General features: G+C 52.2%; 48 protein-coding genes and 12 tRNA genes (2 of these 60 running past the window's edge). 14 read left to right on the top strand and 46 right to left on the bottom strand.

The window, feature by feature from the left end:
- Positions 1-348, top strand: the 3' portion of a protein-coding gene (gene thyA, locus TH5_RS02215) for a thymidylate synthase (protein ID WP_208638383.1). The gene continues 531 nt to the left of window position 1, outside the view; 348 of the gene's 879 nt are visible here — the last part of the coding sequence; the start codon falls outside the window, past its left edge; its stop codon occupies positions 346-348.
- Between the two features lie 14 nt (positions 349-362).
- Complete coding sequence (gene dut / locus TH5_RS02210; protein WP_114120489.1) at positions 363-911, top strand: dUTP diphosphatase; 549 nt, start codon at positions 363-365, stop codon at positions 909-911.
- A gap of 613 nt (positions 912-1,524) precedes the next feature.
- Here the strand turns inward: dut and TH5_RS02200 are convergent.
- The 10 genes from TH5_RS02200 to TH5_RS02155 all read right to left on the bottom strand — a co-directional run bounded on the left by TH5_RS02200 (position 1,525) and on the right by TH5_RS02155 (position 2,497).
- Positions 1,525-1,601, bottom strand: a tRNA-Val gene (locus TH5_RS02200).
- 5 nt (positions 1,602-1,606) lie between these two features.
- Positions 1,607-1,681, bottom strand: a tRNA-Gly gene (locus tag TH5_RS02195).
- Between the two features lie 67 nt (positions 1,682-1,748).
- A tRNA-Gly gene (locus tag TH5_RS02190) sits at positions 1,749-1,823 on the bottom strand.
- A gap of 15 nt (positions 1,824-1,838) precedes the next feature.
- Positions 1,839-1,914, bottom strand: a tRNA-Asn gene (locus TH5_RS02185).
- Between the two features lie 13 nt (positions 1,915-1,927).
- Positions 1,928-2,003, bottom strand: a tRNA-Thr gene (locus tag TH5_RS02180).
- Between the two features lie 51 nt (positions 2,004-2,054).
- Positions 2,055-2,130, bottom strand: a tRNA-Ala gene (locus TH5_RS02175).
- Between the two features lie 10 nt (positions 2,131-2,140).
- Positions 2,141-2,217, bottom strand: a tRNA-Val gene (locus TH5_RS02170).
- A 17-nt stretch (positions 2,218-2,234) separates the two neighbouring features.
- Positions 2,235-2,310: transfer RNA gene (locus tag TH5_RS02165), tRNA-Met, on the bottom strand.
- A gap of 8 nt (positions 2,311-2,318) precedes the next feature.
- Positions 2,319-2,393 (bottom strand) — tRNA-Ile (locus TH5_RS02160).
- Positions 2,394-2,420: 27 nt separating this feature from the next.
- Positions 2,421-2,497 (bottom strand) — tRNA-Met (locus TH5_RS02155).
- A gap of 793 nt (positions 2,498-3,290) precedes the next feature.
- Here TH5_RS02155 and TH5_RS02150 point away from each other — a divergent pair.
- The 5 genes from TH5_RS02150 (at position 3,291) to TH5_RS02130 (ending at position 6,351) form a co-directional block, all read left to right on the top strand.
- A tRNA-Lys gene (locus TH5_RS02150) sits at positions 3,291-3,378 on the top strand.
- 7 nt (positions 3,379-3,385) lie between these two features.
- A tRNA-Lys gene (locus TH5_RS02145) sits at positions 3,386-3,473 on the top strand.
- A 79-nt stretch (positions 3,474-3,552) separates the two neighbouring features.
- Positions 3,553-4,596 carry a hypothetical protein gene (locus TH5_RS02140; RefSeq protein WP_114120487.1) on the top strand — a complete coding sequence of 348 codons (1,044 nt, stop codon included), beginning with the start codon at positions 3,553-3,555 and terminating at the stop codon, positions 4,594-4,596.
- Between the two features lie 168 nt (positions 4,597-4,764).
- The gene (locus TH5_RS02135; RefSeq protein ID WP_114120486.1) at positions 4,765-5,406 is read left to right on the top strand and encodes a type IV toxin-antitoxin system AbiEi family antitoxin domain-containing protein; all 642 of its coding nucleotides are present in this window, start codon (positions 4,765-4,767) and stop codon (positions 5,404-5,406) included.
- A 9-nt stretch (positions 5,407-5,415) separates the two neighbouring features.
- Positions 5,416-6,351, top strand: coding sequence for a nucleotidyl transferase AbiEii/AbiGii toxin family protein (locus TH5_RS02130; RefSeq protein WP_114120485.1), 936 nt, complete (start codon positions 5,416-5,418; stop codon positions 6,349-6,351).
- Positions 6,352-6,361: 10 nt separating this feature from the next.
- On the opposite strand, the gene TH5_RS02125 is transcribed toward TH5_RS02130, so the two are convergent.
- The 16 genes from TH5_RS02125 to TH5_RS02050 form a co-directional block, all read right to left on the bottom strand.
- Positions 6,362-6,913: a GIY-YIG nuclease family protein gene (locus TH5_RS02125; RefSeq protein WP_097052875.1), complete on the bottom strand. Its 552-nt coding sequence runs from the start codon at positions 6,911-6,913 to the stop codon at positions 6,362-6,364.
- An 11-nt stretch (positions 6,914-6,924) separates the two neighbouring features.
- Positions 6,925-7,350, bottom strand: a complete 426-nt coding sequence (locus TH5_RS02120; protein ID WP_097052874.1) for a hypothetical protein — start codon at positions 7,348-7,350, stop codon at positions 6,925-6,927.
- Positions 7,351-7,419: 69 nt separating this feature from the next.
- A complete protein-coding gene (locus tag TH5_RS02115) occupies positions 7,420-7,926 on the bottom strand; it encodes a hypothetical protein (protein ID WP_097052873.1) in 507 nt (168 codons plus the stop codon).
- A 304-nt stretch (positions 7,927-8,230) separates the two neighbouring features.
- Entirely contained in the window at positions 8,231-9,400 is a 1,170-nt protein-coding gene (locus TH5_RS02110; protein ID WP_114120484.1) for a type II secretion system F family protein, read from the bottom strand.
- A 10-nt stretch (positions 9,401-9,410) separates the two neighbouring features.
- Complete coding sequence (locus TH5_RS02105; protein ID WP_114120483.1) at positions 9,411-9,896, bottom strand: hypothetical protein; 486 nt, start codon at positions 9,894-9,896, stop codon at positions 9,411-9,413.
- Entirely contained in the window at positions 9,896-11,491 is a 1,596-nt protein-coding gene (locus TH5_RS02100) for a GspE/PulE family protein (RefSeq protein ID WP_097052870.1), read from the bottom strand. The genes TH5_RS02105 and TH5_RS02100 overlap by 1 nt, the downstream gene beginning before the upstream one ends.
- Positions 11,488-13,134 (bottom strand): hypothetical protein, encoded by a 1,647-nt coding sequence (locus TH5_RS02095; RefSeq protein ID WP_114120482.1) that lies wholly within the window; start codon positions 13,132-13,134, stop codon positions 11,488-11,490. The genes TH5_RS02100 and TH5_RS02095 overlap by 4 nt, the downstream gene beginning before the upstream one ends.
- 13 nt (positions 13,135-13,147) lie before the next feature.
- Positions 13,148-13,369: a hypothetical protein gene (locus TH5_RS02090; RefSeq protein WP_097052868.1), complete on the bottom strand. Its 222-nt coding sequence runs from the start codon at positions 13,367-13,369 to the stop codon at positions 13,148-13,150.
- Entirely contained in the window at positions 13,370-13,762 is a 393-nt protein-coding gene (locus TH5_RS02085) for a hypothetical protein (protein WP_097052867.1), read from the bottom strand. It abuts the gene before it with no gap.
- Entirely contained in the window at positions 13,759-14,595 is an 837-nt protein-coding gene (locus tag TH5_RS02080) for a hypothetical protein (RefSeq protein WP_114120481.1), read from the bottom strand. Before TH5_RS02080 ends, TH5_RS02085 begins: the two co-directional genes overlap by 4 nt.
- A complete protein-coding gene (locus TH5_RS02075; RefSeq protein WP_167443442.1) occupies positions 14,592-16,097 on the bottom strand; it encodes a type II secretion system protein GspD in 1,506 nt (501 codons plus the stop codon). Before TH5_RS02075 ends, TH5_RS02080 begins: the two co-directional genes overlap by 4 nt.
- A 703-nt stretch (positions 16,098-16,800) precedes the next feature.
- On the bottom strand, positions 16,801-17,421 hold the full coding sequence (locus TH5_RS02070) for an SH3 domain-containing protein (protein ID WP_114120479.1): 621 nt from the start codon (positions 17,419-17,421) through the stop codon (positions 16,801-16,803).
- A 96-nt stretch (positions 17,422-17,517) separates the two neighbouring features.
- Complete coding sequence (locus TH5_RS02065; RefSeq protein WP_114120478.1) at positions 17,518-17,958, bottom strand: hypothetical protein; 441 nt, start codon at positions 17,956-17,958, stop codon at positions 17,518-17,520.
- A gap of 13 nt (positions 17,959-17,971) precedes the next feature.
- A complete protein-coding gene (locus TH5_RS02060; RefSeq protein WP_114120477.1) occupies positions 17,972-18,736 on the bottom strand; it encodes a metallophosphoesterase family protein in 765 nt (254 codons plus the stop codon).
- A 98-nt stretch (positions 18,737-18,834) separates the two neighbouring features.
- Positions 18,835-19,662, bottom strand: coding sequence for a DsbA family protein (locus TH5_RS02055; protein ID WP_114120476.1), 828 nt, complete (start codon positions 19,660-19,662; stop codon positions 18,835-18,837).
- A gap of 95 nt (positions 19,663-19,757) precedes the next feature.
- A complete protein-coding gene (locus TH5_RS02050) occupies positions 19,758-20,132 on the bottom strand; it encodes a hypothetical protein (RefSeq protein WP_114120475.1) in 375 nt (124 codons plus the stop codon).
- An 80-nt stretch (positions 20,133-20,212) separates the two neighbouring features.
- On the opposite strand from TH5_RS02050, the gene TH5_RS02045 reads away from it, so the two are divergent.
- A complete protein-coding gene (locus TH5_RS02045; protein ID WP_114120474.1) occupies positions 20,213-21,034 on the top strand; it encodes a hypothetical protein in 822 nt (273 codons plus the stop codon).
- Here TH5_RS02045 and TH5_RS02040 read toward each other — a convergent pair.
- The gene (locus TH5_RS02040) at positions 21,031-22,065 is read right to left on the bottom strand and encodes a hypothetical protein (RefSeq protein WP_114120473.1); all 1,035 of its coding nucleotides are present in this window, start codon (positions 22,063-22,065) and stop codon (positions 21,031-21,033) included. The genes TH5_RS02045 and TH5_RS02040 overlap by 4 nt on opposite strands.
- Before the next feature lie 127 nt (positions 22,066-22,192).
- Here TH5_RS02040 and TH5_RS25255 point away from each other — a divergent pair, with 127 nt between their 5' ends.
- The 4 genes from TH5_RS25255 to TH5_RS02020 all read left to right on the top strand — a co-directional run bounded on the left by TH5_RS25255 (position 22,193) and on the right by TH5_RS02020 (position 27,200).
- Positions 22,193-22,564: a hypothetical protein gene (locus TH5_RS25255; RefSeq protein WP_097052857.1), complete on the top strand. Its 372-nt coding sequence runs from the start codon at positions 22,193-22,195 to the stop codon at positions 22,562-22,564.
- Positions 22,557-24,491, top strand: coding sequence for an ATP-binding protein (locus tag TH5_RS02030; RefSeq protein ID WP_167443441.1), 1,935 nt, complete (start codon positions 22,557-22,559; stop codon positions 24,489-24,491). Before TH5_RS25255 ends, TH5_RS02030 begins: the two co-directional genes overlap by 8 nt.
- Positions 24,488-25,504, top strand: coding sequence for a hypothetical protein (locus TH5_RS02025; protein ID WP_114120470.1), 1,017 nt, complete (start codon positions 24,488-24,490; stop codon positions 25,502-25,504). Before TH5_RS02030 ends, TH5_RS02025 begins: the two co-directional genes overlap by 4 nt.
- Before the next feature lie 70 nt (positions 25,505-25,574).
- Positions 25,575-27,200, top strand: a complete 1,626-nt coding sequence (locus TH5_RS02020) for a pentapeptide repeat-containing protein (RefSeq protein ID WP_114120469.1) — start codon at positions 25,575-25,577, stop codon at positions 27,198-27,200.
- Between the two features lie 8 nt (positions 27,201-27,208).
- Here the strand turns inward: TH5_RS02020 and TH5_RS02015 are convergent, their stop codons facing one another.
- A complete protein-coding gene (locus TH5_RS02015; RefSeq protein ID WP_097052853.1) occupies positions 27,209-27,391 on the bottom strand; it encodes a hypothetical protein in 183 nt (60 codons plus the stop codon).
- A 202-nt stretch (positions 27,392-27,593) separates the two neighbouring features.
- Positions 27,594-28,319 (bottom strand): DNA polymerase III subunit epsilon, encoded by a 726-nt coding sequence (gene dnaQ, locus TH5_RS02010; protein ID WP_244204799.1) that lies wholly within the window; start codon positions 28,317-28,319, stop codon positions 27,594-27,596.
- A 142-nt stretch (positions 28,320-28,461) separates the two neighbouring features.
- On the opposite strand from dnaQ, the gene TH5_RS02005 reads away from it, so the two are divergent.
- Entirely contained in the window at positions 28,462-29,055 is a 594-nt protein-coding gene (locus TH5_RS02005) for a RusA family crossover junction endodeoxyribonuclease (RefSeq protein ID WP_114120468.1), read from the top strand.
- A 12-nt stretch (positions 29,056-29,067) separates the two neighbouring features.
- Here TH5_RS02005 and TH5_RS02000 read toward each other — a convergent pair whose 3' ends face one another.
- A complete protein-coding gene (locus tag TH5_RS02000; RefSeq protein ID WP_114120467.1) occupies positions 29,068-31,143 on the bottom strand; it encodes an ATP-dependent helicase in 2,076 nt (691 codons plus the stop codon).
- 151 nt (positions 31,144-31,294) lie between these two features.
- Here TH5_RS02000 and dnaE point away from each other — a divergent pair, with 151 nt between their 5' ends.
- Positions 31,295-35,050 carry a DNA polymerase III subunit alpha gene (gene dnaE / locus TH5_RS01995; RefSeq protein WP_114120466.1) on the top strand — a complete coding sequence of 1,252 codons (3,756 nt, stop codon included), beginning with the start codon at positions 31,295-31,297 and terminating at the stop codon, positions 35,048-35,050.
- Positions 35,051-35,101: 51 nt separating this feature from the next.
- On the opposite strand, the gene TH5_RS01990 is transcribed toward dnaE, so the two are convergent.
- The 16 genes from TH5_RS01990 to TH5_RS01915 form a co-directional block, all read right to left on the bottom strand.
- Complete coding sequence (locus tag TH5_RS01990; protein WP_114120465.1) at positions 35,102-36,583, bottom strand: hypothetical protein; 1,482 nt, start codon at positions 36,581-36,583, stop codon at positions 35,102-35,104.
- Between the two features lie 58 nt (positions 36,584-36,641).
- Positions 36,642-37,376, bottom strand: coding sequence for an HNH endonuclease (locus tag TH5_RS01985; RefSeq protein ID WP_114120464.1), 735 nt, complete (start codon positions 37,374-37,376; stop codon positions 36,642-36,644).
- 51 nt (positions 37,377-37,427) lie between these two features.
- The gene (locus tag TH5_RS01980) at positions 37,428-38,780 is read right to left on the bottom strand and encodes a hypothetical protein (protein ID WP_114120463.1); all 1,353 of its coding nucleotides are present in this window, start codon (positions 38,778-38,780) and stop codon (positions 37,428-37,430) included.
- 18 nt (positions 38,781-38,798) lie between these two features.
- The gene (locus tag TH5_RS01975) at positions 38,799-40,067 is read right to left on the bottom strand and encodes a hypothetical protein (RefSeq protein ID WP_114120462.1); all 1,269 of its coding nucleotides are present in this window, start codon (positions 40,065-40,067) and stop codon (positions 38,799-38,801) included.
- Between the two features lie 16 nt (positions 40,068-40,083).
- Positions 40,084-41,145 (bottom strand): DotH/IcmK family type IV secretion protein, encoded by a 1,062-nt coding sequence (locus TH5_RS01970; protein WP_167443440.1) that lies wholly within the window; start codon positions 41,143-41,145, stop codon positions 40,084-40,086.
- 8 nt (positions 41,146-41,153) lie between these two features.
- Positions 41,154-41,900 carry a DotI/IcmL/TraM family protein gene (locus TH5_RS01965; protein ID WP_114120461.1) on the bottom strand — a complete coding sequence of 249 codons (747 nt, stop codon included), beginning with the start codon at positions 41,898-41,900 and terminating at the stop codon, positions 41,154-41,156.
- A gap of 824 nt (positions 41,901-42,724) precedes the next feature.
- Positions 42,725-43,300, bottom strand: coding sequence for a deoxynucleotide monophosphate kinase family protein (locus TH5_RS01960; protein WP_097052843.1), 576 nt, complete (start codon positions 43,298-43,300; stop codon positions 42,725-42,727).
- A gap of 13 nt (positions 43,301-43,313) precedes the next feature.
- Positions 43,314-44,330: a thioredoxin fold domain-containing protein gene (locus tag TH5_RS01955; protein WP_097052842.1), complete on the bottom strand. Its 1,017-nt coding sequence runs from the start codon at positions 44,328-44,330 to the stop codon at positions 43,314-43,316.
- 160 nt (positions 44,331-44,490) lie between these two features.
- Positions 44,491-47,046: a DNA topoisomerase III gene (topB, locus tag TH5_RS01950; protein ID WP_114120460.1), complete on the bottom strand. Its 2,556-nt coding sequence runs from the start codon at positions 47,044-47,046 to the stop codon at positions 44,491-44,493.
- Between the two features lie 193 nt (positions 47,047-47,239).
- Complete coding sequence (locus tag TH5_RS01945) at positions 47,240-51,100, bottom strand: strawberry notch C-terminal domain-containing protein (RefSeq protein ID WP_167443439.1); 3,861 nt, start codon at positions 51,098-51,100, stop codon at positions 47,240-47,242.
- 131 nt (positions 51,101-51,231) lie between these two features.
- Positions 51,232-52,581: a hypothetical protein gene (locus TH5_RS01940; protein WP_097052839.1), complete on the bottom strand. Its 1,350-nt coding sequence runs from the start codon at positions 52,579-52,581 to the stop codon at positions 51,232-51,234.
- 282 nt (positions 52,582-52,863) lie between these two features.
- Entirely contained in the window at positions 52,864-54,012 is a 1,149-nt protein-coding gene (locus TH5_RS01935) for a radical SAM protein (protein ID WP_114120517.1), read from the bottom strand.
- A 29-nt stretch (positions 54,013-54,041) separates the two neighbouring features.
- Positions 54,042-55,211, bottom strand: coding sequence for a hypothetical protein (locus tag TH5_RS01930; RefSeq protein WP_114120458.1), 1,170 nt, complete (start codon positions 55,209-55,211; stop codon positions 54,042-54,044).
- Between the two features lie 57 nt (positions 55,212-55,268).
- Complete coding sequence (locus TH5_RS01925; protein WP_114120457.1) at positions 55,269-56,243, bottom strand: hypothetical protein; 975 nt, start codon at positions 56,241-56,243, stop codon at positions 55,269-55,271.
- The gene (locus tag TH5_RS01920; RefSeq protein ID WP_114120456.1) at positions 56,243-57,352 is read right to left on the bottom strand and encodes a radical SAM protein; all 1,110 of its coding nucleotides are present in this window, start codon (positions 57,350-57,352) and stop codon (positions 56,243-56,245) included. Before TH5_RS01920 ends, TH5_RS01925 begins: the two co-directional genes overlap by 1 nt.
- A 17-nt stretch (positions 57,353-57,369) precedes the next feature.
- Positions 57,370-57,671 carry the end of a radical SAM protein gene (locus tag TH5_RS01915; protein ID WP_114120455.1) on the bottom strand. It continues 922 nt past the right edge of the window, so 302 of the gene's 1,224 nt are visible here — the last part of the coding sequence; the start codon falls outside the window, past its right edge; its stop codon occupies positions 57,370-57,372.

The raw sequence follows: 57,671 nt of genomic DNA, 5'->3' as shown, positions 1-57,671 counted from the left end.
TACCAGTGGGGAAGTGACGGCAAGTTTTTGGATGTTCATCTTTATCAGCGGTCTGCGGACGTGGGGCTAGGATTACCTTTCAACCTCGCCTCTGTGGCACTTCTGACTTCGATGATTGCCTTGGTCACCAATCTGGAACCACGCCGCGTCATTCATAGCTTTGGTGACCTGCATATCTACGAGAACCACCGATCTGCACTGGAAGAGCAAATTCTGCGTGAGCCACAGCCGCTACCGAGGCTCCACCTGTCGTCTCACGTCACCGAAATAGACGGCTTCACGCGAGAGGATATCGAACTTGAAGGTTATAACCCAGCCCCATCCATCAAGATGAATGTGGCCGTCTAACGACAGGCAATCAAATGAGCAATTCAAACATCACGGAAATTCGTCTTGTAGCCCCAACCATTGAGGTCAAAGTCCTTGATGAGAGGCTCCTGACAGAATTTGGTGGCCTCCCGGTGCCAGCCACACCAGGAGCAGCGGCAGGAGATGTTCGCGCTTGCAGCTTCATCCCGAGTACGGAAGCAGGGAAGCCGGATCTTGAAAATGCGCGGGCTTTGCATAGCCCGGTAACACTGAGACCCGGGCAACAGGCGTTCTTCGGGCTTGGGATTGCAATGCATCTGCGAAACCCGAACTACGTAGCCCTTCTGGCGCCACGTTCATCTAAGGGGAATGAAGGCTTGGTCTTGTCAAATACTATTGGCGTCATTGACAGCGACTACCAAGGACAGCTTCTGGCGGCGGTGGTAAACCGGTTGCATCACAAAGAAATTAGCGTTGTGCCGGGCGAAAGAATTGCGCAGCTGATGATTGTCCCTGTTATTAAGCCTCATTGGACGGTGACCACCGAGTTCTCCACGGAAAGCTCGCGGGGAGAAGGTGGATTTGGCTCGACCGGGAAATGAGGTCCATTAGAGGCGCGGGGCTTTTAGAAAGTCGGGAACCCGGCTTCCGGCCTTCAGGATATCGACGTCACTCAGAGGGCCTCCGTTTCGGCGTGGAACGGCTTCGGTTCCAGTCACTTGCTCAAAGTATCGAAGCCACTGAATGGACTTCCTCAGTTCTCCCCGAAATGAGTGCAAAAGCCGCCAAACCTTGAGACACTCATCTCGTCTCCGGCCAGGGAAACGCCATTCAGTGGCGATCGTTTCGGCGACAACAGCAAAAGCAATCTTGTTACAGACTACGAAACCGCGCACGGGGACATTTGAAGTTTCTGCCAGGTAAGAAGCAAGGGAACGGTGTGCGGATGAAAGCTCAATAAAAGCAGCAGGCTTACTAGCTTCCTGCGGGAAGCATTCATTGCTGTGCCGGTAGATTAGGCAGGATAAAAGGAAAGTGGTGGCACCGTCGACAGGTCGGCAGGCAGACAGTCCCTTATATAGGCCTTCCAGCGAGAGCACAGGCTCCAACCGAACCTCCTGCTGCGCATGTTTCCTGCGAGCGAACATTTCCACCCCCCATTTTGTTAAGGCCAAGCCCTATTTTCCTTCAATAGACTTGGCCTTACAAGAGAAATGGTAGGTGAGGAGGGACTCGAACCCCCGACCCTCTCGGTGTAAACGAGATGCTCTAACCAACTGAGCTACTCACCCATGTCTGGAGCGGACGGCGGGATTTGAACCCGCGACACCTGGTGTGGAAAACCAGTGCTCTACCCCTGAGCTACACCCGCACTGAGAACTCAGCCAGGTCTGAAAGAGCCTCTAAGCCCCTAAGGCCTCGCGAATTACCAGCCAACTTGGAGCGGAAAACGGGAATCGAACCCGTGACCTTTTGCTTGGCAAGCAAATGCTCTACCCCTGAGCTACATCCGCATTTCTTTTTCGGCTTGGCTCGAGCGACAGGGCTCGAACCTGTGACCAGCGCATTAACAGTGCGCCGCTCTACCAACTGAGCTACACCCGAGCCAAGCCGAAACTGGTGCTGAAATCCGGAATTGAACCGGAGACCTCCTCCTTACCATGGAGATGCTCTACCAACTGAGCTATTTCAGCAGCCGCGGAGGAGCTTAGAGCTCAGACTACAACGCGAACTAATACTAACTTTGGTGGAGCCAGAGGGAATCGAACCCTCGACCTCCTGCTTGCAAGGCAGGCGCTCTCCCGACTGAGCTATAACCCCATAACCTCAATGGTGGGTGTGACTGGGTTTGAACCAGTGACCTCCCGCATGTCACGCGGGTACTCTAACCTACTGAGCTACACACCCATCCCAATAGTAATATTTGGTAGCAGGAGGGAGACTCGAACTCCCGGCATCCGCCGCATGAAGGCAGCGCTCTACCAACTGAGCTATCCTGCTAAACCTTATGGTGGACCCGACAAGATTTGAACTTGTGACCTAACGGTTATCAACCGTTTGCTCTACCGCTGAGCTACGCGTCCTTTTCGCAAGTTCTGAGAAGGAGATTTTGGTTGCGGGAGAAAGACTTGAACTTTCGACCTCAGGGTTATGAACCCTGCGCGCTACCAACTGCGCCATCCCGCCACATTTCCTTCCCAGAACTTAGTAAGAAAGCAACGTGCGGCCTGCTTTCTTACTAAGTTCTCGCTGCCTGTGATTTGAATACTGACAGATAAAAAATCATTAGTCAACAATAAAAATGATAAAAAGTGAAATAAAAACCATTTACGCAAAGACGAATACTTAAAAAAGACAAACGAATACCGTCCTCGCCAAAGTATTAGGCAAGTATTTATTGTTGAAATTGATTGACGCCTCAATTGGCGCGTTAGATAGCTTCATCTCCTGTTCCTGTGTGACTGCCACTCTTTTGAACGGAAACAAAAAAGGCTGAGGCCCCAATTCGTTTCCGAAGAGGGGCCTCAGCCTTTTAGTCGATATCGGTTTGAACTCTATCCGACAGACCCCTCAGTCATTACGCACGCGCCAATATTACCAACCATCCCATTGATGGCGGCAATGTTGACATTTACGTTCATGACTGCGGTGTTGCGAGACATTTGCGGTTCTGAATTCCGAAAAATTGACTATCGAATTCATATTGCGCGGTAATCCTGCACAGATCAAGCCATTTTATCTAAAATTTTCCTGATTTTGAGGAATATATAGGATTAGGTGATTTTCTGTGTTGACTTTTCTTACCTTATGAAGGATAGATATGAAACGTTGCCGCTATGGCTACACACAAGAATTGGAATAACACGATGTCTGCACCTCTCTCGAAACGAAAGCTTGATAAACGCTACAAAAAGTAGCGATGGCAGACCTTTGCGTGCGGACGAAACCGTAGCATTGGCTGCGGTTTTTTTGTTTCCTGAGGATGTGTGGCCGAGCGGTTGATGGCGGCAGACTTTTAATCTGACGGACGTAAGTCCCGCGCGGGTTCGAATCCCGCCACATCCTCCAAATCTCTGGGCGCGTGACCTGAGTGGCCGATAGGACCGGACTCTTAATCCGGCGGCGAAAGCCCACCGCAGGTTCGAATCCTGCCGCGCCCTCCATTCTCCTCATAAAACTTCTCGTTTATTGCAAACCTACCAAGAATAGTTAGTCATATTCCTGTAGCTTTGTGAGGTCCTTATGCCAGCGTGGAGCCTTCTATTCGACGATTTCATCGGCCAGTATGTTGTTGGTCCCCACTATGGCATCGAAGAAGTCGACGACTACTTGATCGAGAAGATTGCCCACAAGGACAGCCTTCCTCTCCTATGGACGAGCGAGGACGGTTTATATGAGCTGCGCGACCTTGAGTGGGATAAAACACCATCGATTGGACTGTTTTTCAGCGACAGTGGCCGCTCAGCTCAGGTTGGCTTTTACATTCAGGGTATGGCTTGGGTAGAAGAATCTCACCGCGGCAAAGCTCTTGGAGTTCAGATGATTAAGGTGGCTGCCGAATTGATGAACGGTAGCCCGGTCGGGAGCAGCGACCTTATGGGTTTCTCTGAAGCCGGAGAGGCTGCACATCGTCGAGCACATCGGGAAATAGTCTTGGATGCTTACGAGAAAGGTCTGCCCATTCCTCAGGATGTTGCGGATGAGTATAACCTGAAGCTCGACCCGCACCAGATAGCCAAATCCGAGATGTTTACCCTAGCCACAACACTACGTAACTTCTTTGAGCCACATTGGGAAGACTGGCGCCTCGAAAAGGCAGCATGGATGGGGAAATCATATCGAGAAAAGCTTAATCTCTCGGAAATCCCAATTTCACACAACATGTGCCGTCTGACTTGCGCTTCGGCGGCAACAATTCTTGCTTCCAAAGACATCATCGCAATCGTTAAAGGTGGGGAACCAGTGCTTGATTACCAGCTGGATGGCAGTGCTATCTGCACTTCACCTGGCGGCATGGAAACGACGACGGGCGAATGGCGGGGCCACTATTGGCTGGAAATTCCATTGCTATCTCTCATCTTGGATATCACAGGAGACCAGTTTGGCTGGGAGCCCGTTATCGTCACGGATACTTCAGATCCACGTTATGCCGCTAATTTCACGAACCCGGAGATTTCCGAGGCCCTGATGTATGTCGAAATGACATCTGAAAAGTGGGCGGGGCAGTGGCAGGAGGAAGTAGATATTGATGTCAGAGACGCCCACAAAACGACTCCCTTTTCTTAAAGTCGCGCCGTCCTTAAGAAATAGTGCTCACCAATTCCCGCCAAAAGCTCACCACTTCTTACAACAAGACATCTTTTAAGAAGTCGTGATCTCATTCGTTAGTCTGGGTCTCTTTCCATCAGGTGTGAAAACATTGCCTATGTAGTTAATCAAACACCGGCATTGCAGATGACTAAAACAGAAATTCAGCGAAACGCTATCGCCGATCTCCTTAAGGATGGCCAGAACGCAACCTGGACGGAACTTCAGGCAATCGGGGTCGAGCGCAGAGCCGTCCTTGGTATGATAGCGTCCGGTGAGTTGTTACGTGTCGACCACAACGTATATCGTCTCGCGGCAGCTAACCCGGGAAAGTTCCCCGAGTGGGAAGACATCGCAAAGAAGTATAGCGATTTTGTTGTTTGCCTTCTCTCCGCTGCGCAGTTCCATGGCCTAACTGTTCATCTACCCGACCAGTTATGGGTCGGCCTCCCGCTCGGTTCCAAGCCGACCAATCTGACGGTCCGATGTGTTCAATATCCTCGCAACCCGGATGATCGACGGTGGACGGTTGGCGTGGACACCATTACCGACGGCACTCATTCCTTCAATGTGACCTCCCGGGAACGAACAATAGTCGACTTGTTTATCTGGAGAAAGCGACTGCCTGACGGTGAACGTTTCTTTGCCGAGGCGATTAATGAGTTTGATGCGCAGAACGGAAGCCGGGCACTTCTGGCAAAGATTGGGGCTGAATTCGGTGTCGACAGGGCGATTTCTGAGCGATTGGTCTGGAAGGGGCACGTTGAAAATGCCCGCAGCATTTATTGAGGTGCCACAATGGTAAAAAACATCGCCGCCAGCGTGAATGCGAGACTCCGTAACCTGGCAAAAACATCAGGTGCGGACACTATGACCCTCCAGCGGCGTTACGCTCAGGAGCGCCTTTTATATCGCCTGACACAGACCCGATGGGGGGAGAGCCTCGTTCTTAAAGGAGCGATGATCTTTGTTATGTATTATGGCGACACTCACCGCCCAACCGCCGACATCGACTTGAGTGGACACGACGCCAATGGAAATGTCGACACGCTTGAGCAAATGATTCGAGATGCAATTGCGGTGGAATGCGACGACGGAGTGACATTTGATGATGAGACTCTGGACATTCGATATGAACGAGATGGCGCTGTAGCTGGAGGTAAAATTACGCTGACGGCCAGAATTGATACTTCTAGAATTGTTGTTCGGGTTGATGCCGGGTTTGGCAACCCAATCACACCCATCCCTCTAACAGGTGTTTATCCCGCAATGCTCGAGGATATGCCCAAGCCCACCGTTCAAGTGTACCCATTGGAAACGATGATTGCTGAGAAGCTCCATGCCATGTCCCGGCTGGGAGCCGAAAGCTCGCGCATTCGAGATTACTACGATCTGTGGGCACTTCAGGAAACCAGACACTTTAACGGTCAACTTATTGCGGAGGCCATTCAGAAAACATTTGCAATTTTTGGACAGGTCCCGCCGAAACCGGAACTTGATGGTTTATCTGATAGGTTCGTCAATATGTGGACGAAAGAGTGGGACAAATTTTGCAAGCAGAAAGGCTTGGCCTTCAGTCCGCCACATCTAGGGGAGACGGTTCAAAAAATTGGTAACTTCTTGACACCGATTCTTGAATACCTCGATAGCGGGGCCGCGCCGGGAGTCTGGAACCCGGATACAAAAAGCTGGAGCGACCTTGCCCCTACGATTGAGAGTTCTTTGAGCATGTGAGGCGGGAAGGTTACCGACGGCGCCAGTATTTTTGCAGCCGAGGTCGCCGAGATGGTGGCAGAAGGAAGAGCAAGGCTACGGCTACCGCACCCAGGTAAGACCTCCAATCGGATGGAATGACAGATATTTCCCCGATTTTGTTTTCTGGGATGAATAGAATTGCGGCCACCGCCAGCAAAGCTATCTTGTTTGAGAAACTGGCGAACCATTCGTTGGTTTTACCATGGTGGCGCAGGGCAAAACCTTTTGCCGCCGCCCTGACATCCTTGATTGCCTGACGTTTGCTCAAGCGAAAGAACTCTCGTTCCGATCTCACGCGACAGTTTCGTCGTGTGAGCTGATGGTGCAAAAGCTTCTCCACCTCCTGACAACCGTTGACCAGGACATAATGGACAACTTTGAAGGGGGTCGGAACAGCTGTGTTATTGGTGAGCTCTTTTGCACGCAAATAGGGGTCGCGGTGCGTCATGCCTATCTTAAGAATTCCGGGCATACTTTCATTCTCAAGAATGTAAACATACCCGGTTGAGTTCTGACCAGTTCTGCGTTTGGGCTTTATCATATTGTGCGTCGTTAGCTACCTTCGCACGCCGGGTAATGCTGATATGCCGTGTCCGAGCAGGGAGGGCATTCTTCAGTCGTGGTCACCCCAGATATTTGATTGATGGAGTAACATTGCTCGAGCCCCGCAATTGCGCGAACAATAGTTCCATTCTCGATTTTGTATTCGAAACCTTCAACACTTGTCGGGATGGCAGTCAGGTACGACTCTTCGACCAGCTCATTCAGGATTTCGTCAGAAGTCCCGGCAGGGTAGTTACCGATGTCGCTCTTGTACATGTTTAGAGCGGCTTCAATTTGAAAAGCGCCATTCCGGATACCGGTAAAGTCGGACTTTGCGCCACCCTCTGAAAAGACAGAGCCGCCGTAGTACATAGCGGCTAAGGCTATCAAAATCGACAAAGCTATCGAAAGAACAATCGCTACGAGGCTGTACATAATTGTATCCCTGCAAAAGAGTGAACGTTGGCGGCGACGAAAACTCTGTCGCCGCCAACACATCGCAAGTTACATTTTGAATGCGAAGTACAGGCCTTCGCCGGTAACCCCGAGGCAGTCAAACGGAACACCGGTCGCAAGAGTGATGGACGCAAGGTCCGCCACGGTTGCTTCATCGTTGGTCGTCGGACCATTGTCAGCTTCAGCGCGCACGCAGATTGCATTGTCTGAGACGGCCGCAGGAGTTGCCGGTACCGCAGTCGAGAGCTGAATGTAAGCAAACGAGTCATTCACACCGCCAATTTCCCAGGCACCGGTTGCATCATTCGGAGCGGTCGGAACGGCCTGCAAATAGTTTTCGGTGATGAGTTCGGCGATATTCGCGGCATTGTTGCCCGAGTTTTCGGTACGGAAGAGAGCTGTCGCGCCCGAGATCTGCTGTGCGCTGTTGATCAGCGTTGCTTCTGCTGTTTTGGCCGACGAACCAGTGAAGGCGGAGCCGCCATAGTAGATGGTTGAAAGTGCAATACCCACACCAAGGGCAATCGAAATGACTGCGACGATAAGAGAGTACATTTACCCGTCTCACTTTTCAAAAAAGATGAAATCCTGTGCCGCCAGCCAGTTTTAAAGAAAGCAGCACGCTCTCTTAAAGCCTAGTCTGAAGTTTTGCTTACATTCAAGGAGTTTTAATCTTAGAAAGAAGAATTTACAATAAGTTGACAAGAAAAATGCTGAATACGTGGCTAAATGCAAAGATTGTTTACTTTATCCATTTACCAGTAATTTTGTTTACAGTGAGGTCTGGCAGAAAAGCTTTCAAGAAGCGGACGTACGTTAGTGTTCCGCTTTGAATAAGTTCTACCAGACCCAACCAAGCTTACATCGACATACCTTGCGCCAACTGGAGCATCGGCAGGATTGTCATGCCAAACATAATGACAGCAGAGAGAGAAAGGAAAAGTGCAGCGAGAGTTTGGACAACGGGGCCGAACGCGCCGAGGCGTTGAATGTATAAATCCCGGTACTGGTTCGAAAGGATGTCGAGCGTTCGGGATGTGTCTTCCCTGTTGTTGGCTGACACGAGAGCCGCCCGGTCTGTACCGTGCAAGGTACTCATCGCCATAGCCCACGGCCGCCCGTCCTTCACGGCGTCGGTTGCTTTGAGTAGATCGCTCCTAAGTGCGCCACGCGGTGCACCTTCCGCTGTTATTCGAAGAGCCTCTTCAATCCTCACGCCTGCATTAATCAGCAAGCCCAGCTTATAGAAGGTGGCGTAGTTATTTCGGGAAAGTACAAGGTCTTTGTAGTAAGGGACTTTCAAAATCAGGCGGTCGGCAAGAACGGGCATGATTTGCTTGCCAGCTGTTGCAAGCCAAAGGAGTGTAAACATAAAGCCCATCAACACAACCATGATTGCTGTTGTGATATTCCCGGCGATTAACACCCACCCAACATCTACGGCAGGATTGTTCTTGAACATATCCTCTCCCAGCACCTGAGGTCCGAAATATTCGGTGGAGGCAATTGTAATCGCTCCAGCCATCAGGAAGGTGAAGACAGCCTGGAGCAGGTCTTTGTTTGCACCTTTCTGGACTTTTTGCATTTGATACTCAAAGTCCGCCGCGTCTCTCAACGCCCTCCAGGTTTCACCGGACTGAATACCGGCCTTTATTAGAGCCACGATTGCAGAAGGAAAATTCTTTGGGTCTTGCCCCATGGCCACCGGCAACTCAACGCCTACCTGAACTTTTTCCAAAAGCAGAGACGCCGCGCGCCGTACCGGTCCTTTGAAGGTTTGAACAATTACACGTAGTGATTCGGCCGAGCCAAGCTTGGCCCCGAGCATCGACGACATTCGAACAAGAAAAGTGTAGCGCTCAGACGAAGACATCCCGACTTGCATCATGCTGGAGCGCAATTTCTTAATGCTGACAACCTGGCCTTTTCGTGCCGCTGAACGCCGGGCGGCCTCAGGGTTATCAGCTTCGATCGTAGACTGGACAACTTTGCCCAAACTGTTAATTACATTGACTGTAAACGTCGCCATTATGAAGGCCTCAAATCGCAAAATTCACGAACACGGTTGTGGGAAAAGTCACCGGCGTTTCTGGACTGGTTTTTGGACTTCCGTCTGGGTTGAAATCAGCACATGAAGATGTCGACATACCGACGCGCCCAGTGCTGTCTCCCTCAAGAAACGCCACAATCCCCTTCCATTGGTTTTCAGTGACTGACCCGAAGGAACAAACCCATGTTCTTGGCTGTGTCCCGTATGACCATGCCATTCCATCGAGATTGCGCGGTGCTGTGACATAGCCGGAAATGAGGTCGTTCGGCAGAGTGCCATCCGGCTTGGCGATAGGAACGTCCCGAATAGCAACTTTATAGGCTGCGATACCTTGCGACAGTGCTGAAAACCCGGTGGCAAGAATCACGCGCATCTCTGAGCGCGCGAAAGCGGTAGGTGAAACATAATTCATTCCGGCCGCCAAGATCCCAGCGACAAAGGCTATCGCAAGGACAGCAGGAAGAAGACAATGCATTAGAAATCCTCCTCCCCTCTGTCTTTCAATAACTTGCGAAACTGAGTGCCCAAAACACGAATGGCTTCTTCTTTGGTTGTTATCCCCTGCTTGACCTTGTCGTAAGCATCTTCTGCCATTGTTGGCCAGCTTCGAGTTCCCGCAATCAAGGCGTCAACTTCATTTTCGTCAGCGAACGACGCACATTCGGATACCACCGTCCTTCCACTGTAGCCGGTACCACGACATGTCGGGCAAGCTCCCTCACCAATGGCGTGTTTGTGACCACCGCAGGTTTTGCAAACAGTCCTCAGCAGTTGCTGTACGAGAACAGCACGCAGAACATACCGAAGGTCGCCACTTGGCACATTTAGATCCCTGAGCCGAGATAGCGCTCCTTGGATAGAGCCAGTGTGTAGCGTTCCGAATACGATATGTCCTGTCTCAGCCCCTTTTATCGTGTTTCGTGCCGTATCTGGGTCTCGGATCTCCCCGACCATGATCCCGTCAGGATCGGCACGCATGAATGCGCGCACTGTTCTGGAAAAATCTTGCCCAGTTGCTGTATTGACTGAGACCTGACCAATGTAGGGAATACGGTACTCCACCGGGTCTTCAACGCTATAGATGGCCTTGCCAAAGCGGTCCTGGCTTCGAATAGTAGAGTTCAAAGTCGTTGTCTTTCCGGACCCGGTAGGACCGCAAATAAGACAAAGACCATGCATGTTGGCAGCGCCCCGGCGCCATTCTTCCAATCTGGAGATACCCAAATCTTCCAGCCTCGGGCGCACTTCGTCCGGGTCGAGAATTCGGATAACCATACGTTCCCCCTCAACTTCAGGAAGGGTTGCAACACGCAGGTCAACCAATCGGTTATTGTGTTCAATCTGAAAACTTCCATCTTGGTCCAGTCGGCGTTCCGCCAAATCAAGACGGGCGCGGTCTTTGGCCTGGGAAATCAGTGTGAGATATTCTTCTGGCGAACCCTTTCGAATAAGCTCACGAACACCGAGAATGCGGTAGAATACACTGTAGCAATTGGCTTGTGGCTGAATATGGATGTCAGATGCACGCAGCGAGATTGCCTTTCGCACGAGCATTTCCAGCATTTCTTCATGCGGGGTATTGTCCAGAACATCCGACAGCTTTGCGTTGTTATTGGCGACCCTGCTAATGAAATGCTCGATACGGTCCGGGAAAAAGGGCACTGGCCTTACGGCTTTCTCCGGGTAGTAGCGAGACACCACCTCATACGCGAGTTCTTCATCGCGAGATGTTGACACATAGATGTCAGTTTCTGTTTCAGCAGAAATCAGAATTGAGTGTTCGTCGAGAGTCTCCGAAGGGATACGAGACTCAGATACCTGTTCGGAAATAATCCTTTCATTATCAAGTTCAAGAATAATTTCAATGAGTGTTCCATAGCGAAGGAAACCGGATTGCACCAGAATGTTTCCGACATTCTCTCCAGTAACCTTGGTTTCAAGCCTGGCCGCATGAGCCATTTCTGGCTTGATCAAAGCCCTCTTGACCAAAGTGTCAAGAAGTCTGTCATGCCAATCATCCTGAGACTCAACACCGTGAGCCGCGGCAACGGCTGATACTGTCTGGTTCATTTGCAGCTCCACGATGCCTGATTTAGAACGGCCAACGCATCAATGACATTGTCGTTGGCGGCAGTGTTAGAGACGCCTCCGAAAAGGTCACCGGTAAAGCAATCGCCTGTGGTGTAAAAGTCGACGTTACTGTCACCATTTAGAGAAGCGCCACCACCCGCGATTACGCCGTTGACCGCTTTCGCCGACAGCGAACCGAATGACACTGCGGAACCACTGGCAAAGGATCTGACATCCAGAGAGCCTGAATAGAGCCCGATGAAAGCCAATACGTTCATCCCTCCGGAGCCAGGTAGAACGTTTGAGCCAAATAAGCCTAGATACTGGCCCCGAGACGACAATGCTTCGGTAAAGCTCCCGTTGAGCCTAATGTTCGTACCATAGAAGTTTGCAGAGGCACCTGCGTCCAACAAAACGCCATACTGACTGGAGATAGGTGCATTCAAGACCAGCGTACTGCCGTTACCGAATGTGGCAACAGCACCTCCATCGACCCTCAACATCGAGCCGCCGGAACCAACCCCGGAAGGGTATGAGATGCTGAATGTCGTCCCCTGCGCGATGTCCAAACGTCCCCCGGAAATGCGCACAGCTGGACTATTTGTTGCCAAACCTGCACCAGCGACACTCACATCTCCAATAACAGTCACGTCTGCACTTTTGCCCGACAGGGTGTCCAGTGAGCTGTCAATGAGTACAACACGACTTGATGCCTGACCATTGAGCGCAACGCCGTCGCCTAGCGTAAGACCGTCGAGCGTCAAATCTCCTGGAACGGATAGAGCAATTGAGCCACCGGATGAATTGATGCTGGCGACACCGTTGCCGACCAATGTCAGATCCCGGCCGACCATCGAACTATCTGCCGAGATGTCTGAAGCTCCGACCGAGTAGGTTCCCGCTGCCAAATTGATTGTCAGGGATTTGGGACGCATTTGCCTCCAGTAGTCAAAAGCTTGGGCGAGGGACATCGCCGAGACCGGCCGCATGCCATCAGCCACACCAAGAGCCGATGGCGCTACAAAGAGCAGGTTCTCTCGCTCAATGCCCGTTGACAGGGATGCTTGCGAGACCGTAACAACGGAACCACTAATTGCAGAGTTGGGGTCAATCCGGGGAATACCATTACTGACAATGACGTCAGAACACCTTGGGGGCATCGTGCCGTTTGGTGATGGCGACAGAATTAGCATGACGGGAGCCAGGTCGGCGAGGGCCGCTGGCGGCGCATCACTCCCAACAACGTACTCGCGACCACCTACACTTTCAACATCGACCGCATACCCGACAGTTCCATCGCCATACCGAACATCTCTGTCATTCCGGGTGGCGAGAACATCCGGTGCATAGGGACAATATGCATATGGCACTCCCCATGGTGTCCGGGTTGCGACCCCAAGCCAACTCGGTAGCGACAAAATGGTTTTGCCGCCAAACTCCACGTTGGTTCCAAATGGAGGACGCAAAACGCTTTCAATTGGTTGCATGGAGCTTCGTAGCAAATCAGCGGCCACCTCCAATTGATCAGCATTGCGCGTAACCAAGAGCATATTCTGCATGCTATGGATGAGTGACAGAACAGCGTACCCGACGACGGAGACTATACCTATCCCTATGAAACCGAGGATGATGATGGAAAACATTTTGCCCCGCCGCTTATCGCGTCCGTGTTACTTTGTATTTTAGAATCTTTCTCTGTAGCCAGAGCATCGGTCGAAGGTAGCTGACAATCGCTCCCAGCACAGCAAAGCAAAAAAGAAGTTCACTTTCCTGATAAATCGCGACCACAAAGGATAATACGACCATCGACCAGTCGAACGCCTGAATTTGCCAGCATCCCCAGTCAATCTTCGCCAGTTTTCTCAGTAAAATCGGCATTTAATTCCCCGCTTGCAACGCACTCAACGGATTGACCCGGAGCGACATAGTGATTTTCCGTTCTGCACCCAACTCGTTGCTACAACCTCTGCCCAAGCAAAACGTTTCGATAGTGGATGCAGGACAAGCTGCTAAAGCATAAGTCGCATCTGCGAGTGCTGCCTGCGGATCAGCGACATCGTCCACGGTCACTGAGAGGATGCTTCCTGATATCGTCAGTCTACCCATCTGACCCATTTCCCGCTTGCAAGAACTTAAGACAGTTTGCGCAACCCTGTCGCTGCTCACTTTTGAAAGATGAGCTGAGTAAAGATTATATCCTGAAAGAGGAAGGAGTAGGGTACCTAAAGTAAGGAAAACGACACCCGACCACTGCAAATGGTTCAGCTTCATTCCATGCCCCCAACGATACCTGGAGTGTTAGCCTCGACTTGTTCCGGTACGGAGAGGGTGGCCGGTCCGCTTGCGCGCGCCTCAACCCCATCGTGCTCAGTCGCCCCGTTGTTCGAAGTATCGCCTAGAGAGATTGGTTCATTCTCGTCGACGGGTTCTGGAAATTTCTTGGTGATGATGCTCCATTTACCCGCTTGATATTCAAGCTTGTCGACATAAAGCCCCTGTTCGGCAAGGCCCGAAAGATTTTTCCATTGGAAATGAGGAGCAGACTGCAACTTGAGTGGCCTGTCCACAATGGAAGGAATACGAGCGTTCCAAACGCCAGCGCCTGTCGCAGCACAGAGCGCAGCGCTTGCAAGGAACACAGTAAGCCCGACAGAAAATAGTACCAGACCACGGTTTTCATACCGCGACATCTTCCCTTTTTCTTCTGCCTGGATGCCGTTTTTGACGGCGTACTCGCCCTGAGCCGCGGGCAGCAGGAGACAGAGGGGCTTGTTCCCTCTTAAAAGGATTTCGAAAACCCTCTCACCACAGGGAACCCATACCTTGGAACCAGGATTTTCAGCGAGGAGACGGACGACACTCGGCAGATAAGACACACCGGCACCACCCTCGTGAATTTCCCAAAGATATCCTGTGTCGAACCTGGCCACCGCATAGTAACAGATAGAGAGGGCGTCAATTCTTTTGAAGATGTAGCCCTTTGCCACAGCAATGGCCGCTTTTTTGTCATCGGTTTCTACGAAACCATATGCAACGGACAAAGGCGCGCGCTTTCGCGTCTCCTTCTCCATTGTCTCCTTCTTGCGGCTCCAAGGAAGCGTCATGGGGTCACCTCGGGCTCTGCGGACACCATTTTGGCTTGTTCAGCATCCTTGGCGATTTCGGACGATGGAGCGTCACCATAAATTGTCACTGTCGGCCGAATAATAATAAATAGGGCTGTTCGGCTCACCTCACGCGAATTCTTGCCGAAAGTGGATTCCAGACTACCTGACTTACGAAGGAACGACGGCTCATTGGCGTCGCCAGATACGCTGTCGTACTGCAAGCCACCGATGACAACCGTTTGCCCGGCCACCATCCTGACGATGTCTGTTAGTGACTGGTCCTGGGTCAACGGCTGTGTAAAGCTTCCAACATCGTTTCCGGCGTTGACCTCAATAAAATCAAGGACCGCTTTAAGTTCCAGATCGACATCCACTGTTACCGTTGAAGTCTGCCAGTCGAAATGCGGCACGACACCGAGAGTAATCCCGGTTTGAACCGTACTGGTTTCAACGTTGCTACTGGTGTTTTCGCCAGTGGATGTCGAGCCAATGCCTGAAACGTATGGGACTTCCTGTCCACTCCGAAGCTTCACCTCGCTACCTGAAAGAGTGCGAAGCTCTACGTTCTGCGTCACCTTGGTTTGACCAAATTCAGAAAGGAACGCGATAGCACCAGCAACATCAATTGCTCCGTAGGCGCCAAACACTGAGCCCAGGCTTGTCCGACCAAACGAAAGTCCTTTCGCCGTCACATCAATAATGGTCCCCAACTCCGACTCAGTCGAGCTATCGCTGTCGGTATCTGAATCACTATCGCTGTCACCATCAGACGACGACGAACCAGTAGATCTGGACACGCCACTTTTGAGCTTCGATATGGCAGAAGCGCGCGTATCAAGTTTTCCGCTTAGAGCCGCCCAGTCAAATCCAGCCGCCGAGTTATCCGTGATGGAAATACTCACTACGGCCACCTGCATGGTAATCATGGACAGGTTTTTCACCATGCGCTCGAGGTATGGAGCAATCTGCTCGCGCTGATTTTGCGGAGAGGTGCTATAGAGGATCGTTCCGCCGCGCAACGAAGAAACGATATCATGCGCTCCGAGCAATTCGAGTTCGGACTGAACAGCAGACAGAACGTCTTCATTCTGGGGCAACGCCACCGCAAAACGGTCCATATCCGAAATATAGATCCGGCCATACTCACCCCAGAAAGCAATGCCAAGCCCGGCACTAAGGGTGTTCATGAGTTCTTCGACAGTTCCCGAAAATCGCGTGAAAGGAATACGGCGTTCAAGGAGTTCCTCGGCATCCGGGTTTTCCCAACGAAACACGATTGGGATTTTCTCAAGATCTAGTGCGTAAACAAGATCCTCCAGCGTCCCCGGACCCGCCGGGAAACGGATTTCCATCTTGCGCTTTGCATATTCTTCAGGGATACCAAGCCGGTTAAAGCCGATATCAACCCCATCATTACTGGTCTTCACGTAGTGGATTGGCGGAAGCCCGGCTGACTCAATGTATGCAATAGCCTCATCTCGGGATTCATTGTATGGCATCTTCGCGGGATCAGGGAGTGAGTTGCAACCTGATAGCACACTACTCAGCGCAAGGATTGCGTACAGGTGCGAGCGGTATCGCATAGAAAATCACTCCAAATTTGGGGTCGGCTTTTACGGGCGACGTACTTACTGATGTTTTTGACGAAGTCGTAGAGTTGCTGGCTGGTCCGGCTTCCGGTTCTCTCCACATCCCAACGAAACCCTTGCAACCCAACAAGGTGGCTCCGACAGTGCGGTCACGCTCTACTTCGTTGGCTGGCGGCTCCGATCCAGCGACATCCGCCTCCGAGCCGCCCTGCGCAGTTAACGAGGTGTCACCTGCGACACCTGACATGACACTGGGCTCTTCTACCGGCGCCCCGTCCTGGCTCCGCTGTTCTAGCAAAACATCCAAAACGACACCCCGGATGACCCCCTTTAACTCATCAACGTCAAATGATTTCTCAGGGCTTGGCGGCGTAAACGGATCAGAGGCGTAGGCTTGTTGCGGGCTTTGCGCGACTACCACCGCAAAGCCAAGTGCAACGAACGTGCTAATCGCCCGCATAAAGTCCCCCAACGAAAGTTTTCCTTAATATTATATTATTTTCCTTCCAGAATTGAATCCATGTCAAGGAAACGTTTGGGGATTTAAGCAAAAATCTGGACAAATAAAAAGAGACACCGTAGAAGGCGCCTCTTTTCTTAATCGTTTGCTGCCCTAGAAAGAGATGTCGCAGGCGGCAGCTTGTTTGCCAGGATTGAAAGAGCCGTGCTCTTCAACTGCCATCGCATTGACAGCAATACCCTCAGACTGAACATTCTCCGACACAATAAACGGCTCAGACCGGTCGGGAACAATTTCTCCTGTTGGATTTGCTACAGAGCGGTGAATGAATGCCAGGTCATTGTTGTATTCTACAGCGAACCACTCGCTGTCACGAACGCGGCCGAGCACCGTGATTTTGTCCCCGCTGTCCAGCTTTCCCACTATATCGGTTCTCGTCGTCGGCTGGGCCCGAATGTTACCCCGACCGGAAGCGACCCAGATTTCCGGTCGAATTTCGTCAAGAACAAACACATCCGCCTTTGGATTGGGGGCTGGCCCAACCTTTGGTGAAGCTTCGACCTTTTGAACCGAAGGCTTGGCTTTTTCCGTAGGCTTCGGCGCGGGAGCCACCGCATTTTGTAGGGGAGCCAGTTTCTGTGGCTCTGGAGGGGGTAGCGGCTCAGAGCGAATTACGATCGCACCGCCGTTAGCCATTGCCACGGATGCCAAACCGACAAGAACGTTGGCAAAAACGAATGCGGATAACGTTACGCCCTGAATGACATGCTTCATTGACTACCTCTCTGGAAAGTTCAACGCTAGATAATCAGTCGCATAAGGATAAGTCAACAGTTTTTCTTTTAAATAAAGGAAAACGTGTTGCTTTGCTTACTGAAATGAGAATACGTCGCTGTCACTATCGCTATCCCCGCTACTATTGGGGCGGCCGCATATTTCCCACAAAACCGATGCTTTCGTTTTCTTGAGGAGCAAGCCGCAGCTCACCGGTTTTTCCGTTTGTTGAACGAGTGAAGAGCGCGAGAATGCCTTTTGCCAATCACTTTGAACCTTCGCCATGGCAGTTGACGACAGTTGCGGACCAAAACCCAGCACGTCCCAGGAGTTCAAGACCAGCACACTGCATTTCTCAATCCAGACAGCCTCGACCGGCTTGCAAACAGACACCGCGCCTGCAAGAGTTGCCGAGTTATCAACAAAAGTATTGAGCCTCAATCTTTCCGTACTACCCCATTCATCCCCCGCATGGGCCCCGAGGCCATAACTGAAGCATACACAGGATAGGAAAGTCGCAACGAATAGATTTCTCATGGTGTTTCCGGTGTCACATGGGTGAGTATTGGGGTTGTTCGACAGAGCAATTTAGAAACCTGTTGATGTCAGCACCCCTCTTCACCTGAGCCATCTCGCAACCAACTACACATGCCTTAAGACTCTCTGTTGGTAGCGCCTGATAATCAATGTGGAGGTGCCCGTGAACCAAGAAGCTCGCCTCCATACTTCGAGCCAGCTCATCAATTGCTTGAAAACCACTGCGGGGCTGTGTCGATAGAGGAGCTTCATGGGTAATCAGGATATCACATGTTTGCTCAGATAGTGTTTGAAATTCTGACGGAAAAATGGATGTGCGTTGCTTAAGCGGCAACCCCTTACGCCATCTCGCATGTGGCGGGATTCTCTGAACGTATTCTTCCGGGGATTTGTAAGTCCATGGTTCATCTAAGGCCAATTTAGGAAACCAAACCTTTTTCCTGAACACTCCGCCCAACCCCGCAATTCTCATGGAATCAACGGTAACGATGCGACCGTGTAAGTTGTTGGAAGCCAGGCGAGAGCCGAAAACCCGGTGATAAAATATTTCGTTGTCCGAGTCATGATTGCCAGGAATCATGAAGACATTCTCGAAGCCAACCTTGCGGTAAACTGGTGCCAAAATCTCGTCCATGTTGGCGTCCGGCTCCATGTCTCCCAAAAGGAAAACAGCGCGCGCGCCGCTACTGCGTACCTCTTTAATCAGAGGGTCAAAATTTCCGTGTGGATCACCATAGAAAATCAGGTCGTTGAATGTTTGAATGGAAGGTGTGGTCATAATCTAAACCCGGTGTGTGTGATAAGCCAAGTCATCTCAACACGATCCGTCGCAAGAGAGGTGCAACAACATTGAGCCGCACCTCTCAACCTGAATTTTTATTTAGCGTCAGCGAATGCCATAAGCTCTTCCGCGCCCTTAAAGCCAGACATGATACCCTTCGTTCTTGAGATGAACGAGGGCGTCCCATTAATGCCAAGAGTTCTCGCCAGCGAAAGGTCTCGCTCTACCTTTGCCTTAATGTCATCACTAGCCATTCTCTTGCTTAGTAGTTCCATGTCCGCTCCGGCCGCCTTTGCCGCTGAAATAACGTCTTCTTCCGTCATTTTTTGCCCTTTGGAGAGGAGGGCATCATGCATTTCCTTGTATAGCCCCTGTTCGCCCGCAGCGAGAGCAGCGTATGCGGCAAATACCGATACGTCATCAATTACTGGAAGTTCTCGGATAATAACCTTGAGGTCCGGATTTTCATCGACAGCAGACTGCAAGACAGGAGCAGCGGCACGACAGAAGCCGCACTGATAGTCCTGAAACTCCACGATGACAATTTTTCCATCCGGATTACCGATGAAGTTGGCATCTGCCAGAAAGATTTCATCGACATGGTCTTCAACAAGTTTCTTGGACGCGACCTTTTGCTTTGCCACATTCTTTTCGGCCAATGCCGAGATAACTTCCTCCAGAATTTCGGGCTTTTCAAGAAGTGCAGCCCTGACAGCCTGAGGGGTGACTGTTTGTTCAACCTTTGAGCCCAGATCTTCTGACCCCACAGTCCATATGAGAGAAAAGTTAACGACCGCTAGACAAATATTGGCGCAAACGGCAATGATTGTGACAATGAGTAACCACCGATCCCCTTTGGGCAGTCTTGGTCGGCGGTTGTTGTTAGCCGGTGCGCTGCCGGAGGTGTCCTTGGATGCAAGCATGTCTGCAAGCCTTTCATTCACGAGGTTGTACGGGATATGTGGATATGCAGACCACGAGCCTTGAACGTCGGGGTTCACAGCGCGTGCGGGCCGCTTCAGGGCTTTGATGTCGGAGACTGCATCCAGTATTCAATCGCAGTTTCAATATCAGGAGTATCGGGCATGGTTCCCCCGGTAACCCAATCGATATAATCGGAGAAATCTTCAATTCCGACTGGAGGAGGAGCGTGCGCAATCTTCTGGGCCTCCACGGCACCAGATAGAGCGGGCTGGGAAGTTTGAGAAGAAGATACGCCTAGTCCTTTATCAAGGGCAGCCATGCCACCCGAAACTTTAGCCCCAGAGAACAAACCTGGCGCACTCTTCGGCTTAGGCGCTGAGACGACCTTTGGATCAACTTTTGCGGAAACCGGCTTGGGAGCCAGTTTTCCAAAAAGGCCGGAGGGCCGGAAAGCCGTAACTGGGGGCATGGAGGTCCGCCTGTTTATCCTTGAGATTTTCGACAAAGGATATATGTTATCCTTTCATTTACAAGGAAAAAGGTGGTCTCATGAGAAAAATGCTGGTCTTTTCCATAATTTTCCTTGGTGTCGCTTTCGGGCTTCACGCCGAAGAAGTGGACGACGTTGTTGATGACGACCTTCCGATGGACAATGAATTACCGGCAGACGCGGTTACGGTGTTCGACCGATATGAGCAAAGGCTGGACTGCGGTCTGTACAAGGTGTCATTTCACTCGCTTGTTGCTCTCAAGCCGAAGGTGCCCAGCGACCAGGCACGAGACGTTTCCGGCTTCATAATTCGAGATCCATCCACCAGATATCGCGTGACGGCTGGAGTGCAGGGACAGAATTACGTTTTCAAGGACTTGTTTAACAAGCCATGGCACGAAGAACAGTGGCGTGCGTGGTGCTATGACGGTGAATGCCAAGCAAATTTGAATTACTACCTTAATGAGTTCGGCGCGGACGATGGCACCCGTGATATTACGGTAGAAGTGCTGAAGCGGGACGGGACCCCGTTTTTACCAGAGCCTCAGACAATCACCATTAATGCCGTCTCCGGCAAACAGGCAGCTCATCACAGATTTGGGCGTCTTGATGGTTACATTTGGGACAACAAACTCATTTCCACTTTCACGCCCGCCACAAGTCTCGAAAACCCTCCGAAAGCGGTTGTGCAAACTGTCGATGGTGCAGGCTATCATGAAGAGCAATCTTTTGAGCTGAGTAGCACCGGCATATCAAGTCTGACGGCTCCGGTGCCGCAGGACGCCACGTATGTCGCCGTCTATGTCTATACCAACGATCAATCCATTTCAGATGAAGTGAAGCTTGAACTGATAAACCGAAGTGTCGGTCCTGGATGCTAGTGTGCTGGCGCTGAGGTGGTGCTCATGCGTTGACGCCGCCTAAACCTGCGCTTGTGCCAGAATAGGAGGGCGGTGCCGCCTCCAACCCACCAAATGTGTGCGCATAACATCAGGATGGCGAAGTACGGCTTGTATTCTGCCGGAATCATCCCGTAGTCCTGCGTGTCGACGATAAATCGTACTGTCCCATCGGGAAGGCGACGAAACACATATTGTTCGCCATACATTTCTTCCTCCAGCCCACCAACATACAGAGCCTGCGAGAAGAAAACCTGATTGTTCCCGGTGTCGCGCTGAACACTTCGCGCCATTTCAAGGAGCATCTCGCTATACCGCTTTCCTGCCGGGAGAGGTTCGCCTGGATTCAGGACAAAGCAACTGACATCGATCTTGTTGCAGCTGTCCTGAAAGAGCCGTGAGAAGGCATCCCCAGTCGGGAGATTGCTGATGAGCTGCATTGATTGCATGCGGTTGTAGCGTGTGTCCTCAATGGCTGTTTTAAGGGCATTTTCCACGATGATTTTATGGAAAATGAAGGTTGTGCCAATCATCGTAAAGAAAATCAGCGTGACAAATACCGTGTCGATGGTCCGGAATTTTTTAAGGGAAATCCGAATACAAAGCAAAGGTGCAAGCGCGGCATAGAAGATCAGAATTGCATACTGCACGTTTACCGACTGGTTTCCGTGATAGAACGCATCAGGGTAAAAGTGATTGACCTCAAAAAAACCGTGCAGCCTTTCGGGAAAAACGCCTAACTCGTTAAAGACGTACGCTAAAATTACACACATGAGAAACTGGTTAAGCGTCAGCCGACCGGAAACGAGAACCACCACACCAAGGAATAGAGGAACGTGAAATGCGAACTGCTCAGCCATAATCCAGCCGTTTGCGATGTCCATCTGCGCATCTTTGGATATGGCTGTTCCAACTGCCAACACATGAGAGATTACAGCCATGCACACGGCTAAGCCAAGACCGACGGTCCCCGCATATTTCAAGAAGCGCGCGCTTCGCTCAGTCACGGTCATGATGCGTCTCCAGAAGTTTCCTTAAAATTAGCACGGACTTTCCTTAAGTCCAACACATTCAAGTATGTTGACAAGAAAAAAGGCAGGATATATCTTCGCCTGAAACGTCTAGTCAAGGAAAACAGAAATGACACCTTTCGCCCCAACCGGCCGCCCGATTACTGCTTCCCAATCAAAGGAAACGTCAGAGGTCACGCTGCTTGAACAGGCAAATGCCGACTATGCGAAACTTCGGGACCTGAGCGTTCGCACGCAGGCCGACGTTGAAAGGCTCACCGAGACCATTACCAATCTTCTGGCTGAAATCAGTGAGAAGTACGGCGTGAAAGACGAGGCGGGTCTTGCCGAGTTCATCAAGAAAGAAGAAGAGCGCCAGCAAACCCAACTTGCAGAATACCGCGCCTTGCTCGACCGTTTGCAGCATCAAATCTCTGACATCATGAATGGGAAGGTACCACCTGCTTCTGATGTTAAAGCTGAACGAGGCGGGAATGTCTGAACTTGCAGAACTCTACGCCATCCATGAGCACCAAAGGCAGAATTATGCGAAGATGCTCGGACGGCGAGACGAGCTGAATGCAAGGCTGGAGAGCCTGCGAAAGGTCGTTGGACTTGCCAAGGGAAGGCTGTCTTTACGTGATGAGACAGAAGCGTTCCTCGAAAAGGTTCAGACCGAGCTCAATCAGAAGACAATTTCCAGTTACACCCGGCTGCTGACCGCTCTGGTCAGCGACGTGCTCCCGATGAATGTCGAAATTGGCATCGATCTTTACACAGAGCGCGGGCTACCAGCCCTCGACATTTTTGTGAAGCAGGGCGAGCACAAACATAATATCATGGATGACTGCGGCGGCGCACTCACGAACGTTGTCTGTCTTGGCCTTCGGGCGATTGCAACGGCCAAAAGCGGGCTTCGCTACTTCATGGCGCTCGATGAACCTGATTGCTGGGTAGCCCCTCAGCGCGTCCCGTCATTCTATAGGGTTCTGAAGCAGCTTTCGGAAAGAATGCAATTTCAGACAATCGTCATCAGTCACCATGACATTCGGCTGTTTGAAAACGGAACAAACATCATTTCCCTCACCGGAACACCGGTTGAAGGCCTGCGGGTGGATAACAGCGATGTCTCGACCAATTGGGGCAGCCCTGAAACACCAGGTATCAGGGCCTTAACCATCCGCAACTTTGCGAGTTTCAAGGATGTCTACATCCCGCTATCCCCGGGGTTGAACGCCATTATCGGCGACAATAACATTGGCAAATCACGGATTATGAAGTTGCTCCGCGCAGTTTCATATGGTGGCTCAGACACATCGGACGCAGATATTCGCAATGGTGAACAGCGTGCTGAAGTAGAACTCCATCTGGAGCGCGGACAGATTTTGCAGTGGTCGCGCGAGCGGCGTCGCAATCCTGTAAACCTCTGGCGCCTGATCGACGAAAACGGCGACGTTGTTGAGAAAGAAGGCACTCGCTGCGAAGGTGGCGGGCGGGTGCCACCATCCTGGGTGACAACGGTTCTTGGCATTGCGAAGGCTGATGACCTGGACATCCAGTTGAATCATCAAAAGCAACCAGTGTTCTTGCTCAACAGCCCTCCGTCCCAGCGTGCTGCCGTTCTGTCAATCGGGCAAGAAAGCGACTACCTACGCCAGATGATCGCGGCCTATAAAACGGACTGTGCAAACGACCGGCTTGTGGAAAAAGATGGCGAGCGCGATGTCGCAGATATCCTGAGTCGTCTTAAGGATCTGGAGGGGTTGAAAGATGTCAGCAACCATCTGAAACGGGCTGAAGAATTGAAATCCAGCCTATTTGATGTCGGCCCGGCTATTTCTCAGGCCAGAGAGGCTCTACGCAAACTAAACGAAGGGCAACATCTACTGAGCAAGGCAAAATCCGTTCGCTCGGCTCTGTCTGACCTTACATCGCCGCCGGACATCAAAGAAGGGGCTGTTAGGCTGTCGAGCGCGCGGCAACTTGCGACGCAAATCACCCATGTGAAATCTGAGCTCGGTACTGCTAAGCTGATTGGAGAGGCCCTTGAAAACCTGCCAGAGAACCCTCTGAACTATCCAAGCCTCCAACCGGCAATTGATGCAGCCTCCCGTTTGGCAAACGCGACCATCGAGTTAAACAAAAGCGAACGCGTTACCCGGGTGCTGAAGGAGTTGCCGTCAAAGCCACTTCAGTTGGTCAGCATGGACGAAATGAAATCGACCGCTCGAACTTTGACTGCGACCAATCAGGCATTTGCGGACGCTTGTGCTTCGCGTGGCAAGTATGAGAATGAACGCTCTGCGCTGGCTGTTAAAATCGCCGACATTGTCTCTAACATGGGTAACCGTTGCCCACTGTGCCACTCTCATCTGGAGCACGACCACTTCACTTCGTCGGGCTACCTTCTTGAGGAAAATCATCAATGAACACCGAGAACTCAAGTGGGCATAAGCCACCCCTCCGTGAAGCCAACGGCTTTCTTTTCATCGGTGACGCGCACCTGACCACCCGTCGACCCGGCAGGAGAAAGGATGTTTCGTTCCAAGAAACAGTTTTCAAGAAACTCGACCAGGCTGTCGAGATCTGCAATCAACGTCAATTGATTCCCGTTCTGTCCGGAGACGTGTTTCATCGGGCAGTTGAGGAATCTGAGGCACTCAAAACGACGTTTAAACGTCGTTTTGTTCGCCCTCTGTGGACGCCGCCTATCGCAGAAGTCGGGAATCACGACATGAAGGGCATTCGACTGGCAGATAGCGACACCCTGTGTATGATTGCGGAAGGGCTCTTTACCGTTTGCGACACTAGCGGGCCAGTCGAAGAGTTCATGATTAACGGTGTCCGTGTCGGTCTTGGAGCCACTCCTTATGGCCAGAAGATCCCGATGGAAGTCGGCTCGCTATTCCCACTAGCTGACGGTATTATCTGGCTGACCCACCATGATATCGCGTTTGATGGAGCCTACCCTGGTGCCATCACTCCGTTTGAAATCGAAGGGTGCAGTCTCCTTATCAATGGTCACATGCACCTGTTCAAGGAACCGGTTCAAGTCGGCAGCACGCTGTGGTGCAATATCGGCAGCATTACGCGCACAGCAATTGATGCTATCAATTACGAGCCTGCCGTTTGGGAGTTCAGCCCGGTTAATGGCATGACGCGACATGTGCTGAAACATGAGAAAGATGTCTTCGACCTGACGGGCTCCCTGATTGACGAGATTAGCCCGGGTGAGCATTGTGACGACGATGAGGAAATCAGTTCGTTCGTTGATCTGCTGGCGGCATCTCTTGAAACCAATACAGCCGCGACCCCTGAAGGAGAGCTTTTGATGGAGGTCTTTACATCAAAATTCGAACAACTGGAAACGTCCCCAGCAGTTCAGGCGATCGTCACTAACCTGCTTCACAAAGTCACTGACGAGCAAAAGTCAGCCGCCTAAACACCGGTCAGACGTGTTCCTTGCAATTCATGATGCCATCATAAAAACATCTAGAACGAAAGATGGCATCATGAAAACCTGGGAAATCTCCGACATTGACGGCAATCTGCTTCATGCTGGCCGAGCAAAAACCCGCAAAAAGCTGATAGAAAACCTGGTCCGAGACGGCAAAAGCTTTGAGCGCGCAGATCTGGCGCATGCCGATTTATCGGGACTAGAGCTTTCGAAAGGCAATTTCACAAGCGCACTTCTAACCAAGGCGGACTTGCGAGGAACCCAGCTCCAGTCCGCAATCTTGAGAAATGCCATTCTTGATGACGCTCAGTGTCACGGTGCCAGGTTCGACCGAGCTGATTTAAACGGAGCCACCATTACCGGGACACAGTTTGCCGGTGCCCGGGCAACCTATGCAAGTTTTAGAGGCGCAAGAATCACGGGGGCGGACTTTACGAAGGTCTCGGCCAGTTCCTCTGTTTTCTCACATGCTCACATTTCTGACACCAGCTTTACCGGTTCGCGAATGCTAAATGCGGACTTTGGAAACAGCACGGTTCTGGCATGTGACTTTTCGGGCACCAGACTAGAAACGAGCCTCTTTACAAACGCCGTGGATGACAGCCAGACGAACTGGACAAGGCATCTACCTAACCGCACTCGAAACAGCATCATTGTCGGCTGCACATTTGACAGGGAGACTGTGCTGTCACCCACTGTACCGGCCTTCAAACTGGATGCCATCATCAACAAGATGGCCGAATTTGGTTTATTTGCCTCTACAGCGCTTGCCATGTTAGGCGTCGGATCGCAGCTTCCAGAATTCTTGGCCAATGAGGAAGTCCTGGCGTCCAACATCAGCAGCGGTGTGGGCTTTCTAGGTGTGTTTGTTGGGGCTTACCTTATCAAGGAAGGCGTTGGTCAATATGTAGAAGAAAAGGTGAAGAAGGGACTGGACTATGTATTGCAACGCGTTCGCGGTGTTTATAACGAACTTGATAGATGGGGAGTGCACCGGTCAAACATTGTAATGACGATGGCGCGAGGCCGGTCATGCAAGCTGATGAAGGACATGCTCGCCTCCAAGGCACCGGAAGCGATGTCCAAAGGGTTCTGGCCTTCCTTCAAGTCTTTCTGGTCTGGGCTGGGAGAGGTCATTATATGCGACCGGCGCCACTTGGCGCTGGCACTGGGTGCCGTTTCGGCCAACCGGAAGCGGTCCTACAGTCTTCCTCGCGATATCGTCCTTGCCAGACCTTCGACGCAGAAGCACTCCTCGGAGCCGACATTGAAGGTTCTCAGCTTCCTGAAAGATGGGAAAAGCTCGGCCGTTTGGGAGTGCCCAGGAGAACGGACCATCACTACCTTGTACTCTGCTGACAACTCATTCATCGGCTGTTGGGCAGAAGATGGCGTGCCAAATGAAGTGCTGGCTTCGTATCTCCCGGATTGCCACACGTCTGGTGAGCGCGTGTTTGAGACGTTCGTAAGAGATTTGCTGGCTTCACATGATTGGGAACAGTTCACGTTCCCGTCCGATACGCATTACTGTCAGGCCGGAGCTGACGGCACTTTGTTGGTATTTCGTGCAGCTGATCGCCGGTTGGACAATCCGGACGGACCAGCGGTAATCTTCCCGGACGATGAAAGCCGAAACGTTCGGAATGGCACGATACAGGTTCATCAGCCTTTCGGCCGTTAACCTCGTCCTCAGCGAGCAAGAAATGTTTTGCGCGCAAAGTTATCTGGCATCAGGCTCCAGGCACGTGCTGTTTTGATTTCTTTTTCGATATCAATGACAACAGCTTCCACGCCATTTAGCTGACGCGTTTCCGCTGTATGTTTTTCGGTCTGCCCAACCTGCTGCCCAACTCCCGGCGTGGATTCAACCATTTCCTACTCCCATCTGCACACCGACGGATATCCCCACCGCTCTTCGAGCGATCATTTATTAACCGCTTATTAGCGAATAAAGCATGGATAGGACAGTTGCATGGTTGCGTCAACGATTATCTTAAAGTTTTAAGGAAAAATGAAGAGAATTCCCATTAATTCCTCGTTAATTTCTCTCTCTGTGAGAAAAGCAACAAATCGGTTATGCTTTGTTCCAAATGGCGTTCTTCATGCCGCGGATGAAGGAATTATGGGCTTCCAGTTCGCATGCCGACGGAACACCAAGCACGCGAGATGGGCGAACAGGCCGAGTATTCTCGTGCTGCTGAGGAACTTCTACTTTAGTCGTAGTCGTGCCGAGGTCCAGTTTGCGTTCTAGCCCTCCATGCAAATGAAGATAGACCTTGGCCAGCAGATGGCTATCAATCAGTGCCCCGTGCAAGCTACGAGAAGCCAAGCTCACATTGAATTTTTTGCACAAGGCATCAAGGGTGACCCTGGTACCGGCTGGAAACTTTTTTCGCGCAATTTCAAAGGTATCAACAATTCGATTCTGAAGTGGCCCGCGACCAACACGTCTTAGCTCAGCATTGAGGAATCGCTCATCGAATTTGGCATTGTGTGCAACCAGCGGATGGCTGCCAACGAACTCAAGAATCTCTTCATAGCAGTCGCCGAATAAAGGTTTGTCCCTGAGGAACTGGTCATTGAGACCATGAACATCCTCAGCCTCTTTGGGCATATTCCTTTGAGGGTTAAAGTATTGGTGATACTCGCGACCGGTTGGAAGAAGGTCGAGAATTTCAACGATCCCGATTTCCACAACCCGGTGCCCTTGGCTGGGGTGCAAACCAGTCGTCTCTGTGTCAAAGACATACTGAAGGCCATCGGCAGGGGGCATTGCAGAGCCCTGATTAAACATACCCATTATTTGCTTTCCTATTGCGTGAGAGACAAATCTATCAAGGTGGCCGCCAGCACTCAAGGAAAAGAATGATTTAATGTTTGTTGTTTGGTCAAATATTCCTTAGGCTGTGGTCTCAGCGCATCAAGCCTTCAAGGAAAACTGTATGATCAGAATTAGCGCCAAAGACGCCCGGAAAATGGGTTTGAAAATTCCGAAGGGGCCGAAAGCTTCTGGTTCGGAGGGCGACACCAAAAAAACAGGCGGCAGACACCTTCGCTCACAGGCGCATGCTGAAGAGCGCCAAGTCAGCTTTCGCGTGGACATTCCACCAAAAACAAAATCACGAGCGCGTTCATTTGCGGACAAAGGCACCTTGCTTAATGCCTTCAAGGCCGCAAAAGGCGACCCACGCAAATTCATGGCACTCTTGGAAGCCGGGTTCATGAAAACGGTAACTCCATCAGCCACGCGTGACTTCGAGAATGTTGTGCGAATGGTTGCCACGCGAGAGATGGCCAGAAACAAACAGGCCCTGTTCGAAGGCCCTATAAAGGCGTCCCTGACTTTTATTCTGGCAGGTGACGAGGGCATGTGGCCAACTGCACAACGGGACGGCGACTTGGACAACCTGTCAAAGGCGATTTTCGACGGCATGAACGGTGTGGTTTATAAAGACGACCGTCTTATTGTGAAGATGAACCTGTCGAAACTCTGCGGGGAGAACCCGGGAGTGGAAATCACCGTCAGCGCCGAATGACGGAAGTCCCGCTCACCACAAAGCAGGTTTTCTGGCTTTCGCCTTCTTCGCGCCCGCCGGTTGTTTCATCACAAGCGTTTGGTGAGTCGTCGGCGCAATCAGGCCAGCCTCGCGGATGAACCGGGAGGGTTTGCTCTCGCTTCTTGTTTTTCCCTTACCACGTGCCATGGCGAAAGAAATTGTTGCAGTATGCCGCGCGCGAGTGAGGGCCACGTGTGCAAGGCGCCTTTCTTCCTGAAGTCCACCACCGCCGTGATATGCAAGCGGGTTGGAGGGATCGCCACCAAGAGCGGCTTCTTTTAACGCTCGCTTGCTTGGAAGTATTCCCTCTTCAAACGCCACTAAGAACACATGGTCCCACTCCAAACCTTTGGCACCATGGATAGTTCCCAGGTGAACACCAATTTCAGATTTGCCTCCAATGTCGCCAACAAGAGCGCTTTCGGTCATAAAATCAATGAAAGCAGGCGTGTCTTCAGCGATTTCACGAAACGCCTGGAACGACAGTTGTAAGGTTGGCGCGGCATTCTTCCGCCCAGTCGCCCACTTGCGATACCCGATTTCGTCAAGCACGTAAGCAAGAAGCTCTTTGCTATCCTCAAGGTTAGACGCCGCATCGGACAAAACCTGAAGGTGGCGAGCGAGTGAGAGAACCCCCTTCTTGGCATTGGCGGTCAAAACACCGGTAGCCGCGAGCGCCTCGAGAGCATGCGGGAATCCGACATTGTTGGCCGCCGCCATTTTGATAATTGTCTCGATAGCAACAGCACCAAGTCCGCGAGCTGGTCGCGACGCAATTCTTTGGAAGGCATGGGCGTCGGAATGGTTCAGGGCCAGTTTCAGGTATGCCATCACGTCAAGCACTTCTTCCCGCTCGCGGAAGGGCAACATCGATTGCCGCGTGTGAGGAATCTTGGCCCTCAGCAACGCCCTATTGACTGGTTCAAGAGCATAACCAGTGCGAGCGAGAATCGCGATTTCTTCCGGCTTTACCCCGGACGCAATAAGCTCAGATACCCGCGCCGCGACGGTCTCAGCCTCATGCGTCTCAGAGGCGCTGCCGAGCACGGCAACCGGCGCGCCCGAGCGGCCAGACCGCAGTTCCTTGGGGATTTTGCGTTGATTGTAACCGACAATTTTGTTGGCCGCATCTAGCACCTGATCAGTGCAACGCCTATTTGTGACAAGGCTCACGTCATAAATGGAGATATCGCCTGTACCAGAAACCTCTTCAAGGTACGAATTGAGATTATCCATCAGAAATGGCAATGCCCCCCTGAAGGAATATAGGGACTGGTCGTCGTCGCCCACTACCAACAGGTTCTGATGTGTCGAGGTCACCAAAGAAAGTAGCTTTAGCTGCACCCGGTTAGTATCCTGGAATTCGTCGACGAGCATCCACTGAACTTGATTTGAAACCAACCACCTGACTTCATGATTGGTTTCAAGTAGGCCGACCGCTCGCATGGTCAGGTCGCCAAAATCCATCAGGGAACGTTTCAGCATCTCAGTCTGATACGCTTGGTATATTTCCGCGACCGCTTTCTTTTCCGCGGACAGGTCAGGGTTCGAGTTGACTTCCCAAGCAGTAATGCCGTTTTCTTTCCAGCGGGATATCTTTTTCATGATATCGGAAAGGTCATTTTGAAACTGTTCGTTGGCCTCCTCGGATGCCTCCGCGCCCGGTTTCACCCGACCTCTCACTTCACCTACGACATGAGAAAGAACTTCCCTGGCCTCTGAATCCTCAGCAATATTCAACCGGCGCTCTGGTAACCCGGCCTGTTCCCAAAACTCGAGAAGGATGCGGGCCGCCATACTATGCAAAGTGCAAATATTGACCTTTCCGACGACCCCAGGGATCAAGTCTTTCACACGCCCCTTCATTTCAAGAGCAGCATCTTTGGTGAATGTTGTGGCGAAGATTGTCGAGGGGTCGACGCCTGAATCAATGAGATAGGCAATCCGCGTCGTCAGAACACGGGTTTTCCCGGTACCAGCACCCGCGCGGACCCGAACCAACCCGCCAGCACTGCCTACGGCCCGGCGTTGCGCGGTGTCCAATGGTTCAAGATGCTGGAAAATCATTATCTCACCTGTCTTATTGCTTGAGCGCTTTGTGCGATTTGTGGTTTTCCTTATAGAAAGGAATTTCGAGGATCGTCAACATACTTTTGCTTGAACGGGGGAGAAAAGGCGAATAGTATTCCTTTCAAATTAAGCAAAACGGCGGATTTCCATGGTTGGTATCGTACATCTCCGGGTTCACTCGGATTATTCTCTCTCCGAAGGTGCATCCAAGATTCGAGACCTGTTGGCGGCGGCCGGGAAGGCCGGTGTCCCAGCGCTGGCATTGACCGACAAAGATAATCTGTTTGGTGCGCTCGAATTCTCGAAGCAGGCCTATGGAGAGGGTGTTCAGCCGATCATCGGCTGTGACCTTTCTATGGAATATGATTCGGGAAAGTTCGGTAACTTCGTCCTGCTCGCGCAAAACGAAACCGGCTACAAAAACGTCTGCGCGATTGTCAAAGGTGCTCATGAGCGTCGAGACAATGGCAAGGGACAGTTTATTACGCCAGGCATCCCAAACGTTACTGCGGAAACACTGGAAAAGCATGCCGAAGGTGTGATTTTTCTGACCGGTGAGAGCCAGAATGGCCTAATCCCATCGCTTATCAAAAGAAATGAAACAATTGCAGACGAAACACTGCAATGGCTTCTGTCAATCTTTGGGGACCGTCTGTATATCGAAATTTGCCGTACCGGATTTGAGAATGCAGAAGATCTTGCGCTCGAAGAGAAGCTTATCGGGCTCGCCTATCGCAAAGACCGACCAGTCGTTTGCAGTGACGGACAGGTTCGCTCTGATGTGCCGTTGGTAGCCACCACAGACATTTGGTATGCAACACCTGACCGACATGAGCCGTGGTTACTGCTAAAAGCGATCAACAGCAAACAGGTTGTTACGATTAACGATGACGGAGTGGTCAATGCCGACCCGCGCCGCTATCACATTCGTAGCGATAGCGAATTCACTGAACTCTTCAAGGACATTCCTGAGGCAATTGAGAATACGCGGAATATCGCACGCCGGTCAGCTTTCAAAGTCTATGGTCGCGACCCGGTACTCCCTGCCTTTCCTTGTGAGGACGGGCGAACCGAAGACGAAGAATTGGGTATCCAGGCGCTTGAAGGCTTGAAAATCCGGCTTAAGGAACTCGGCCTTGCCGAGGATGAGAAGGAATACCACGACCGGCTCGCCTACGAACTGGAAGTTATCAAGTCGATGGGTTTCCCCGGGTACTTCCTCATCGTTTCCGACTTCATCAAATGGTCAAAGAGCCAAGGCATCGCTGTAGGGCCGGGCCGCGGCTCTGGTGCGGGGTCAATTGTTGCATGGGCACTAACCATCACCGACCTCAATCCTCTTGAGTACGGCCTGCTTTTCGAGCGGTTCCTGAACCCTGAACGCGTCTCGATGCCTGACTTCGATATCGATTTCTGCATGGACCGCCGGATGGAAGTCGTCCATTACGTGCAGGACAAGTACGGCTCCGAAATGGTTTCGATGATTGCCACATTTGGCGAAATCAAGTCGAAGTCGGCCTTGAAGGATGCCGGAAGGGTTATGGTCCATGAAAGGGAAGGGGTCTTTGATTATGGTTCAATCAATACCCTCACCAAGTTGATCCCTGATCCGCCCGGTGATTTCAAAAATCTCCAGGAAGTGTTTGAGAATGTGTCGGAGTTCCGACAGCTCATTTCGTCTTCTCCCAAGCTTCAGGTTCTGTACGAGCGGGCTAAAAGCATCGAAGGTCTGTATCAGGTCGCTTCTGCTCATGCCGCAGGCGTTATCATTGGTGACCGACCTCTCGTAGAAATGTTGCCTGTGCTGTGGTCTGACAGCAATAACATGCCCGTCTGCTCCTTCAACATGAAGGGTGCTGAGACTGTCGGCATGGTGAAATTTGACTTCCTCGGATTGACCACACTTTCTGTTATTCAGGAAGCGCTCAAGCATATCAAAACGCATCAGGGGATTGATGTCGACCTGTCCAAAATTGACCGGTACGACACAGAGGTCTTCAAGAAATTCTCTATGGGACAGACCACCGGTGTCTTCCAGTTCGAAGGAGCAGGGATGCGCAAAGTTCTGCGTTCCGTGCTTCCGACGCGCTTTGAAGATCTCATCGCGGTTAACGCTCTGTTCCGCCCGGGCCCCATGGACTACATCGAGCTTTATGCACAGCGCAAGAACGGTGAAGTTGAAACGGAATATCCGCAACCAGCGGCAAAAACCGAGCCATTCCTGTCAGAGACGTATGGCATCATGGTTTACCAGGAACAGGTTATGCAGGTGGCACAAGCTTGTGCGGGATATTCGCTGGGCGGCGCAGATTTGTTGCGTCGAGCGATGGGTAAGAAGATCCCGGCCGAGATGGAAAAGCAGCGTAACATCTTCATCAACGGCGACGAGGAGGGCGGAACACCAGGTGCGGTGGCTCTTGGGATGGACCCGAAAACGGCCTCAGAGCTTTTTGACGATATTGCAAAATTCGCAGGATATGGCTTCAACAAGTCGCACGCGGCAGCTTATGCCTGGATTGCCTATCAGACGATGTGGCTGAAGGTTCACTATCCTGTCGAGTTCTTCTCTGCCCTGATGACGTACAGTGCGCACAAACCGCTCAAGCTGGCGCTAATCAAGGATGAACTTGACCAAATGAAGGTCGGGCTCTTGCCTCCCGATATCAACGCATCCTTCTCCAGGTTCACGCCCGAGAAGACAAAAGAGGGTGTGTATGCCGTGCGGTTCGGCCTCGGTGCCCTCAAGCAAATCTCCGGCCCGCTGAATGAACTTGTCGAGGCACGTAAACAGGGGCCCTTCAGTTCACTGGAAGACTTCCACCTTCGCCTGTCTTCCTTTGGTAGCGATCAGTTACGGGTTCTGGCCGAAGCCGGGGCATTCGACACCATCTGCGACACTCGCAGGCAGGCCGCTGATGTGCTTGCTTGGTTGTCAAAGCGCAAAAGCAAGGTGGCCGCACAGCAGACCGACCTGTTTGGCGAAAACGTTGTTCTGACGGTGCCTCAGGACATCAAGGACGTGGCAGAGTGGGGCGATGTGTCCGACCGAGAGTTCAACTCGGCTGGGTTCTACTTTGCAGCTCACCCTATCGACCCCTATATCAACAAGCTGATTTCTGCCGGGGTGCGCCGTAAGATGTCAATCCAGGCCTATATGGTGGATAACAACGTTGCCGACCTGAACAACCGTAAACTCTGCGTAATGGTGGATTTCGTTAATCAGCGCGCGACAGCTCGCGGCACACCTTACGTTGAAGCGATTGTTTCTGAACGCGGAGACACATATCGCATTGCTTGTTATGACAACCAACGGCGCACAGGTTTTAGTCTTGATGATTTCAGGACAATCCTTGAGGGTGCCAAGACGTGTCGCCAACCGGTAATCTTCGGGGCATCGTTTGCCCTCGATAAGAGTGGCGAAGGGGTCTGGATTAACGGTCAAAGCGTGTGGAGCATTGAAGAATATCTTCAGGACATCCACGGTGACCTCTACATCACGTTAAATCCCGCTGAAATTCGCCCGACGGCTGCTGATATTGCTGAACTTGGCAAACTTGAGCAAACACAGCCAGACCATCAAAAGATGTTTAACCGGTTACTATCTGGTGTTGACCTGTCACTAGCTTGCAGCCCTGAAACCATCGCCTTGATGAAAGGGGTGATGGAAAACATGATTGCCCGCAAACGCTCGGCAATCATTGACCTTATCAGTGCCCTTGGAAAGGGTAATGACGGGGGAGCTCCAACAAAGGCATTCCTGCGCATTAATGGCTCGCAGGAGCAAATTTCCGATAATATCCGGCTCAACCCGGCTCTGACCGGAACGCTCAAACAAATGGACGGAGTCACATCTATTGCGGAAAGCATCACCCCGATGACCAAAAGGCCCAAGTTGTCCGCGTAGCTAATGTCGTCAGTAATTGAGAGAGGCTCCCCGATATTGGAGAGCCTCTCTTTACATCTGCTGGTTTTTGCGAGCTTCGAGCATTTGCCGGAGCATCTGTTCACGCTGCCCTTTGTCATAGAGCGGCAACTTGTCAAAGTTCCACAGAAAATCCCTGTCTTTTGTCATCGTAAACTGAAGCAGCATTTTGGTCATATTGTTCTGATCTCCCCCCCAAGGTATTGGCCGGTTTGGAGCAAACATTCCATCGGGGACGTCGTTGAATTTTGGCATGAGACCAATGGTCATGGCATCTCGTACCAAATCCGGAATCTGGTCGTCCGTGACCAGGCAGGAGACCCATCCAAGTCCATACGACACCGTCGCATAGCCCATTTCGGTTAACTTCATTGCGTCAAGAAACATGGCCGTTTTGTCTGCGGCCTTCAACCATGCGCCACGCCAGCTGGTATGGGCGCGGTCTTCCGGAGCAACTTGAGGCATTCTGCCCTTTGGCTCACCGAGAGCTGCGGCCCGCCACAAGGTCTCGGCAATCACACCCGCGCACCAGGATAATTCTGTGTACCGATCTGACAGAAAAGCCTTTACCGGATCAGGAAGCGCCAGATTCATCTGTGCATATTCTTTGCCGACCCATGCGGACTTGACCTCAATTTCAGAGAAGGCGGCCATTGTCAGAAATTCCGGATGCGCTACCCAGGAACGCGGAATACGCTTGTCTTTGTCCATTGAGTTGCCAAAGCCATAGACAGGAGCAACCTCGGCCTCCATTTGTTGGACCGCCACTTCGACCATGCAAGGCCGTGTTTCTGTGCGTATCCATTCTACCCGATCAGACGTGATGGAACGCAATTCACTTCTGGGAAGGAAGTCAAAGGGGCCAACAGGGACAGGCGTCGTCAACATTTGGAAGGCATAGGAAACGCGGGGTTTACGCAACACGAAAATGCGTGCGCCTTTGATGCCGCGCACAGTCGTCCGTGTAAACTCTGCGAACGCCTGGCCCTGCCGCATAATCGTGGCGGCTTCCCCCCTGGGGAACTCGGCTTCCGGCAATAAACGGCGTAGATCCTCGCGCAAAGTATTCCCGGTGAAGATGTTCGTCGGGCTTAGCTTAGGGAGCGCCTCGCGCACCAGCTTGGCCGCCATGGTCATCATGCGAGCAAATACCATCGAGCAGAATTTGACGATGAAATCCGCAGGTGAGGTTGCAGGGTCGTAGCCCCACTCTTGAAGAACGTCTTTGGGCTTGGTGACGAGATATGCGTCATGACGAAGCCACGGATTCCGCCATGCTTCCGTCGTACGGAAAAAGCTCTCGTACGTCATGTTTGACCACCACAGGGTGTCGGTCGCCAGTTCGTTCATACCTTCGATACGCTTGGCCGGTGATCCGTTCACCGAACACCAACCAGCTTTTGGATCGTTCTCGTCATCGAACAGCACCAACCCAAATTTCAAGCTGCCGGTGTCATCCCGAGTAGGCTTCGAGCCAGTTTTCGCCTGTGTCTTTTGCACGTCTGCCGTAGACATCAAAATTTACCTTGTTGTTCTTCTATTTTGTAGCGACACCGGTCAGGTCAGCTACCTGTCAAGCAACGTACTGGCTCAAAATCGATGCCCATGAGCGAGGGTTGAGGCTTGCAAACGGACCGCCTGCCATTGACCATGAGGCAACGATCTCAGGCATTTTGTCGCCACCGTCTTGCTTGCGAACTCCCAAAGGTAATAGGCGCAAGCCTCGTAAATAGCTGTCCCGGTCATTATAGGCTGTTTCGGATTCACTGTTGATTGCCAGAAGGATGTTGGCCAACTCGCTCGGATCGGAGATTCCGAACATCTCTTTTGCCACCGCCTCCCGCTCACGCAATTTCGCTTCGATACTCACCGCGGCTTCTCCCAAAACCATCGCATTTCTCTGCATCTCTGCATTGGAGCGACGGTTGGCCGCCGTATCCATTGACCACTTTTTCGCAACAAGAATTGCCCTGACGATGTGGTGGAGACGGTCCTGGGGTATTTCCGGGATGTAAGCCAGAACGGCTTCGTTATTATGTCCTGCCAGCCCGATATGCTGACACATGTGACAAAACATGCAGGCTGTGACCAGGTTCTGCGGGCGGTTGTCGGCATGGTCGTCATTAAGGTGGTGAACTTCCTGCCATTTTGGCGCGCGGAAGCCACAGAAACGACACGTACGGTCGTCTCTCTCGAGGACTTTCATGCGAATGTTTTTGAACTCAGCATCCGCTTCTGCGCTGTGGTCATCATAGACGCGCCAGTTCAAGGCTTTGACAGAAAGACGCAATGGCAAATACTTGGCCATATCACACCTCGGGTTGCCCGGCAGAAAACAAGTCTCTGCCGGGTAGGTTGGTCACGACTTGATAAGACCTGCGCTCGTTTGCAGCATCCAGGTGCCGTCCTCACTCCGCAGGATTTGCTCGGCAACGCCGACACCTACAAGTTTACGACCCAGATACACGCGCACCAGGCCCCCGGGCGTCTGAACAAGAGCAGCAGTTCCTGAGACACCTCGCAGAGAGTACCCGGAAATTACCTTTGGAGCCGCCGGGGTCGCCTTCGTCACTACTTCCGGCTTCACGGATGGAACCGGGATACCTTCAGGTTTGACTTCCGGCACGGTTTTCGCTTCTGGCGCTTTCACCTCAGCAACTGGAACGACCGGGGCCACTGCGGCGACTTTGACCGCTTCGAGCGCTGCCAGTCTGTCATTGATGCCACCAAGCGGAACCTCAAACTTCGCCATCCGCTGCTCGACTGCGTTCAATCGGCTGATCGCGGCATTCAGCTGCGCAGCCATCTGCACATTTGCCGCCTTCATTTCCCCATCGAGAGTCGAAAGCTTGCTGGTCAAAGTCTGCAACTGACCCACCAAGGAGGTGATGGAAGATACCAGAGCAGCATTTTGTGCGGTGAGCGCGTTGTCATAGGTGGCCGGAGCTGGTACAGCGGGCTGGAACGACGACAATCCCGGAGCAACATTCTCAGCCTGCTCAAACGCCGGTGCATTCGCCGATACATTCGGGTTCGCGACCGGTTGGGCAGAGGGCAGAGAAGGCAAGGACGGCGCAGGAAGAGCCGGAGCCGTTGCAGGCGGAAGTGATGGGGCGGCTGTCGGTGCATTCAATGTCGGAGCGCCCGGCAGTACAGGAGCGGGGCTCCCGGTGTTGGGAGCAGCAAACTGAACGGGAGCTGACTGCTGAGATCCGCCACTACTGCCAAACAAAACCGGCGACAAGAAGTTAAGCGCCACACCGCCGACAATCACTGCCACAGCGGTGCAGGCAGCAGGGAATGCATACTTTTTGATAAGAGTGGAATTGCCCGACTCAGTGGGGGCAACTTCAGCCTCTTCTTGATTTGCAGCTTGGCTGTCCAGTTCCTGCACATGATATTCGTCATGTTCGGGATTGTAGGCCTCTTCGCCTTCATCTGGTTCAGCGTCCTCGCCAAAGTCGATACCACCGAAATCACCGGTCTCATAAGTGCCAGCGGCTCCGTGTCCAACATCCGGCTCTATATCGCCAAAGTCTTCGTCCCGCCCACCTTCTGGACTTCCCCCGCCGAAATTGCCCATGTCGGCGGGCGGCTCATCCGGAAAGTCATCCTGGTGCAGCAAGTCGTCCAGAACAGCATCTTCTCCATTGTCCGGCAGGAAAGCGCTCGGATCAAAGTCCGTGAGTTCCTCGGGATTATTCTTGTTCATCAGATTAGTCCTTTCCTTTTACGAACCGAGGAAGAGCAAGCCGAACGGCATTTCTGCATCCACAGTGACTGTGGTTTTCCGGTTGATAAATTCACGATCCAGAATGCTACCGGTACGCTTTGCAGCTTCACCTGCCGCGACCAACAGCTTGTCGTCTGTCGAGAGCAACGGGTTCGTGGTCGTACTGGAACCGTTGGCACTGTTGACAGTCGTGCTGCCTGCCTTGCCGACAGCGGACCCCAGTCCCTCAACAAACGAGGACGCGAACCCAAGAGCAATCTTCTGGAAAAGATGCCGGTCAACGTCGGAGGCAACAGACGTTCCGAGGTGTGTTGTATCAACAGCAACTGCCTCAATGGGAACGACAACACTCTTCTTTTTGCCGTTTTCGGTGTAGGAGACAGTCATTGTCGAGAATGTAATCACCATCCCGAAGTCATTCGCCGTGAATGACCCGATCAGTCGCGCATTCGTGTAGGGCCCTTGCAGAATTTCAGCAATGACCGGCCCGGGCACATCAGAGCTAACCATGCCAATGGTTCTGGCGTACAGAATAGAGCCAGCTACAGGAGGCGTGAAGGTCGGCACAAATTCCTGGGTGGCAGAATATCCGCCCTGAGGAGCAGAATACCCGGCAGTTTGAACACCGCCACTCCAACCGCCAGCAATGTTATCGGTTGCAACGTCTTTTTTCTTCGACGGATTATAGTAGATAGTTGTTTCCGACGGTGTACTGGTGCCGTACCCCTTGGTCATTTCGGTGAGGTATTTTGCCATATTCTGAACAGCCTTCTGCTGTTCTTCATCCAGAACGACTTTCTCTTTGGGCGAAACCGTCGTGGCAGTGGACTTTACAGCATTGGCGACAGGCTTCGGGCTCTCGGCCGCCGGGCGCTGGGGAACCACCACATCTGGCTTCGGCTGCGGCTCAGGGGTCAAATCGAAAGATATCGGAACGTCAGAACCAACTGGTGATGCCACAAGTGTGGGCATCGCGCTTCCGCCAACCTTTTCAGCCTGCTTTGCGCGCTGGTCGTCCGCGATTTCAAGGTTGCGTTTATATTCGAGAGATACAGCCTCGCCACCTTGCGTATTACCGGAAACCATTGGCGGTCGCCGAATGCTGGAAACATCAGCTTCCACATTCGGTTTGGACAAAAATGCATATGCGGCGGCACCCAGGATTACGAGGCCAACCGTGATAATCATCACACGGCTGCCCTTGTCCTTGAAGATGCGCTTGTAACCGTTTTCTCTGCGCTCGGCAGTGTTACCCTGGTCGCTCATTTGGCGGCTCCTGGACTTAAGGTTCGATGGTGACGGAGGTCATGATGCCGTCGCGAGAAAAGAGGACAACCGGGGCGTACATCAACTCGTACACACGCGTTCCAGAAACGTTCCCGGCCCGGTCAAGATACAAAGGAGACAGCACCTCCATGTTCGATCGGAGATACAGCATGCTATCGAATTGCCACGCTTCGACATCGCGGTCAGACGTTTCGACCTTTCTTGCTCCCTGTGGAGGCACACCATCAAGAAAAGCGAGCATTACGCTATCATTGGTTGGCGGCAGTGAGCTCGACTGAATGACATCGAACTCGGCATTCGGCCCGCGGGACTGAAGGCTGATATCGAGACGATAGTCGACTTCAGTCGTGGCGGTTTCAACGGAGAGGGTAATCGGAACCGGATGACCGACCAGCGTCACAACGATGTTGTTGGCGTAAGAATGGGTCTTTCTCGGACTAACAATGACCATATTGGAGTTAAGTCCGCCGTCTTCGACGGACTCACCTTTGCCTTTACCAACAACACTTGCGTCGTAGGCATCGGGATTACCAACTGTCACCGACAAAACAGGCCAAGGTTGCCCCGTGATATCGGAGAAAGTAAGCGTCGTTGCGTTGCCATTGTAAAGGCGCACAACCGGAGGCTTTTCGCCAGGCTTGAGGCTAAGCTGCAATGATCTCGAAACAGGTTTGGGAGGATCTCCGACAGGACGGGCTAATGCCCGGTCGTTCTCGTCCATCATTTCCTTCCAGCGGCGCACCATGCTCGGAGAAGTTCCTCCCAGCGCTTGCCGAACGGCTTCCCGGAAAATCAGTTCCTCTGGACTGAACGCCATCGGAGAGCCGGGAGGTGTAACCTCTGGAGCGCTCTCAGACGGATGGATACCGTACAGAGATGGGTTTTTGACCGCCTCACCAACAGGAACCATATAATCGGGCAACTGGTCGGTGACATTAATCGGCGACGTCATTGGCGCATCTTCATTCCCGACGGGTTCCTGGCTTTGTGCCTTGGCCGTCGAGGCAGCAGCGACCATAAGAATAGCGGCCGACGCGATATGGAGAAATCTCTTCATACCTTTCCTCATTTTGCGATCAGTGATTTGATGCCCAGAGCTTTGGGATGGATGGTCTGTGGTTGGCTCACCACGGTCGCAGTAATCATCAGGTTCTGCGCGGTACGCTGGTTAGCACTTTGGTAGGTAACAAGAATGGGAACCTCGAAGCGATAGGCGTAAACACCGTCAACGATCCCCTGATTTTTGAGGACAGGTGCGCCGGTCACGACCGCGGTTGCCACATATTTGTTGTCAATAACAGCCTGAAGCGTTCCTGAGTCCTTGAGAGCCTTCTCAAAGCCTTCCCAGCCGGATGGTGTGAAATTCTTCTTGGCTGCGGAAAGCTCGGTCCGATAGTTCGCAAAGCTGTACGTGTAGGCTTGAGTGATGGCATCCGTCACAAAATTGGTCACGAAGGTTATGGACTCAACCGGTCTGTTCAGCGCTTTAAGCTCAATTACGCGCCCACTTTCGTCAGAAATGAAATTCTGCACTATGGGCGCACGCATGCCCTGATAGACGTTGCCAGCGACAGAAATCATCAACGCAATCGTCATCACTATAAGGCCACGCATTAAGAAGTAATGACGTTCACGCGTGTAGATATCGCGCGCGAGCACTGTTGCGACGGCATCGTCAAGAGCACTTACGACCGGCTCCGTGACAGGAGCTTTCGCTACACCGGAACCTGATGGCGCACCCTTCCTGAGGGCAACACCTTCTCGGTGTTTTCCTTTATGTATTCCTTTAGTCGCAGGTGTTTTGGTCGTCATTTACGCGGCAGTCCTTGGAAAACGCGATAATTGTCCTTTAGAAAAAGGCTACACTGAGTTTTATGGAGAAGGAAATCTTTTCTTTATGGAAATTCCGTGCTTTCCTTAAAGGAAACACCAGAGATTATGGTTTGGATTTACTATGGCTCAAGGAAAACGTCGTCAGTGGTTGAATGCCGACGACACGACACTCATCGCGCTTTGGGAACAAATCGGGAGCGTGTCGCTGATATCGAGAATGATGCAACGAACGACTTCCTCGGTTCAAACCCGAGCGAGCCGACTTGGCTTGCCACCACGCGATGAAAAGCGTGGCAGGCACCGTCGTCGCTGGGACCCGCAGGACGATGTCGTGCTTGACGAACTTCTCGTTTCAGAGCGCAACAGCCTGGGGCGCATAAATATTCATGCGATTGCTGCAAAAACCAGCCGTAGTATCGATGCAGTGGTTGCACGCATAGTCACGCGACATGGAGAAGACACGTCAATCCTTGACGCGTTTGAGCTTCCTGCACTCCCTGACCCATCCGAAGAACCTCGAAAAACAGACACCGCGCCAGCGCCGCACGTTTGCGGAACGGGTTGTGCCTGCGGTGGTCAGCCAGCCTCTCCCCACCGCAGCAAGCCAAAGAACACTGCCGGGAGAAAGACCTGCCTGCGTTGCGGTAGCTCATTCTACAGCAAAGGAAACCACAACTGGATTTGCAATTCCTGCAAAAGAAGCGAGGATTGGAATTCGGACTGGTAGCCAGAAGGCGAGGCTAAAACGAAGAGGGACGGCGTAAATCACCGTCCCTCTTCGTTTTGGATATCACGCGAGAGTATCAGATAAGTTGCCGGTCAATTTGAGCGTAAAGCTGTTCAAACGTACCGTTATTATCAAGCGTCACATCGAAATCTTCTGAGGGAAGCCCTTTCTCCGAGGCATGGGTGTCGGACTTGGCTGCTTCGTCGGCGGTATCACGATACACGCGACACGTAACGCCGCCGACTTCTTTGACGAGGTCGAACTCATCGGGAAACCGCACGTCATCAACGACCACGTTCTTGCCTTCGGCGAGATGTTTCTCGATACGGGAACGCGCGATATCGATCCAGAGGCGTTCTGAAATCATTCGCCGCCATTCGGTGCCCAGCTTTTGCATGGCAAGCCGAGACGTGGAACCGCGAAGGATTTCCTGAGGGACTTCTTTCAAGTCGCCTTCAATCAGTCTTTCAATGGTTTCCTCATCGAGGGAGAAGTACCGAAACAGCACCCGAATCATGTCTTTCAGGGGATCGGCAAACTTAATGAGGACATAGCCGTGCTGTGAAACGAGATAGTCACTCGTTGAGCCTTTCCCAGCCCGCTTTTTGCCGTGAACGCCAATCAGCCGATTACCAAGTTTTGTCTGCGTCATGCTGGCTGCTCCTTCAGTTCATCAGGCGGTCAAGGAAACCAGCAAGGTCGTCGGGACCTTCTGCGGAATAGAGCTTTCCGTCACTTCCGACATAGGCGAAGAACGGAGTTCCGGACAAACCGACCTTTGTCGCGAAGTCGTTGTTGAGTTTCAGGTAGTAGTCGGCGCGCTTATAGTCTTCAGTACCAGCAGCCGGTTCAGCCGGAACTTCAACGCCATCCTTGCTGCCCTGGCCAAGCCACCATGCGCGACCCGGCTCCTTGCCAGCCAAGATGGATCGTGTTTTGGGAGCGCTTCCTTTAAGACCGGCAATCAGGATTACCTGCACGGCAAGCTTATTGTCGCTGATCAGCGGCTGCAATTTAGCCCAGGCGCGATGACAGAAGGGGCAATTCGGGTCGGCCACCATGTAAAGCAGCGGCTGTTTTTCTGCGTCGCCAACGGTGAAGAATGCTGTTTTCGCCACGTCAGTCAGGAAGGTTTCCTTGGCCAGGCGACTGACATACGCATCGGATTTGGACCAATCCTTGTCCTCGGCACTGCCAACGGCTGCTACAGGGCTTGGTTCGACCACGACCGGAACGGCCGATACCTTCTGGTCATATGGGGTCGCGTTTGCAACGCGAGGCGAAGGAGGGGTATCAGTCTGAGGTGTCGAAATGTCCGCGTTCTTCGCTTCGACTTCATTGCGGAACTGGGCAAAACGGTCCTGCATATCCGCAATCTGAAGACCGGTGATATTCAGGCCATCTGCGCGCAGCAAGGTTCCGACGATGACATAGTCGTTATCCGGCATCAGGTAGAAAACCTGCATCTTGCCGTCGCGGCTTTCACCGAGATATCCGCGAACGCCACCACGCTCGTCGAGGAACGTCAGCCGGACGCCCTTATCAGTCAGATTGGCCAGAGCGGTGGGCAGCACTTCAGACCGTGCTGAAAGGGGGTTTTCCTGGGCAATTGCCGCAGTGCTTGCGCAAGCGAGTGACAGTGCAATCACGCCGGACCGCACAAGTGCAGTTATCTTTTGCATTTGGTTCTCCTGTAAGGGCGTTTTCCTTTATTGCGCGACATGTTTTCCTTTGTCAACAGGATTGTCAGCCTAGAGACAAAGGAAAGCGAGATGAAACTTCTTAAGTTTCGCAACTTGGGGCAAAAGCTATTCCTTTGCGGTGTCCGCCATGTGAACGGAATCACTTTTTGTCCGGCCACTCGCTGTTCTGGCATTCGGGATAGTTATCGCAGGACAGTAACTGGTGCTTGTTACCCGTCTTTTTGGACGTGATTTCCTTCGACATCATCTTGCCTTTGCCGCACGCGGGACAGGATTTGCCATGCCCAGGGAGGGGTTTGATGTTTTGGGCGGCTTTGTCATTGGGAAACACCGAATGCGAGCAATCAGGATAGTTGCTGCACCCAAGCAGAATGTAGGTCTGACCTTTAGCCTTGGAGAAAATCTGCTTGGTCAGCATTGTACCGGTATCGCATTTCGGACATTTCTCCCCATGCCCGGCCACTGGAGCCACTTTCGGAGCTGGCCACTGGCTATGCCCACACTCTCTCTGGTCACAGGACAAGAATTTCTTACCCTTGTTTGGACCTGCCTTATGCACCATCCGGGTGACAAGCTTCCCGGCGGAACATTTTGGGCACTGTTCGCCGTGGCCTTCAATTGGGTCGACCTTCTGCACCGGCCAAGCGACATGCTTGCAATTGGGGTATTGGTCGCAACTGAGATATTTCTTACCTTTGTGGTCGCCCTTCTGAATGACGCGTGTCACCATTTTCCCGGCGGCGCATTCAGGACACGCTTCTCCATGACCCTCGACCGGCTCAACCTGTTCCACACCCTTCAGTTCGACAGTACGGCCAGCATTTGCCCGAACGTGTGCAGTCAAAGCCTCTTCTTGCATGCCCAAGAAATCTTCCGGAGAAAGCTCCCCTGTTTCAACGCGTTTCAGTAGAGCTTCCCACCGGGCCGTCACCCCAGGATCTGTGAGGTCGTGCGGAAGAACGGCAATGGCTGATTGGCCAAAGGCCGTGCTTTCAAGGCCGTTCTTGCCTTTCCGTTTCAGGTACTTTCGCTTTAGGTGGATCTCAATCGTGTTGGCGCGCGTTGCCTCAGTACCAATACCTTCAACTTCCTTCAGCCCCTGGCGCTCTTGCTTGTCATCCACATGCAAATGAATATTCGCCATGGCTTCAATCAGGGTGCCATCGGTATAGGCAGGAGGCGGCGTCGTACGACGGCTGGCCAGATCACCTGACACGGACTTTACCGGGTCACCCTGACGCATTGATGGAAGGTTCCCCCCATCCGCTTCATCTTCATCTCCGCTTTCACCTTGTGCATCCGCTGTGCCGCCGTACACGACTTTCCAGCCTTGCTCCAAAACCTGCCTACCGGAGGCCTTAAAGACTTCGCCCTCGCAAGTGATATTGGCGGAAATGCTGTTATACTCGAAGTCTGGATAGAACTGAGCAATGAAGGCCTTCGCCACCGTCATAAAGACGTTGCGTTCGGCAGCAGACAGTTTCGAGAAAATGGCGGGCGAGAACTCGGTGGTAGGAATAATCGCATAGTGGTCGGAGATTTTTGCATCATTCCAGGCGGCCGATTTGCGGTTCTGGTCTGCATTCACCACGAGATGAGCGAATTGGTCGCTGGCAGACATCGAGGCCAGAATTGCAGGCGCTTCCTCCTTTAAAATCGAAACCGGCAGGTATCGACTGTCGGAGCGAGGATAGGTCGTGATGCGATGGCGCTCATACAGCGCCTGAGCCGTATCAAGGACTTCCTTCGCCGTCATCCCGAACTTGGCACTGCATTCGGTCTGAAGGGCTGACAGGGAATAGGGAAGGCCTGCCGCTATAGACTTTTTCTTCACATTATAGGATTGAACAGACCCGCCTTTACCCTTAATCCGGTCTACAAGAGCGGTGGCCACCGCTTTGTCAACGAGCCGACCCTCACTATCAAGCCCGTCATGCTCCGCCGGTATAACCCAAGTTGCGGTAAACTTGCCGTTCTCATGCTCAAACACAATCTTGGGCAGGAAGTGGTCCACAGGTTTGAAGGCTTTTCTGGCAAGGTCACGGGTCACGACCAACCAAAGGGTAGGGGTCTGGACGCGACCAACAGAGATGAGAGCATTGACGCCGCTCGCTCGCGCAAGAGACGTGTAAAGTCGTGTCAGGTTGTTGCCGTGCAGGAAGTCGGCTCTTTGACGACATACTGCCGCCAAATAGAGAGTCTTTTTCTGCGAATTTGGAATAAGGCCTTCGACCGCGAGACGCATGCTCTCCTCGGTCAGAGATTGTGTCCACAGTCGTTTTACATTGTCGGCGAAGGGGTCGATCCCATTTTCGATCAATGCTTCATCGATCAATAATTGACCTTCACGTCCAGCGTCGCCGCAGTTTACGATAACGCGCCCTTTTTTGACCAAACCGATTGCCGTTTTGAGCTGGTCTATCGACTTCACATTCGGCACTAACTTCCAATCATCAAAAGGTATCAAGATTGGAAGTGTCGCAATGGTCCATGCCTGATAGGCAGGGTCATATTCCTGAAATTCTGCGGCACCATACATATGGCCAAAGAAATAGGTTACAACATCGTCACCGACCTGAAGGTAGCCTTTTTGCTCTTGAACCGGTTTGCCGCTGATCTGCGCAATAGCCCTTGCGACAGTGCGCGCGAGAGTGGGTTTCTCCGCGATATAGACAACGTTGTAGGAATGCGGCAAGGATATGCTCCGCGGAAGGAGTTGAGCGGGAATGCTGTTTTCCTTGATGCTAAATCGTTTTGCTTAGTTCTTCAACGAATAGTAAGGAAAAAACAAAGATTGTGGTGCCATTTTACTGCGGCAGAGGGAGTCCCCCGTGTCGCTGTTTTGGGGGTGGCGCATAACAATCAGGAACGATGTTGCCACGCAGTCATTATCGATGAAGTGACAATGACATCTTCGTTTCCTGTGGTTCGGGCCCTACAATGCTATTGTTGTCGATCCATGACCATGTCTTCTCCACCGCCATCTTCCTGAATTTGGCATCAAAGGTAAGATAGACACCTTTCTGGTAGAATAGCTCGATGAGTTGGTTTGCCTGCGACATCGTCAACCGGGTAAAGCGACCACTCCAGTCCCCATTTGTGATTTTGCCCGTAATATCAACAATCTCGGCTGTCTCAAACGGTTTCGCCGCACGCTTGGCATAAGGGATCGTGTAGAGCACCTGGTCATTTGCGACCTTTTTCAGTTCAATACCGCTCCCCGTAATCTTCTGATTTGAACGCAACACGCCGCCTGCACGAAGGACTTCTGCGGCAACCTCGCCGATAACCGTCCTGCAAGACTGCGCTACCAGAGTGCGCTCAGCAGACTTGGGTATCAGAATGGCTGGTGTAACCTTGCCTTCAGGTGAGACATATGCCGTCTTTGTCCCAAAGCCCATGCGGGATGATGCCATGATAGCAGACAGCATATTACCTTCGAGGACAACTCTTTCCACAACGCGATGGCCGCTTTCGGCGGTGGCACAGGCAGCAATCTGCTTTTCACCAAAGACACGGTCCATGAACTTGAAACGCTCATCACGGAAAACGCCATCCAGAGATATCTGACGCGGTTTTTCCTCGCCGGGAATCAGGTATTCAATTGCATAATCACGAGCGATTGTTGCACGGGAAACCTCAGGCAACTTAAGTCCCAGAACGATTGCAGCAACCGGATCTGCATCCTCATTAGGCAATACAGCCCCGATGCCAGGGGAGAAGTTCCTCAAAGCCGCAGATAGCTTGGTCAGTCGGAGATCCGCTATTTTTACAGCATTCTCCTTCTGGGACCGAAGGGCCGCAGCAACATTTGGGAAGGTCTTCTTATGGAGGGCGCGCTCAAGAACCCCCGGGCGATGCTCCGAAATCTTTCTCAGGTGCTCAATGACATACGCTTCCTCGGCCTGGTATGCGCGACGAGACAGCAACTGGAGAAGTTTTTCACCATGCAAAGGAATAACATGCTCCGTAGTCCTGATGGTAGTCGCCCAAATATCTGGTCCGAGATATGGGTTGTCTGAACCATCACCCGCCTCAAACACCTTGCGACTAACAGGTTGCCAAATCCCCGGCAAATGTCGCCCTGAATTCTTACTGGTCGCAGTTTTAAGTCTATCGCGGTATGCGCTGATAAACGCGCCAAACACCTTGCGCTGCATTTCGGAACCCAGTAAAGGCAATCGACGGAGCAACTTACCAACGAAATACATTTCGCGGTCGGCTTCTTCTCTGTTGACTGACATCGCAATCCCAAGATGGTCTGCTATTTTTGGGTTCTCGTTGAGAAAATCGTAAGCGACATCATTGCCGATCGGATTAATGGGGTCGGGGACGTCCATCTTGGTCAATGTGTTCGCTGAACCGGTCACACTGGCACTTAGCTCTTCGACTTTTTGGTTCTGAATGGCCATTTTGTATATCTGGAATGGCAGGCCTGTCGCAAGCACGGTAAACCTCGGCTCCGTTAGCTGGCCCCGCCGCCAGACGCGACCCCACGTCTGCACGCGCTTGATAACATTGCTGGGAGGTGCCAGCTCCACCATGTGCCTTCTGGCATGTTCCTGGAACCGGTCGCTGTCATGTGCGGATAGGCCGGTCGAGCCAGCCTCTGTCAGAATCAAGCCACTTGTGGCACCGTTTACAAATCGGGCGACACGTACGTTTCGGTCTTCCGATGGCATTCGGACATATTTCCCATCAACCACCCGAGTATTTCGAGCCGATATTTCATCCATCAAGGGCGGTTTCGGAAGCTTGCCCGCATCAAAGAGTTTCTGGCCCTCACGCTCAACACGGTCTCGAATATCATCAATAGGGGACAACGAGAGTTCCGGGAAACCGGCAATGAGACCACGAATCTCTGATTGCATCGCCACCAGCTCCGGCTCATCGAGCCAAACCTCCTGTTTGATGTACTCTACGCCACGGCGCACAGAGACCTTGAGCAACCGATCAGCCATCATTTCAAGGGACTTGCGGAAGGTAGGGACGTTACCAGAAGCGCTCGCCTCCTCATGCTCCTCATCTCCATCAACAATGTCGGAAAGCATTTTCATAAGGCTCTCCATTGTTGATTCAATGACGACAACAGGCTTCTCTCCGCGCTCAAGCGTTTCAAGGCATTCCTCAACACAATGGTCGACGGAAAGCGCGATCAGGAACTGCCCCGTAATGGCATTGAGCTTGGTGCCAAAATTCGCGGATGCCCATACTTCCCGGTCTTCCTTGCGTTTTGTATCCGACTTAAGGGAATTAAGGTGAGCTTTGTTTGTCTCATTACGCTCGTCAATGAGTCTGTCAACCAAGGAGGAGAGCTTACTCGATAGAGCTAGAATAGGAGCCAGAATGTCGGCATATTCCTCATTTCGCGTTTGACGCTTTTCGTCAATTTTGACGGTGAGGACCATGTTGGTAAGGTCATGCTCTCGCCGAATAATCTGCCCTGCAAGTGTCGCAATCGAGGTGCTTTCTTCGGCCAACGCTCTGCGCTGAGCCGGAGACAGGTCTTCGATGTTCTCCATGGATTTCAACCACGGGAATACCGATCTGTAAGCAGAGAGGTTGTTGACGTGACGGCCGAAGGTTGCCGACGAAAACATGCTGGACTTGGACGCCGCCAGTGCATCACCAACCACCTTGGACGTGGCACTGTCCGTTACCGCATTATGGGCCTCATCTTCGGCGATATGCGCGGAGGGTGCCAGTGCCTGCAACAAGAGGCTCTTTTTGGTTCCAATCCGGTTGAACTGGCTATAGGTCGCCATCATCAAAGCACTGCCTTCCGGTAATGTACCGGTTTCAATGATGTGCTCGATTGCCTCACGCTTTTCTTTTGGTTTCCAGTGCGGAACCAGCACCTCCGCTTCGACAGATCCAGTGTTGATGATACGAGAGCCATCATTCAGAAGAAAAGGGCGCCCAAACACATCTTCTGAGCCAATATCGCGTATGTCGCGCCAGAAATCAGAAAACAGGTTTTCCTTTTCACTGAAGAAAATGACAGGCTTTCCATCAAGCGCCATCGCACGACAAGTTGCGGCAATGATGCGGCCCTTCCCAAAACCGGTTTGGTCCGCAACGATCAGACCGGCATCTCTATCCGCAGCATCAATACTCAGGGCAACAGCATCTATCTGCTCGGCGGACAGAACACTCTCCAGATGGTTGAGTGACCACTGAAGACGTCGTGCTACCCATTCATCGATACCTCCAACCTTTTCATCCAGAGCGAGGAGCGCTTTCCGGGTCGGCTCAGCCATTGACTCCGGTATGACAGCTCCGGTGTTTGTGAGCTTGCTAACTGGCTCATATCGCACCTGCGCACCATTAATGCGCTCGAATTCGTAGGGTGACTGCACATCAGGAACGATATCAATTTCAGGAAGAACCGCAGTAGCGCTCGTGTTGGATGCCAGCCGTCCAATTCCAATACCAAGTCGCGCTGGTGATGGCGCCTGCACAGGTGCTGACACACTTGGCGCTGCCTGAGTGCTCTCGGCGGCTGGTTTATCTGGTTGGGCGGAAACTGGCGTGACGGATACCGGGCGGGGCAACGGGGTAAATAGCGAATGCGAAAAAGCACGGGTCGGCTGCGGACCACCATTCGAGGAAGGTTCTGATTTAGCAGCCCTCTGAACAGGAGCCAGTACAGGCTGCTTGGTTGTTGAGGCGGGAGATGATGGGCTCTTCACCTCGCTTGCAGCCGTTGTCACTTTAATCGAGGAAAACAGCCCCTTGTTGAACGCCATCCGAACCCACCGCATTAACTGATTGCACTACACAAAGTGTGTTTCAAAGACTTGCAAGAGAGAGAACGACAAAGGAGCGAGGCATAACCCCGCTCCTTTGTCTGTTGCCCAACTCATGGCCAGAAGAGCAATTACATTGCCGGACCGTTGGCCGAAGCTTCCTGTTCGGGAGCTGGCTCCGACTTGTTCTGGCTTTCGAAGTAAGCTTTTTTAGCTTCTGCGTTGGCCACAAGAAGCTCACGAGCGGCTTCGGCGTGATAGGACGGCATATTCGGCGTGATGAGGTCACGAAGTTTGAACACTTCCGGGCTCTTTTTCTGAACCGGGCTCGTGTAGGTGGTGTACCAGACTTCCGACTTCGAGTTCATGCGGCCGACCGCTACGTTGTCCATCACCCAACCATAGTCGGTTGGCCATTTCGGAACATGGCCATCCTCGGTTGTGTAGAGTGCATGGACGCGTGACTCGCAGAACGGCTCCTTGCCCTGCTTAATCGCCTCCTTACCCTTTTCCGACTTGGACGGGACACGAGACGAAGCCTGGCTGACCACCATCATCGGAACGAATTCGAACTGCACACCAGCGGCGCCAAAGAACTTTACGAATTCTTCGCTCGAAGACATTTCGTAGAATTTCTCGAGAGCTTCGGCTGCCGTCAGCTTCTCGTACCGACGTTCCGCACCTTCGCCAATTGCCTTGTCGAAAGCGACAAAGCTGGTGGCCATACGGTTGGAAATGGCACGTCCAACTTCAAGCGCTTCTTCTTCGCTGGCACCTTCGGGAGCCAAGGCGCGAGCGTGGAGCTGGAAACCAGCACGTCCAATACCTGGATTGTTTTCGATGACATGTGTCACCAGAGCCTCGAACTCTTCTTTATTCGAGAAAGTCGACGCAGCAGTCATGTCGGCAATATAGATACTCTGGTGTCCGCGATAAGTGCGGCTCCCCGTTTCGGAGTCGACGTCAACCGGCTCCGGAACCACGCAGGTCATGATGTTCGGCCAGACAAGCGCCTTGCCGAACGACTGATCCGTGTAAGGGGTCTGGTCTTTGGGAGTGGCAATACCTGACGAGAAGTGAGCGTGAATAACGCCCGCTTCTGCACCTTTCGGGCAGAAGGCATTTTCAAATGCGACAATGCTGCCAGGCTCGTTCATTGGCTCGCCGCCACCACGCACCTTGGTCAGGCCGAGAACGTCACGACGACGGGTCGCTTCTTTTTTGGGCATTGGCATGAAAACCTTGACCTCAGTCAGGGGCATACCACTTTCGTCAAAATGGGCTTCCAGGCCCTGTTCCGGCATCGAATTCAGCAAAAGTCCCACAACGTAGTCTTTGCCGTGGTTCGAAATTTCCTTGTCAGGGTCTTCGATGTGGATACTCTTTACCTGTACAAAGATATTGTAGGCCGAGGGCAAGTCATACTGGCGACCACCGCCGCCTCTGACCATTGAGCCCGAACCACCCTTAAACATCGACATGTGATCTCTCCATTTTCCGTCCTGTTTGATCCATGACGTTCACAAGCCGCAGGACCAGCTCGAAAACCAATTCTCTTGACGTTTGGCGGCACGGTTTTTTCGCCTGCCGGAACGCCCGTAAAAAAACAATACAGTTTTCCTATGCAAGAGACGCTATCCCAAGCAAAAAACTTACTTTACAAGGATTATTCTTACGAGAATCCTTTGTCAATGCAGTTTTGCATCGTTATTAAGCAAAATGAATCTCGAGAAAGGATTTTTTCAGTTTGTGGCAAGATTTCTTCAGTAAAGGCGAACACCGCCAGACCCAGTAAAATGACGGATTTCCGCCTCATTTTCGAGAACCCACTCCACATAGTTCCGCCCACCAAAACAATCGTCCCCCGGCCGGTTTTTCTTCCAGAACTCCATCACGCAATAGCCAGAATGCGAGCAGTCCACACAGTCCGGATTGCCATTCCGTAGAATTTGCTTGCGGATGTAGCGTCGACGTTCCGGAGAGCGCAAAACCTCTTCGAAATCCTGCTCCAGAATATTCCCAAAGCGCTGCATGTATTCCAGCCAGCTATCTGAACCATAATCAGGAAGGACGAAATCCCCGTTTGGCATCAAGAAAAGTGTCTGCCCAGCAATGTTTGCGAAATCACCAAGCTCCCGCTGACGCAGGATGAAACGTAACTGGCCGATTTCTGGCGCATGAAGGCCTGCCCTCTTTCGTTCCAGCCATCTTGAAGAAAGAGCTATCATGAATTCTGACCAAACATCCATCCGGGGGGCGAACTCATCATATTTCTTTGTTGCCTCGTTTTGCTCGTTAAGCATAAAGGGCAACCATGAAGTCTCAGCCACGCTTAGGTCTGAAAGATAATCCAGAACTGCAACCGGCCCATCAGACAACAAGGCTTCATTCACAACCGAGATGGTGGAAACCTCTAATCCCCGGGCGTTGGCTTCACGCACACGATTGTCCCAAACCCGCATATAGCCTTTGCCGCGCATCAGGCCGTCAAAGGAAGTTTGGAACGCACCCTTGCCATACTGTTCAAAAATCGGCCCCCAAACATCAAGATCAACACCAACAAGCGATGTCAGAACTGTGTGATGGATGTCGTAACCCTTTTCAGCAGTAAAGTGCGAGCCAATGGCGTCAGCACAGCTGCGGAAGTAGTCTTCGCCCATGCTGGTGGGCTCACCACCATACCAATAGTTCACAATTGTTTTTCGCTCGAGACGCTTTTTCTGGTAGTAGGCGTCAATTTTCGCGCACGCTTCGGAAACCTTGTCCACTGACAGGATGGTGGCGTCTTTCCTCTGCTCAAGACTCAGGTAACAGTGCGGACATCTGAGCTTACAATACAAACTCGGCATCAGAGTAAAAACGAAATACCCTGTTTCGATGCTTACCTGCTCATCAGGGGAAAGCTTGACCATGTTTAAATCCGGAACAGCTTGCATCTGCATTAGTTGGCGACCTCACATGCGACATCAAGCATTTCTCGGACGCCTATCGGGCAATCTGAAGTCGCGATGTCCTTACCACGCATGACCTGCTTGTAAATCGAGAAGCCAGCCGCTGCACACGCATTGCGATGTGGGCAATTGCTGCATTGCTGTTCTGTCTGAAAGGATATAAAGGTCCGCCGCGCGACCCGTCTCACGGCATTCGCCCAGCCTTCGGCGGTGGCCAGATCGGCATCAAAGACACTTCCAACCGGCTGGAAACCATGCCTAGCGGAAAGAGGTGTAACATCCGCAATGCCCAAAGGCAGAGCAGGATAGATTTTCCCAAAACTGTCGATATAGGCAGCTTCTGACATCTTCTTTGTCAAATACTCAAGCATACCTTGGCCATCCAGTTCGTCGGTTTCGCGACGAAGCGTTGCCACAGCGTAGCCAAGCCGGACGGTAAAGCTGCCAGTTCTGGCCCCTTCCTCTATCAGGCCAGTGAGCCAGCGGATAGTATCTGGCCATTGCGCCGCGTACTCGGCCGCTTTTTCAATCGTCGGGAAAAGAGCCGCTTCCACCTGGTCGAATTTGTGACGAGACAGGAAGCTTGCCACCTCGTGCTGAGAGGTCGTTTCAGCAATATTGGGCGGGATATTGAGGATGGGCTCGTCAACAAGGAAGCGCCCGAGAACCGCGTCTAGGTTCTGGTCGTAGAGTGCCTGAAGCTTGCGATCCATGATACGGGCAGGGTCAAACACCAGGAGCATCGACATGGCCTGGTTTAACTTGTCGGCCTCATCCTGAATAGCAGCAAGCTTCTCGACAATGTGCCGCGGCTTGCCAATCAGGGATGTACTGATAAGCCCTCGCGCCGTCCCCCGGCCGGTTTCGGATGTGATCCGCACATAATCACGCAGCTTGTCCTCATCCATCATCAAATGGTCACCCTGACCAAAATGGAAGGCTGCCTTGTCATCACTGAGCACGCGGTGGGTGCCACCGGTTTCCGTTTCAAATCTATCAACAAGAGACGCGACAAACCGCTTGATGCCATCAACAACGAACACATCAAGCCCACCAGCGCCTTCTCGGCGTTCCTCCAGAGTGAGGACGCAGCCTCCGCAACTACCGGCACAGCGCACCTGGCTTTCGATGCCAACTTTCAGATTGGAGTTTTGAAGCATAGCAGACCTCAGGAGATACCGGTGACACTTGGAACTCCATTTTTCATCGGAGACGTGTCACTCTGAGCAAAACAGGGTTAAGACGTTCATGGCACCGGTCGGGCAGCCGGAGGAGTTAAGTGTTGGCAGGGCCGACCATCCAGAATGCAGACAGGGTGTACTCACCTGGCAACAACTGCATGCCGCATCTAACACCAGTTTCTTGGTGCCATCGGTCACCATTCGACGGCGCAACAGATGACTTTGTTTAAGCAGCTCGTCCCCATGGGTATTCAGAGCATAGGCTGAATTGCATGAAAAAAGGCCCGGGCCACCCTGGTTCAGAAGGCCCACAAATTCTGGACTGATGGACAGGCCAAAGTCTTCTGCGGAAAGATGGGAGAGGGCAGCACCAAAGCCCTCGTGATAGTGCAGGTGCCGGTCAGTAAGAATTTTTGCAACAAGCTCAACATCGGTCCCGATCGTTGACCGGTAGAAACGCTCCAGCCACTGGAAGCACTCGTCTCGGTTTAATGCCAGCGCCGAAATCTCGACATCCACTTCCTGAATGCCGACCCTCTCACAAATGTCCAGCACTGCTTCCGGAGGGAGCATGGTCAGACAATTGTCCTCAACGGTGATCTGAAGGTCGATAAAGCCGTAGGTTTCCTTTAGCGCTGTCAGGTCATGACCGGAAAGGCCCCGACCTGTAAAGGAACGGAACCACAGGCACAAGTCGGCGTGCAGATTGTCAAAAGCTTCCGACGCATCAACGGCCGGAGCACCATCAAATACAAATCCTATGCCGCAACCGGGGTCATTGAAAGCGGTTTGACCACACCATTCAATCAGGTGGCGGATGTCGGATAGTGATGCCGTGGAAATATCATCATCAATTCTCAGCCGCTCTGGAAAGAGACCGGCTCCCAGTGAGGGAAGCTCAGGCACCAGCGCCTTCACATCAGCCAAAAGGGTGGAAGCGACATCAGCCAGGAAGCGCCCGTCATGCATGATGCCATCAACCTTAAGAGCTGACACGCGCGACTGAGACATCAGAAGGCTACCTTTCCACGGTATTCGGTATAGCGAGGCCTTAAACCACCCTGATGCCGTGACCGCATGTCCTTGATGAAAGCTTTGAACCCCGGGCAATCCTCATCTTTTTCAGGGTCCCAGAATTTGAAATTCACGCCACACCCTGATTTGCAGACGATGTATTCGTCGCACGTCATGCAGTGTTCGTTAGGTCGCATGGCCTTCCTGACCTCTTTGCGAAACTCCGGACTACTGGCGACATCGGATATGGAAGTCTTCAGAACATTCCCGAGCCACTGCGCGTCTGTTTCGCCCCCGGCCTCAAGGCACGTAGCCGTTTTTCCGTCCCAGTCAATGTCCATGCTGCCCGCGATGATGGGGCAGACGATATCATCAAGCGGTTCTCCACTTTCGATAGCCGCCAACATACTCTCGGGCGGGTTGACCCAAAGGTCAGGGTCGGCATCCCGGCGCGCGAAATACCAGTCGGCCACCTGCATCATGAAGCGTGAGGTTTCAATGAACGGCGGGAAGATATCGTTGATATTCGTCAAGCCGTCACCCGATGGGATGAAAAAGCCGAAATGAATCTGCTTGATACCCTTGGAATAGTGATGCTCAAGGATGGCATCAGCACCCATTTCGATAACCTGTTTGGTTACGGCCGTTGTAATGCCAACATCAATCCCTGCATCCTGAAGGGTCGTGACGTTATTTTGCCAAAACTCCTCCAGCTTTTTCTTTGGAAAGCGGGTAATCGGCTCCCACGACGTATTGATGCGATCAAAATGACGGGAAATATCCACGATGTCCTTGTTCAACAGGTTGGAAACCATGATGAGTTCGAAGGAGAAATGATGGCCCTCAAGCCGCCGCCGGGCTTCAGGGAGGTTTTCTTCAAAGAAGGGAAGGCCCAACATCGTCGGTTCGCCGCCGATGACATGGATTTCGGCATGCTCATAGCCGATCTTCTGCATATGCTCGGCAATGCCATCCACGATTTTCAGAAAACTGTTCCCCTCCATTTTGCCGGACGCCTTTTTGACGTCAGACGAAATGTAGCAGTGTGTGCATCGCAGATTGCAATCGCGCGTGACATTTATCTGGTAGAGGAAAGTCTTACGCATTGGTTGGTTCCGTCCGGTTACATGAAACGGTCAAGAAGCTGTTTGAAGCCCGCGCATTGACCCGGTTCCGTAAAGCGTCCGACATAGTGCCGGTATCCGCCCTGGCAATATTCGACATGCCGACAATCAAGACAGCCAAGACTCATCATCTGACGGAAATCGCCGTTGATACCGCGCTGGGTGTCTTTGATAAGCCGTGAGATGACGTCTTCCGGTGTGCCACTTGCGATATTGAAAACGTCTTCCTTGAAGAACTGCTTGTCCGCAGCCGACACGGATTCCAGAGCCACCGTTCCGTCATAGTCAACTGTCACTTGGG

It is taken from the genome of Thalassospira xianhensis MCCC 1A02616 (assembly GCF_003326475.1).
GTDB classification, from domain to species: domain Bacteria; phylum Pseudomonadota; class Alphaproteobacteria; order Rhodospirillales; family Thalassospiraceae; genus Thalassospira; species Thalassospira xianhensis.
The sequence above is the reverse complement of the archived record's forward strand: the minus strand, read 5'-3'. Positions and strand labels throughout refer to the sequence as shown.

Excerpts from the sequence above, each read along its gene's own strand:
- dut (WP_114120489.1), top strand. The coding sequence starts at position 363 with ATGAGCAATTCAAACATCACGGAAATTCGTCTTGTAGCCCCAACCATT.
- TH5_RS02140 (WP_114120487.1), top strand. The coding sequence starts at position 3,553 with ATGCCAGCGTGGAGCCTTCTATTCGACGATTTCATCGGCCAGTATGTT.
- TH5_RS02135 (WP_114120486.1), top strand. The coding sequence starts at position 4,765 with ATGACTAAAACAGAAATTCAGCGAAACGCTATCGCCGATCTCCTTAAG.
- TH5_RS02130 (WP_114120485.1), top strand. The coding sequence starts at position 5,416 with ATGGTAAAAAACATCGCCGCCAGCGTGAATGCGAGACTCCGTAACCTG.
- TH5_RS02125 (WP_097052875.1), bottom strand. The coding sequence starts at position 6,913 with ATGATAAAGCCCAAACGCAGAACTGGTCAGAACTCAACCGGGTATGTT.
- TH5_RS02120 (WP_097052874.1), bottom strand. The coding sequence starts at position 7,350 with ATGTACAGCCTCGTAGCGATTGTTCTTTCGATAGCTTTGTCGATTTTG.
- TH5_RS02115 (WP_097052873.1), bottom strand. The coding sequence starts at position 7,926 with ATGTACTCTCTTATCGTCGCAGTCATTTCGATTGCCCTTGGTGTGGGT.
- TH5_RS02110 (WP_114120484.1), bottom strand. The coding sequence starts at position 9,400 with ATGGCGACGTTTACAGTCAATGTAATTAACAGTTTGGGCAAAGTTGTC.
- TH5_RS02105 (WP_114120483.1), bottom strand. The coding sequence starts at position 9,896 with ATGCATTGTCTTCTTCCTGCTGTCCTTGCGATAGCCTTTGTCGCTGGG.
- TH5_RS02100 (WP_097052870.1), bottom strand. The coding sequence starts at position 11,491 with ATGAACCAGACAGTATCAGCCGTTGCCGCGGCTCACGGTGTTGAGTCT.
- TH5_RS02095 (WP_114120482.1), bottom strand. The coding sequence starts at position 13,134 with ATGTTTTCCATCATCATCCTCGGTTTCATAGGGATAGGTATAGTCTCC.
- TH5_RS02090 (WP_097052868.1), bottom strand. The coding sequence starts at position 13,369 with ATGCCGATTTTACTGAGAAAACTGGCGAAGATTGACTGGGGATGCTGG.
- TH5_RS02085 (WP_097052867.1), bottom strand. The coding sequence starts at position 13,762 with ATGAAGCTGAACCATTTGCAGTGGTCGGGTGTCGTTTTCCTTACTTTA.
- TH5_RS02080 (WP_114120481.1), bottom strand. The coding sequence starts at position 14,595 with ATGACGCTTCCTTGGAGCCGCAAGAAGGAGACAATGGAGAAGGAGACG.
- TH5_RS02075 (WP_167443442.1), bottom strand. The coding sequence starts at position 16,097 with ATGCCATACAATGAATCCCGAGATGAGGCTATTGCATACATTGAGTCA.
- TH5_RS02070 (WP_114120479.1), bottom strand. The coding sequence starts at position 17,421 with ATGAAGCATGTCATTCAGGGCGTAACGTTATCCGCATTCGTTTTTGCC.
- TH5_RS02065 (WP_114120478.1), bottom strand. The coding sequence starts at position 17,958 with ATGAGAAATCTATTCGTTGCGACTTTCCTATCCTGTGTATGCTTCAGT.
- TH5_RS02060 (WP_114120477.1), bottom strand. The coding sequence starts at position 18,736 with ATGACCACACCTTCCATTCAAACATTCAACGACCTGATTTTCTATGGT.
- TH5_RS02055 (WP_114120476.1), bottom strand. The coding sequence starts at position 19,662 with ATGCTTGCATCCAAGGACACCTCCGGCAGCGCACCGGCTAACAACAAC.
- TH5_RS02050 (WP_114120475.1), bottom strand. The coding sequence starts at position 20,132 with ATGCCCCCAGTTACGGCTTTCCGGCCCTCCGGCCTTTTTGGAAAACTG.
- TH5_RS02045 (WP_114120474.1), top strand. The coding sequence starts at position 20,213 with ATGAGAAAAATGCTGGTCTTTTCCATAATTTTCCTTGGTGTCGCTTTC.
- TH5_RS02040 (WP_114120473.1), bottom strand. The coding sequence starts at position 22,065 with ATGACCGTGACTGAGCGAAGCGCGCGCTTCTTGAAATATGCGGGGACC.
- TH5_RS25255 (WP_097052857.1), top strand. The coding sequence starts at position 22,193 with ATGACACCTTTCGCCCCAACCGGCCGCCCGATTACTGCTTCCCAATCA.
- TH5_RS02030 (WP_167443441.1), top strand. The coding sequence starts at position 22,557 with ATGTCTGAACTTGCAGAACTCTACGCCATCCATGAGCACCAAAGGCAG.
- TH5_RS02025 (WP_114120470.1), top strand. The coding sequence starts at position 24,488 with ATGAACACCGAGAACTCAAGTGGGCATAAGCCACCCCTCCGTGAAGCC.
- TH5_RS02020 (WP_114120469.1), top strand. The coding sequence starts at position 25,575 with ATGAAAACCTGGGAAATCTCCGACATTGACGGCAATCTGCTTCATGCT.
- TH5_RS02015 (WP_097052853.1), bottom strand. The coding sequence starts at position 27,391 with ATGGTTGAATCCACGCCGGGAGTTGGGCAGCAGGTTGGGCAGACCGAA.
- dnaQ (WP_244204799.1), bottom strand. The coding sequence starts at position 28,319 with ATGGGTATGTTTAATCAGGGCTCTGCAATGCCCCCTGCCGATGGCCTT.
- TH5_RS02005 (WP_114120468.1), top strand. The coding sequence starts at position 28,462 with ATGATCAGAATTAGCGCCAAAGACGCCCGGAAAATGGGTTTGAAAATT.
- TH5_RS02000 (WP_114120467.1), bottom strand. The coding sequence starts at position 31,143 with ATGATTTTCCAGCATCTTGAACCATTGGACACCGCGCAACGCCGGGCC.
- dnaE (WP_114120466.1), top strand. The coding sequence starts at position 31,295 with ATGGTTGGTATCGTACATCTCCGGGTTCACTCGGATTATTCTCTCTCC.
- TH5_RS01990 (WP_114120465.1), bottom strand. The coding sequence starts at position 36,583 with ATGTCTACGGCAGACGTGCAAAAGACACAGGCGAAAACTGGCTCGAAG.
- TH5_RS01985 (WP_114120464.1), bottom strand. The coding sequence starts at position 37,376 with ATGGCCAAGTATTTGCCATTGCGTCTTTCTGTCAAAGCCTTGAACTGG.
- TH5_RS01980 (WP_114120463.1), bottom strand. The coding sequence starts at position 38,780 with ATGAACAAGAATAATCCCGAGGAACTCACGGACTTTGATCCGAGCGCT.
- TH5_RS01975 (WP_114120462.1), bottom strand. The coding sequence starts at position 40,067 with ATGAGCGACCAGGGTAACACTGCCGAGCGCAGAGAAAACGGTTACAAG.
- TH5_RS01970 (WP_167443440.1), bottom strand. The coding sequence starts at position 41,145 with ATGAAGAGATTTCTCCATATCGCGTCGGCCGCTATTCTTATGGTCGCT.
- TH5_RS01965 (WP_114120461.1), bottom strand. The coding sequence starts at position 41,900 with ATGACGACCAAAACACCTGCGACTAAAGGAATACATAAAGGAAAACAC.
- TH5_RS01960 (WP_097052843.1), bottom strand. The coding sequence starts at position 43,300 with ATGACGCAGACAAAACTTGGTAATCGGCTGATTGGCGTTCACGGCAAA.
- TH5_RS01955 (WP_097052842.1), bottom strand. The coding sequence starts at position 44,330 with ATGCAAAAGATAACTGCACTTGTGCGGTCCGGCGTGATTGCACTGTCA.
- TH5_RS01945 (WP_167443439.1), bottom strand. The coding sequence starts at position 51,100 with ATGGCGTTCAACAAGGGGCTGTTTTCCTCGATTAAAGTGACAACGGCT.
- TH5_RS01940 (WP_097052839.1), bottom strand. The coding sequence starts at position 52,581 with ATGTCGATGTTTAAGGGTGGTTCGGGCTCAATGGTCAGAGGCGGCGGT.
- TH5_RS01935 (WP_114120517.1), bottom strand. The coding sequence starts at position 54,012 with ATGGTCAAGCTTTCCCCTGATGAGCAGGTAAGCATCGAAACAGGGTAT.
- TH5_RS01930 (WP_114120458.1), bottom strand. The coding sequence starts at position 55,211 with ATGCTTCAAAACTCCAATCTGAAAGTTGGCATCGAAAGCCAGGTGCGC.
- TH5_RS01925 (WP_114120457.1), bottom strand. The coding sequence starts at position 56,243 with ATGTCTCAGTCGCGCGTGTCAGCTCTTAAGGTTGATGGCATCATGCAT.
- TH5_RS01920 (WP_114120456.1), bottom strand. The coding sequence starts at position 57,352 with ATGCGTAAGACTTTCCTCTACCAGATAAATGTCACGCGCGATTGCAAT.